Origin of the sequence: Ostreibacterium oceani, assembly GCF_009362845.1 — a bacterium.
GTDB classification, from domain to species: Bacteria; Pseudomonadota; Gammaproteobacteria; order Cardiobacteriales; family Ostreibacteriaceae; genus Ostreibacterium; species Ostreibacterium oceani.
The window spans coordinates 1-57671 of record NZ_WHNW01000011.1; the positions used below are offsets into that span (position 1 = coordinate 1).

Sequence of the window (57671 nt, forward strand, 5' to 3'; positions counted from 1 at the left end):
CTATCACCCACCGCTAATTCAGGCCCAGTGACAAAGGCATCGTATTCCCCACTACCTACCAACAAATCTGGCGGAACAATCAAAGAATCCCATCCCGCAGGACGACTAGTCTCGGATAGATTATCGTAAAGCGTTTCATCGCGTTATTTGTCGTTCTGTGATAGGATGATCTTTATTTACAGAATGCCTTTATGGTCTTTATGGAGATTGATTTGTGTTACGCGCCTTATTTTTGCTGATAGTTTGTACATTTTTGTCGGGTTGCTTCACTGCTTTGATGTGGTCACATTCATCGGTTGACGAATATACCTATCGAAATGTTGAAATTGACGGTTTTTTTGTCAATGACGTGCGCTCAAAATTGATTGTAACCAGCTACGATAATGCTTATTCATTTTCGATTTCAGAAAGTTTTGCTGATACCTTGATGCTCTCAAGAGAAATACAATTCACTCCGGAATTTGCCAATTTTATCATCAACGAGGAAAATGAAATCAAGGGTTCAATCACATTAACCTATAAGTTTGCGCATAACGATGATCGTAGCCCAGAGCAGACAAAAGCGCTTAGGGCGCAACTTGCTTCCCTTGGATTCAAGGCTTCAAGAGATAAAATGACTTATACCAGAGATACGAGCCTTCATGGTCGCAAGCATTTGTTACCAGAAGGAATTCAATTACAACGATTAGACAAGAAACTGACAATTAGAGTTCGACAGCCAGCCAGTATACCCATGGAAGTTATTGGGGATGTTACTGAAAAAGTATTATTAACACCTGTGACATTACTAATAGATAGTATAGTAACGCCGGTTTTATTTATGCAAGATTTGACCAGACATTAAAACCCTCGTCATGATTATACGCCAATTCATAGGTGATGGGCGTCTGAGGATAGTCTGTTTGTAGTTGCTTTTGATACGCGCTCTGAACCACTCGTTGGCTAAGCTTCGCATCTTTTTCCGTATTCCATACGCCATTGACAAAAAATAGGCTTATGGGGGTTCCACAGGATTGGACGCTATCCTTTTCACTGGCAAGGCTGAGCGATGATGTGGAAAAAATTGTTCCTAGCAAGCAGTACATAGAAATGCGTGTGCATTTTTGTAGGTAATGAGCAGTCATTCGTTTCATTTAATTTTCCTCCATAAACTCGATATACAGGCAAGGTTGAGCAACGTCCTTGAAAGAAAGGACTTGCCCACTGCGATACATATTAAAATGGCTATAGACCTCAGCACGCTCAGGCGTGTTAATGAGTAAGGCCTGACTCCAAGCGCCAAGATGGTGCGGCATAATGTCTTCATCTAACCAGCCGTTTGCAACGGCTTCATCTACTCGATCAAACAAACATTGTATTGCCGCATCCATTAGACCTTCAGTCGCGTCTAGGCGTGTGGTATCATTGCTATGCCTTGCCATAATGGTTTCTTGCAGCATAGCGGCATCTTGGTACATGGCATAGCGCAGATTTCGCAGTTTGTCACCGGGGAGTCGCTCATAAATCGCCAACTCCAAATCATCACGGATACCATCGCCATCGCTATCAATCCCCTCTAGGGTTAGTTTCCCCGCCTCGCCTGGGTGGGCAGGGATGGTGGCATCGGGATCTACGGAAAAACCTGGATGCGGGAAAGGGTCAGCGTCTGGCGTTGTCAGATTGGGAGATTGGTTAGCGGATTGTTTGGTGGATTGTTTGGTGGATTGTTTGGTGGATTGTTTGGTGGATTGGTTGGCGGGATCGTTTAGCGGTTTAGTTGCATCTGCCCATGCTGTGTTTCCCAGTAGCACTAGCGCTACGAAGATTGCCTTTATTGGGAAGATTGCCTTTATTGGGAAGGCACTTATTGATTTTTCCATTGTTTTTTTTGCCATTAATTTTGCCCTGCTGGTCTGTTGAGTTTTTGCTATACCATAACACAAAACAACGATGAATCATTTCTGATGCGGTAATTTATGATACACTGTGATACGTGTTATTTTATGGGCTGATAGATGCAGTAGTCTAGCAAGATGCAGCAGTCTAGCAGCAGTCTAGGCGTGATAATCACCACGCCCGGCCATCATAACTCGCAACGATAAACCATAACAAACAACGATACGCTATTGCGATGGATAAAACGACCCAACTGCTATTACGTGCGCTAGAAAACACCGTCTACGGACAGTGCGAAGTCATTTTGGATACGGGACAATCGTATGCGTTTGCGGGGAAATACCCAGGGCCTGCCGCCAGTATTCGCATTCACCATCCACAGATGCTCCGCCAAGTGGCGATTGGCGGTGATATTGCCTTTGCCGATGCTTATCGCTTGGGGCATTGGGATAGCGAAGATATTGCTGGGTTGGTTGAGTTTGTGCTTTGTAATGAACACGCATTGCAGCCGTTTATTTTTGGTCAGCGTTTGCGCCAATGGCTATCACAATTGCTGTATGTGTTTCGCCGTAATACCCGCGCGGGCAGCCGCAAAAACATCCATGCGCATTATGACTTGGGTAATGATTTTTATGCGTTGTGGCTAGATGCGACGATGTCTTATTCGTCAGCTTGGTATCGCCACGGCAATGAGGATTTATTTACCGCACAACAGCATAAATATGACCGTATTTTGGCGCAATTTGATACCCAACCACAGCAACTATTGGAAATTGGCTGTGGCTGGGGTGGGTTTGCTGAACGCTGTTTAACCCAGACCAATCACCATGTCAAAGGCATTACCATTTCAACCCAACAACACGATTATGCCGTCCAGCGACTACAGCCGTTTGGCGATGCAGCAACGGTTGTTTTAGAGGATTATCGAGACCAGCGCGGCAAATACGATGGATTGGTGTCGATTGAAATGTTTGAAGCCGTTGGTGAGCGCTATTGGAAAACCTACTTTGCTCAAGTCAACGCGCTGCTACAAAAAAAAGGCACGGCAGTCATTCAAACCATCACCATCGATGACGACCATTTTGCAAATTACCGTAAAAGTGGCGATGCGATTCGTAGCTTTATTTTCCCTGGCGGGATGTTGCCAAGCCCTAGTCGATTGAAACAACTGGCGCAGGCGGCTAATCTGCAAATTACGGATACCTTTTACTTTGGGCAGGATTATGCCAAAACCTTGTTGGATTGGTTAGCGCGGTTTGACCGCCAAGTCGATTTAATTGCGAGCCAACACTTAGACCCTGGGTTTGCCCGATTATGGCGCTTTTATTTGGCGTATTGTGCAGGTGCGTTTAACGCAGGGCGGACCAATGTGGTGCAACTGACACTACGCCATGCGTAACTAGCGAATAAAGTGGTAACAAACGTGGTGCCTCGTGACACGTAAAGCCCCTACGGGTTTGCCCGATACGCCTGTGTCGGATGTGCCTGTGTCGGATGTGCCTGTGGGGCATCGGCGTCGTCATTTGCTGCAATATAGCTTGCTGGCGTTGCCGTTGGCGTTTGCTGGATTGCCGATTTATCTGCATGTCCCCGAATTCTATGCCACGCAGTTTGCGTTATCACTGCCAGAGATTGGTTTGTTATTGCTGTTACTCCGTGCTTTTGACGCAGTGCAAGACCCATTGATTGGCTATTTCAGCGATCGTTTTTTTCGCTTTCGACGATTGATTATCAACGTAGGGGCGGGGCTGCTATTGGTGGGTTTTTGGGTGTTGTTTCACCCTGACTGGTTCTCCCCCAAAGCTGCCTTGATTATCGGTATGCTATTGTGTAATTTAGGGTTTAGCGTGGTGAGTATTAATTATTATACCCTAGGTGGTTTGTGGGTGTCGCGTGAATCAGAGCGCGCGCGGATTACCACGTGGCGCGAAGGATTTGGGTTAATCGGGTTATTGCTCGCAGCCGTCGCGCCAATGATGCTGGGGAGCCGAGATGATGCGCCAACTGCCTTTCATTGGTTATCAGTCATTTATGTTCCGATGTTATTATTGGGGCTGTGGGTGTTTTTCCGTTGGTTTGAACGCAGCGTACTCAGCGGTACGTTCAGCGGAACATCCAGTAGCACGTGCAGCGGCACATTTAGCAGGGCACCCAGCCTGCCCACCCGTTCACCAACCTATGGATTGGGTGGCGTGTTTTATCCTTGGGGGCGACAGTTTTACGTAATCTATGCGTTTAATTTATTGGCGAGCGCAATCCCTGCGGTGTTGTTTTTATTCTTTGTTAATGACCGTATACTAGCGCCAGATTGGAGTGGCTTGTTTTTATTGATCTATTTTCTCGGTGGTGCATGCGCCATGCCACTTTGGCAGTGGCTTGCGAAAAAAATAGGCAAACGACAGGCTTGGTTAGTCAGCATGGCGCTTGCGACAATGACCTTTGTTTGGGTATTTGGTCTCGCGGCGGGGGATCTGGTGGCGTATGGTTTTGTCTGTTTGTTATCGGGCTTGGCGTTGGGCGCTGATTTGGCGTTGCCACCTGCGATAGTCGCTGATCATTTGGCATCTACAGGCAATTATCGCCGTGCATCGCGACATTTTTCGATGATGACTTTTTTATCCAAGTCGGCATTGGCATTGGCAACTGGGGTGACATTGCCCATGCTTGGTTGGCTGGGCTATCAACCGGGGCAGGTGAGTGATTATGCGGTAACTAATTATTTGAGTTATACTTATGCTTTGTTGCCATGTATGATAAAGTTGTTTGTGATGGGGTTGTTGTGGCGTTTTATCCGTTGTCATACCAATGGTACGAATGGTACGGATGGTACGAATGGTGCGAATGGTGCGAATGGTGCGAATGAGACGACTATAAACAATCCGACAACAGAGCGTAGTTAACCATGAAAATAAAGGTATTACTGATGAGTATCACGGCATTGATTAGCGCTTGTTTTGGCGATATAAAAGGGGAACAGTACGATACGGAACAGCCTAAGCTGGAATTATCGGCTTATTTTGATGGGCCGATTAAAGCGTGGGGCATCATCCAAGACCGCAGTGGCAATATCACCACACGGTTTGACGTAGAGATTATCGGGCAGTGGCAGGGCGACCAAGGCATACTGGATGAAACGTTTCGGTTTTATGACGGTAAAGTGCAAACGCGGCGCTGGGAAATTACTAAAATTGATGGACTTAATTATGTTGGTACAGCAGGTGATATTATCGGTGAAGCCAAGGGCAAAGCGCACGGCAACGCCGTGTATTGGACCTACACCATGGATGTGCCAGTCGATGACACGCACTATCGTCTGAAATTTGACGACTGGATGTGGCTGATGAATGACGATGTGCTAATCAACCGTTCGTATATGAAAAAATTTGGTATTACGGTGGCTGAGCTGACGATATTTATGCAAAAACAATCCAATGAACCCAGTAACCCCAGTAACCCATAGTATTATTATATAGCATGCCAAATCAACCAGCATATACTTGGATTATCGGGGCCAGCGCAGGCATTGGTAAAGCCCTAGCCCAATACTACGCCCAACATGATGCTGAGCAGGGGGATTGTTTGGTGTTGTCAGCACGAAATGAAGCGGCGCTCATTGATTTACAACAGTCATTGGCTGGCGGGCCACACCACGTGGTGGCGTTTGATGTGAGCTGCTATGACAGCGTATTGCAGGCAAAAAACACGATATTAAGCCGTCAATTAGATATTCATCGGGTAATTTTTATGGCAGGGGTTTACCAACCGATGCGCTTAGGCGAGTTGCAACACGCACAAGTAGCGCAGATTATTTCGGTGAATTTGTTGGGGGCTTTTTATGTGACAGAAATTGTCCTGCCAATACTGCTTGCGCAAACGGACAACCGCGACAACCGCGACAGCAATCGTAGTCGACCGCAATTGGCATTGTGTGCCAGCGTTGCTGGCTATCGTGGTCTGCCCAATAGCCAGCCTTATGGCGCGACCAAGGCAGGCGTGATTAATCTTGCCGAATCGCTACGCACAGAATACGGCAAACAACTGGATATTCGCTTGATTAACCCTGGGTTTGTGGCAACCCAATTGACGGCAAAAAATGATTTTCATATGCCAGCACAGCTAACCCCTGAGCAAGCCGCTACTGCAATTGCCAAGGGGCTTGCGGGTCGGCGGTTTGAAATACATTTCCCCAAACGCTTTACCTACGTGGTAAAACTCATTAGTCGCCTGCCGTATTGGCTGTACTTTGCGCTATTTACGCGTTAGTCGGGCGTTAGTCGGGCGTTAGTCGGGCGTTAGTTAGGCTTGGCTTATTCAAAAACCCCTATTCAAAAAAACCTATTCAAAAAAACCTATTCAAAAAAACCTATTCAAAAAACGAACGACAATTTAGCAGATGAGCCGATGAATGACCACCGTTATCTGATTACTTTGTCATCGAAATATCCTCGCGACGCGATACATCCTAATGGCGCCAAATATCCTAATGACGGGTTATCACGGCAGGGTTTCACAGGGCTACATAGCCCGCTATAGTCGCCCTATAGTTTTTTCTTATAAAATCTATTTGTAGAACCCATCGAATCATGTTATGCTTAAAACGCTTTTAAGTGTCATATTTTGTTATTTTTAAGCATAATGTTTATTGGGGCAGGTGCTGCTGTATGCAATAAAGCCGAACCTGGTTTAGACTGACCTAATTGCCATAATAATTAAATAGTTAAGCAGTAATATATCCATCAACAACCTGATAAAAGAGGAAAGTAACATGAGTGTAAAAAACGTATTAAAAAATATCAAAACGACCGCGTTAGCTAGCGCAATTGCCTTGACTGGGGTTGCCATGATGTCAACGGCAGGGGCTGATGAACTAGACAAAATTAAAGAAAAAGGCGTGTTACGCATTGCCATGAGTGGCGCGTACCCACCGTTTAATTTTGTCAATGATCAAAATGAAGTGGTGGGGTTTGACCCCGCTATTGGTAGCGAAATTGCAAAACGCATGGGGCTAGAAGTTGAAATTATCACCACAGCATGGGATGGAATTATTGCAGGGTTATTGGCCAATAAATACGATGCCGTCGTTGGTTCAATGTCAATCACGGAAGAGCGTCAAAAAGTAATAGATTTTGTTGGCCCTTATTATACAACGCGCCGCGCCATGTTTACCAAACCCGACAGTGGTATTGATTCGTTAGAAAAGGCAGCTGATAAGCGCATGGGTGTGACTTTGGGGGAAACGCACGAAGACTGGGCGCGAGCTAAAGACTATAGCATTCGTACCTACAAAGGTCTGCCAGAGTTGCTGTTAGAGCTAAAAAATGGCCGTGTGGATGTCATTGTTAATGATGGCATTGCCGCAATTTTGGCTATCAAGGAAAATGGTTATGACTTTGTTCAAGTGACGCTGCCAGAAGCAGAAAGCCAGCCGATTTCGGCAGGTATTGCTATTCGTAAAGGTAACCCAGAGTTAGCCGCCGCAATGCAGGCCGCACTCGATGCGCTAATGGAGGATGGTACGTACCTGAAAATCGCCGAAGAATGGATTGGTGCTGACATCCGTTAGGCGCTGACATCCGTTAGGCGCTGATGTCCGTTAAACGATTGAAACGGTTTTATACCTAATTGATCTAATTGAAATCGCCAGCAACAGAGTGCTTGATTGTATTGTGTTGTTGGTGATTCAAACAATGAGCAATCAATGAACAATCAATGAACAATCAATGAACAATCAATGAATAAACGCCAGATAATTGCAAGTCAAGTCACAAGTCAAGTAACAAGGTGAAAGCAATGCCGAAGTCAATTAACACAAATTATGGGAAATTAACGTGGGAACAAGTGCGGGATGCTGACAAAGACCGAGTGGTTATTTTAAATGTATCGGCAACCGAAGACCACGGCCCACATATGCCATTGGATACAGATACGGTGCTGGGTATGGCGGTTGCCAATGGTGTGGCAGCAGCGATTCCTGATGAAGTGCTTGTCATGCCACCCATTGCTTATGGGTTCAACGAGCATCATAAGGATTTCCCTGGGGTCATTTGGATCCAACCTGAGACGCTAATTGCATTTATCACTGATGTGACGAAATCATTGGCACACCATGGTTTTCGGCGTATTTTGTTATTGAATTCTCATGGTTCTAACCACCCTGTGCTGGATTTGGCAGCACGCAAAACCGTGATAGAAACAGAGATTATTTGTGTCTCTGCTTCTTATTGGAATCTGTGTTCAGAGCGAATTAACGCGATACGACAATCAGATATCGGCGGCATTGCACATGCTTGTGAATTTGAGGCAGCAATGTATGCGCATCTGGAGCCAGAGCATGTTGATTTAAGCAAAGCGGCAACACAAAATCTGCATGATGACAAAAGCCAATTTTTTAACCTTGATTTAACCACAGGCGGTGGCAAAGCCATGCTAATGCGCTGGTGGTCAGCGGTATCCCCTGATGGCACGATGGGCGATCCTGTGGTCGCAAACCCAGAGACGGGGCGCGAATTTTTAGCCGCTGCAATCGAAGAAACGACAGCGCTTGTTCGTGAAATACGCGCGCTGCCAATACTGTCTCGTATAGACCATCACTGAGGAGAATACGATGGATTTTGAACTCATTTTAAAAGTCTATCCGTTTTTTATTAAGGCGGCAGGCATTACGATTTTACTATCAATACTCACTGCTTTGCTGGGAATTTTTTGTGCGGTGTTGGGTGTTTATGCACGGCTTTCGCGGTTTGTTTGGTTACGATTTATTGGTGCGGCGTACGTCAGTGTGTTTCGTGGGACGCCTGCACTGATTCAATTGTTTATTCTGTATTTTGGTGGCCCCCAAATTGGGATTCAATTAACCGCATTTGAAGCAGGTGTGATTGGACTGGGGCTAAATATCGGCGCATACATGACCGAGACGATTCGGGGTGCGATTGTCTCGGTTAATAAGGGACAAAGTGAGGCTGGGCGTACCTTGGGGTTGAGCCGCTGGCTGACCATGCGCTATGTGATTTTACCACAAGCCTTTCGTTTGATGATTCGCCCCTTAGGGGTCAATATTAATGCCCTGATTAAAGGAACATCGCTAGTGGCGGCGATTTCGGTGGTCGAGCTGACTTACACAGCACAACGCTATATCGGTTCGACCTATAAACCGTTTGAGATGTTTTTACTGGCTGGGGTTTTCTATATGGTCATTGTCTATGTCGTTGCACGTGGCATTACTTGGCTGGATAACAAAGCGAAAATCGCTTGATTAAGATGACTTAAGGGGTACACATTATGGGATTAGATTTTACCGTCATTAATGGTTATTGGGGCGTTATTTTTATCGGGTTGTTATGGACGATAGGGATTACGCTTGCTGCCGCGTTGGTGAGCTTTTTTGGTGGCATTATTTTTGCGGTTATTGCGCTGTACACGCCTAACTGGATTCGGCTACCGTTTCGCGCCTTTGAATGGACGTTTATGGGGACGCCTCTGCTGTTGCAGTTGTTTTTGATTTACTTTGGGTTAGTGCAAATTGGCATTGATTTACCCGCTTTTGTGGCTGGGGTGATTGGGTTGGGTTTACACTTTGCTGTGTATAATTCAGAGCTTATTCAAAGTAGTATTCTCGCCGTTGATAAAGGACAAATGGAAGCTGCGCGGACATTAGGGCTAAGCCGTGGACAAGCGCTACGTAAAATCGTCATTCCGCAAGCCGTACGCGACGTTATCCCACCAATTGGCAATAATATGATTGCGTTACTGAAAGACTCAGCATTGGTTTCTATCATTGGGGTGTCAGAGCTTACCCTGTCTGCCCAACGCGGTATTGGTAGCACGTACCGCCCATTTGAATTCTATGTGCTCGTAGCGGCTTGCTACTACGTCATTAATTTGGCAATGGAATGGGGGCTTCGCCATATCGAACGTCGTATCCAAACGGCACGATGAGGCAGGCTACAAACAGACTGCAAACAGACTGCAAACAGACTGCAAACAGACTGCAAACAGACTGCAAACAGACTGCAAACAGACTGCAATCAAACCGATAACAACGAATAGTTAATATGACCGACTGATTAGGATAAAAGAAATGACAAAACAAAAACCATTTATTGATATTCGCCATGCGAAAAAAAGTTTTGGGCCGCTAGAGGTACTCAAAGACATTAGCCTACAAGTTGAGCGGGGTCAAATTGTCGCCATTATTGGTCCATCAGGATCGGGGAAAAGCACCTTGCTACGCGCGATTAACGAATTAGACCCGTTAACAGGTGGTGAAATCTGGCTAGAAGGCACCCAGATTAATAAAGATTTACCGCATCGGCAATACGAAAAACACCTCAATCAAGTTCGCCAAGATATCGGGATGGTGTTTCAGCATTTTAACTTGTTTCCGCATTTGCGAGTCCGTGAAAATATCACGCTGGCGCCCAAACTGCTAAAAAAAATATCGGACGAAGCGGCCAATGCCTTGGCTGAAGAACAGTTAAAAAAAGTTGGAATGTTAGAGCGTATTGATTTTTTCCCCTCGCAGTTGTCAGGCGGGCAAAAACAGCGTGTCGCCATCGCGCGTGCATTGGCGATGCAGCCCAAAGTCATGTTGTTTGATGAAGCGACCTCAGCACTAGACCCTGAGTTGGTCGAAGAGGTGAACCAAGTCATGAAAAACCTTGCCAAGGAAGACATGACCATGATTATTGTCACCCACGAAATGGATTTTGCCGAGAGCGTCTGCGATCGGGTGTTATTTATGGATCAAGGCGTAGTCGTTGAAGAAGGGCCGCCTAGCGTGATTTTTCACAATCCAACGCATGAGCGCACCCAAAACTTTTTGCGTAAACATTTGGCGAATAATCGCGCGTAATTGGTCGGTTTTGAGTTTAAGACTAATATGTAAAACTAACTCATTTAAGGCGAATTAATGTAAAGCCGCTTGCTTTTCAGTACGAATCAAGCGGTTTCTCTATTGGCACTATTCCTAGTAAGACTATTTCTAGTGACGCTATTCCTGCCAGCCGCCACCCATTGCTTTAAATAATGCAACGCTAGCCGCTAGCCGAGCCAGTGATGCGCGTTCAAGGGTATCGCTGGCTGTGAGCCACGCTTGCTGACTTGTCAGTACGGTTTGTAGGTCAGCGACACCCAAATCGTGTTGTTTTTTGGCGATTTGATACGTTTGGTAGGCATTGTCTGACGCTTGTTGTAATTGCGTTTGGCGTGTGGTGGTTTTTTGTGCAGTGGTTAGCGCGTTTTCGGCTTCTTTAAAGGCAATAAGCACCGTTTGGCGATAATTAGCGACCAGCTCCTTTTGCTTGGCGGTGACGCGGTTGAGGTTGGCTTGTAAACGACCGCCTTGAAAAATCGGCGCAAATAGCGAGCCTGCAATAGGAAGCGCCGTTGCTGATGGATTGATTGCTAACAAAAGGTTAGCCCCAATGTTAAGCGACGGATAAAACGCCGCCCGCGCGGCCCCAATATCTGCATTGGCGGCTTGTAAACGGGCCTCTATTGATTTAATGTCTGGCCTGCGCTCGAGTAATTCAGCCGGTTGTAGTGCGGCGATTTTGGGGACATTCAGTTCGCTGAAATCTTGAGCTTGTAGGCGAAAAGTCTGCGCTGGCTCGCCGACTAAAACAGCCAATGCGTTTTGTGTTGTCTCTAGTGCTTGTTCTAGTGCGGTGACGGTTGCATTGGATTCGGCGACGTTTTGTTCTTGCTGTGATATGTCGAGTTGGGTGCGCGAGCCTGTTTGGAATCGTGCTTGTATGACTTGTAGTAATTGGGTTGCGATTTGCTGTTTTTGTTTTGCGATACGGAGTTGGGATTGTCGGTTAAGCACCTCAAAGTAGGTATTGGCGACATCACTCATCACAATCAATGCCAAAGCATCATGGGCATACTGTGATCCGAGTAATGCGCTACTCGCGGATTCGGTATTGGCGCGATTACGCCCAAATAAATCAACTTCGTAGGCAATGCCTGCATCGACGGTGAAATCAGGAATACCATTTTTGCGCTGATCAGTAATGTTGGTGGCTTGTGTGGTGCCTGTGCGCAAACCAGTGCCAATCCCTGCCGTGGGTAGGCGTGACGCGTTAACAATTGTGCGTGTTTCTCTGGCTTGCTCAATGCGGTGTAAAGCGGCCTGTAAGTCTTGGTTGTTTGCCAAGGCGCGTTTGATTAATTGATTGAGTTCATCGCTACCAAAATCCGTCCACCATTCAGGGCGAATATCGTTTGCAATACCATTTTCAGTATTATCTAGCGCAGCATTATCTAGCGCACGACCTTCAGTCTGTGGTAGCGCGCGCCAAGGCGGTGTTTCGATTGTAGGGGCTTGGTAATCAGGCGTGAGCGAGCAAGCCGGCAATAGCAATGCCATTATGGCTGCCATTATAGCCAAAAATAACGGGTTTTTTTCGGGGGGCGTGATGTGTTTAATCGTCAATGCGAGTAAGTTTTTCATGATGTTTGTTCCTCACTGATTGGGAGTTTATAACGCCACTGCAAGTAAATCGCATAAATGGCCGGGATAAACAATAAAGTCAAAATAAGTGTCGATGCCATGCCGCCAAGCATGGGTAGCGCAATACGACGCATGACATCAGAGCCAGGCCCTTCGGTTAAGAAAATAGGAATCAATCCGAGCAGAATAGTCCCTACCGTCATGAGTTTGGGGCGCAAGCGCTGTATTGAACCAAGGCGGATATTGTGTAATAAATCGATTAAGGTTTTGGGTGGGTTTTTTTGGATTTGTAAATCAATATAAAGCAGCATGATAATCGCGGTTTCAACGGCAATCCCCGCGAGGGCAATGAATCCAACGGCAACGGCAACCGATAAGTTATAATCTGCCAACCATACCATCCACAGGCCACCGATAAGACCAAATGGAATCGAGAGCATAATCAAGACGGTTTTATCCCACCGACCGAAGTGCAAGTACAATAAACTAATAATGATTAACAAGGTAGCGGGTATCGCAACGCTCAGGCGTTCGTTCGCTTTTTGAATTTCTTCAAACTGCCCTGAGATAGTTACCGAATAGTTAGGTGGCAAGGTCAGGGTTTGTAAGGCTTCTTGTAATTCGTCGATATAAGACCCTAAATCTTGCCCTTCGATATCGACAAAGACAAAGCCATTAAGGCGTGCGTTCTCTGACTTAATCATGGCAGGGCCGTTGTTTACGCGAATATCGGCAAGTGTTGACAGTGGAATATGACCACCATCAGCGCTAGGGATTAGAATATTATCTAAATCGCTGATATGCTCTCTGAACGGCCTGTCGTAGCGTAAAATGATGGGGTAGCGTGCCCTACCATTGACCGTTTCATCAAGTATCATGCCACCTAGTGCGGTTTGAATAATGCCCTGTACTGTGTCAAGCGCAATGCCATAGCGGGCAATTTCACGGCGGTTGGGGATGATTTCAAGGTACTTTGCGCCTTGAACTCTGTCTGCGATGGCACTCCGTGTGCCAGGCAATTCACGGGCGAATTGCTCGACTTCACGGGCAATTTTATCGATTTCTGTTAAGTCTGGTCCTGATATTTTAATCCCAACAGGCGTACGAATACCAGTACTTAACATATCAATTCGAATTTTAATAGGATAGCCCCAGCTGTTCATCATCCCTGGGAGGCGGACTTGCTGGTTCATTTCGGCGATTAATGCTTCTGGCGTGAGGTTTGGACGCCACTGGTCGCGCGGTTTGAGTGACACCCACGTTTCGATCATGGGTAATGGGGCGGGGTCGGTTGCTGAGTCAGAACGTCCCGCTTTGCCGTAAACCAGATCGACCTCTGGAATGGTCATCAGTTGACGATTAGTGACTTGTAGAATTTCGCGCATTTTCATGGGCGAAACGCCAGGGAGCGTCATTGGCATATACAAAATACCGCCTTCATATAGCGGTGGCATAAATTCGGAGCCAATTTTGGTCGCAGGCACCAGTGTACTCATTAAGGCAATCAGCCCCAAAAACACGGTGGTTTTCCTGAATCGTAAGGCGCCATTTAATAACGGACGGTACAAGAAAATAAAAAAGCGGTTAACTGGATTCTGGGTCTCTGTGCGAATTTTGCCGCGGATTAGGTATAACATTAACACGGGAACCACGGTAATCGATAAAATACTCGCTGCTGCCATGGCATAGGTTTTGGTAAACGCGAGCGGCGTAAATAGGCGTTCTGATTGCCCTGTAAGCGCAAAAATAGGCAAAAACGAGACAGTAATAATCAGCAATGAAAAGAATAGCCCAGGGCCGACTTGTTTGGCACTTTCGAGGAGGACTGATTGTTTTTCAGCTGTTGTTGCGTCGGCATCCAGCATAGAGAGCTTTCTATGCGCATTTTCAATCATGACAATGGAAGCATCTACCATCGAGCCGATGGCAATGGCAATCCCGCCTAAGGACATGATATTGGCGGTAATGCCCTGCATATTCATTAAAATAAACGCAGAAAGGATACCAAGGGGCAAGGTAATGACCGCGACAAATGCACTACGCGCATGGAGCAGAAAGACAAACACGACCAAGATAACCATGAGACTTTCTTCTATCAATTTGTCTTTTAAGTAATCTACAGCGCCTTCAATCAACTCGCTGCGGTCATAGACAATGGTTAATTCCACGCCTTCAGGCAAGCCTTGCTTAATTGAGGCAAGCTTTGCTTTGATATCGTTGATCACAGTGAGCGCATTGGCGCCTGGCCGCATCACGACAATGCCGCCTACGGCTTCGCCTTGTCCATTTAACTCAGTGACGCCACGGCGTATCGCAGGGCCTTCGATTACTCTGGCGACATCGCCAATCGTAATGGGTTGACCATCGATGGTTTTTAGCACAGATTGCGCTAAATCATCGGGTTTTTCGACATAACCAAACGAACGGATTAAATACTCCGCTTCTGCCATTTCTAAGGTGCGTCCGCCAGTTTCTTTGTTACTAGTGCGAACGGCGTTGATGACAGTCGGCAGCGCAATATCGTAAGCGCGTAGCTTGTTGGGGTCAACGAGGACTTGATATTCTTTGACAAAACCACCAACACTGGCGACCTCTGCTACCCCATCGACACTGGCCAGTTCAAAACGAACAAACCAGTCTTGCAAACTACGCAGCGATTGTAAGTCATGCTGTTCGCTTTTATCATAAAGGGCATACTGAAAAACCCATCCAACCCCTGTGGCATCAGGGCCTAGCTGTGGCTTTGCATTGCTTGGGAGTTGTGGCGCGATTTGTGATAGAGACTCTAGTACGCGGCTACGCGCCCAATAAATATCGACGTCGTCTTCGAAAATGACATAAACAAACGACGTGCCGAATAGCGAAAATCCACGAACATCTTTGGTTTTGGGTAGCCCTAGCATTTGACTGGATAATGGAAAAGTCACTTGGTCTTCAATAACTTGTGGCGCTTGACCTGCCCATTCGGTACGTATAATGACTTGCGTATCTGAAAGGTCTGGGATGGCATCTAACGGTATTTTTTTGATAGCAAGGCTACCCGCAAATAGGAGTGCAAGGGCGCCAAGTAAGACAAAAACCCGATTGTGTACTGACCATTCGATAATGCGCGTAGTCAAACCCGTGGTTGGATCGGCGTCTGGGATACGATTACTCATGACGATGTTCCTCGTCTTTTGCAGCGCGGGTTTCTGTTGGGTTGGCTTTATCCATGCCTGAGCCCATGTTTGAGTCCATGCTTGAGTCCATGTTTGAGTCCATGTTTGAGTCCATGCTTGAGTCCATGTTTGAGTCCATGCTTGAGTCCATGCTTGAGTCCATACTTGAGTCCATACTTGAGTCCATGCTTGAATCCATGCTTGAATCCATGCTTGAATCCATGCTTGAATCCATGCTTGAATCCATGCTTGAATCCATGCTTGAATCCATGCTTGAATCCATGCTTGAATCCATGCTTGAATCCATGCTTGAATTCATGTCCATGTCGCGTTGCATGTCGCGCTCGTTTGGTGCACGCATTTGACTCGTGCCGCCACGAAGCGATGCCTCTGCATCAATCAAAAATTGGCCAGAAGTCACGATAGTCGCCCCACTGTCTAATCCAGATAGAATCTCTGTTTGTCCTTGTGCCGTAATGCCCGTTTTGATATCCACAGGCCGAAAGTAGCCATCGCCAAGGCTCTCGATGACTTTGGGGCCTAAGGCATCGTAGATAACGGCTTCGCTAGGTACGGCTAATGATTCTCTTGTGTCGGAATTAAATTGGACATCAACGTAGCTGGCGATTTTGAGCTGTTGATCAGGGTTCGGTAAAACCAAACGGACAGTGCCTGTGCGCTTTTGCGCATCAGCCGTTTCATAAATAAAGTCGATGGTCGCGTCAAAATTTTGCCCTGTTTCGGTTGACTGAACGACTGCGCTTTGCCCAACGGCGAGAAAGGGCAAGTCGCTGAGTGGCACATCGGCTTTGACCCATACCTCGCTATAATCTTGTACGATAAGTGCAGTATTTCCTGCGTTGATAAAAGCCCCTTCGCTAATATTGAGTTGTTCTATCGTGCCTGATTTTGCTGAGTAGAATGGGGTTTCATCGAGTAAACGGCCTTTTTTTCTGAGTAGGGCAATGGCGCTGTCATCCATGCCAAAAAGGCGTAGGCGATTTTTGGCTTGTTTTGATTGATTGCCAATTAGATAATCGGATTGGGCGTTCATTAAATCGGGGCTGTAATAGGTGAATAATAAATCACCTTTTTTGATGGGGTCGCCTGCTGCTTTGGCGGTTAAGTCGACTACCCAGCCTGCCGTTCGCATATCCATGCGATATTCGCTGCGTTCATTAGGCATGATTTGGGCAAAGCTGCGGATATTTTTGCCAATTTGCTGGCGTGTCACAGTGGTGGTTTTGACGCCTAGTGCTTGTTGAAAAGTTGCACTGACTTTGATAGCACCGTCAGGCATGTCGGATTCACTTTCTTCATAAACTGGGACGAGGTCCATGTCCATAAACGGGGATGGGCCGGGTTTGTCAAACTGGGTACCAGGGACCATCGGATCGTGCCAATAGAGTATTTTCCTCTCATCAATGGTGACATCGTTGTTCGTTTCATTTGATGCATCGGTGAAACAAATAGGATCTGGCACAAGCTGCATCCCACAGATAGGACAAGTGTCGCCTTCATCACCGCGAATATGTGGGTGCATGGCGGAAACATATTTGCCTTCTTGGCAAACGCTGGGTAGTTCTGGGTTAGACGATTCTGCAATGGCTGGCTTAGCAAAACCAATACTGGCGATTAGTATCGCGAATAAAATACGCACGGGGTGTTCTCCTTTATTTGAATAGACGAAAAAGCAATCAAAAAAAGAAGCGAACTAGATTCTTAGGCGTTGTGTGGTGAGGTATGGGGCAGGGGTGGCGGGGTAAAGCGAAGGTTCGCTAGCTAAGTAGTGCTTAGCCGAAACATCAAAAGACATCGCGGCGTACGGTGAGTCATCGTCAAAATGTTGCCACGAAAAATCGAATGGTAAATAATCAGCGGCCTGAGGTTTTTCCTGTGCTGGATGAATCGGCGCGTTGATTACATCGATTTGGGCGCTTGTGCAGGTTGCATCAGCGGTAGTGTTTGCCTCGATAAAACAATCGGATGAGTGGCTTGCATGGTGCTTGCCATCGTGATTGACGGTGGTGAGGTCTTTAACTGCGGCGGGTTGAATTCCAGCCATCTGGCAATGCGGTGCAAACGCGACCAAACAAGACGCTATATTTAGCGTTGGCAGCGACATCATCAGTAGCATTAGCAGGAAGTTTCTCATCACAACAGTCTATGCCAAATGTAAACGCGGTGCAAGTAAAATATCAATAGCTGAAATATCAGTAGGGTAGCTCAATACCATAACTCAATACCATAACTCAATACCATAACTCAATACCATAACTCAATACCATAACTCAATACCATAACTCAATAACCACTATGGTCGTTGGTGTGTTTATGTGTTGTTTTGGTGAGTGTTGGTGCGCGAAGAATATTGGTTTTTCATTTTTGTTAGTAAATAAATAGCCAATTTATCCAAGCCAATACCAGTTCGAAACTCAAATGCTTCGTATTTGAAATGTGATGGTCTTAGTCCATATCGGCGCAAACCTGTTTGTAATGCCTCACGCAAAGTTTTTGGCCCGCAAAATGCGACTCGAACAGATTGCATGTTCTCACCAGTTAAGGTGGCAATTTTTTCTGCCGTTAATCGCTGTCCTTCGTCAGAGGCGATTATATGCAGCTTTAGTGTTGGTTTATCACGTGACAGCTGTTCTATTTCGCTCAGGTGAGGTGCTTGTGCACGTGATTTGACGCAGTAAAATAATGTGACGGTATCAGCGTTTTCAGTCAACGTGTGCGCGATGGGGAGGAAAGGCGTAATGCCAATACCACCTGCAATCCATATATTTTCTCTAACTTTGGGCTGACAAAAACGACCAAATGGACCTTGAACACTGACATCTTGTCCTATCGCGATAATGTTGGGTAATCGGGTTGTATAATCTCCTAATGATTTGACGGTTAATCGTAATTCACCATGTGCCCCAATTTTGGAAAAACTAAATGGATGTGCTTCTTGATTGCCCGCCCCGACAAATCGAAAGATACCAAACTGCCCAGCGTTGGCTTTTATCTGGCGAGATTTTGGACGTAATGTAATAGCTATTGCATCTCCAGTTGGTGTTATCTCTGTAATAACATACGAATGCGAGGGGCGTAAGTGTTCAGGCAATAGGTTCCATAAATAGGCAAGCGCGCCGACAAGGCAAAATACAAAAGTGTAAAAACCTGCAGCGTCAGTCATGCTAAAGGGTTTCAGTATAAAAATAAAATGGATAGCACCCAGAATAAACATAGCACCCATGAATTTATGTGTCCACTTCCACAGGTGGTATGGGATAAAAGTCGCAATAGAAATGACACAAAGCACTAAAATGCCATATAAACTCAACTCACCCATTGTCTCGGCGATGTCACTCAACCATGTCTCTTGTCCGAAACCTTCCATGTCTGCATCGATGGTGTCGTGCAATAAAATAGCAATTAAGGCAATAATACCAGTCCATTTATGTAGAATATATACATAATCTAAGCTGCCGAATAGGGTTTCGATGAGACGAAACTTGGTGGCCATAATCTGTGCCCAAGCCATTAGTATCAATGCGGCTAACCCCAAATATTGAGAAAATAAGGCAAGTGAATCTGAAATATTGGGTAGGATTGCTAGTTGGTAGGCAGGAAATAATGTGGTGCTGACAATCAAAATAATACCGAATAAACGCATAGTAAACCTCAAGTTGAATATCAGCACGGTTGGTACTAATGACAGGCGAAATTAATGACGGTAGTATACTGAAAGTCCCCGATAAAACAACTAAGTCATATCGCAACTTAATTGTTTTGTCGGTTTTTCCGCTTAATTTGTGTGTTGATATAGTGTATCCAATTCGAGGAGGCTGCTTAATTCGCTTAGGGCGTTTTGGCTTTCGTTGTATAGCGCGATATCGGCGAGTGCATCCGTTGAAAGTGTGTCGCGATAGTGCGCGTTTACCCAGTCCACTAATTGGTTGTAGAGACGTTCGGTTAGGATGACGTTACCGCTCAGGTGTGCGAGCTCGGCATCGGTTAAGACCACCCGCAGTCGTAAGCAGGCAGGTCCGCCACCATTGGCCATGCTTTGCTTTAAATCAAAATATTTGACGTCCGTAATAGGGTTATGGGCGATAACAAGGTGTTTTAAATAGGTGTTGACGGCAAAGTTGTCTTGGCATTGGCTGGGGGCGATAAGCGTCATGCCATTTTCGGTTGAAATGAGCTGTGAATTAAATAAATAACTACTCACGGCATCTTTGACCGAGACCATCGCATCAGGGACTTCGACGATTTCAAAAGACGTGCCGCATTTTTCTTGTAGTGATTGATAAACGCGATTTTGCTCTAAAAAGGCCTTTTCGTGGGTGAATAAAACGTGTTGATTACCCACCGAGATGACATCATTGTGGAATACGCCTTGGTCAATGACGTCAGGGTGTTGTTGCGCAAAGACGCAATTCTCTGGTGCGATACCGTGGCGGCGCATAATGGCTTCAAAGCTCTCTTTGGTTTGTCTGGCGGGGTATTTCTGTGGTTTTTCGCCGCCCTCGAATTCACTATATCCATAAACAAATAAATGCACACCAGTGTCGCCGTATGTTTGGCAAAAACGCGTATGATTGGCTGCGCCTTCATCGCGTAATAAATAAGTCGGCAGTGGTTCGTGGTGGGCAAAATAATCAGGGTGATTAAAAATGCATCGCAGTGCATGGGCGGTTTGTGGTGCTTCGACAGCGCGATGCAGCATGGTGGCTAAATTGGCTGGCGTAAAATGCACTCGGCCATCGGCGCTGTCAGCCGAGGGTGTTACCGTGGCCGCATTGGCAACCCACATGTTAGAGGCCGAGCAAAGGGCGTTCAAATACGTTGGGGCTTGTGATAATTGGGCTAAAATTTGTGCATCACTGCCTAAAAATCCAATGCGTTTTGCATAGGATAAGTACGGGCGACAGTGCGGTGGGAGTATGCCTTGTTTAAGGCCCATGTCAGCTAGCGCTTTCATTTTTGCAAGCCCTTGTAATGCGGCTGTTTTCGGTGAAGAGACTTGTCCTTTGTTAGTGGCGGATGCTACGTTGCCGTAGGATAGTCCAGCATAGTTGTGTGTATTCCCAACGAGCCCATCAAAATTGACTTCGTAGGCTTGATTTGCGGTGCGATTGGTTTTCATGTTAGGCTCCTTGTTGCCAGTTATTGCTGCCCATTATTGCTGCCAGCCTGGTGCCAGGGTGTCAGGTAGGGTTAGGTTGTTGGCCATCATGCTAGCAACAGGATAGGCGCAATAATCTGCGGCATAGTATGCCCCAGGGTTGTGATTGCCCGACAGTCCTGTGCCACCAAACGGCATGGCACCACTCGCGCCTGTGAGTGGTTTGTTGCGATTAATGATGCCTGCATGGGACAACGCATAAAACTGTTGCCATTCGTCTTCGCAGTCGGTAAAAATACCTGCCGATAGGCCATAAGCGGTCGCGTTTGCAAGCTCGATGGCGTGCGTTAAGTTATCTGCGTGGTGAATTTTTAACAAAGGACCAAAGTACTCTTCGTCAGGGATTAATGCGACATCAACCGCTTTCATGTCAATAATGCCAGGGCTTAAATAGGGTTTGTCTGCAATAACAGACTGCATCGGTAGTAAGGGTATGCCACCTAAGCTGGTGAGGCGTTTTTCTGCTGCCAGCAGGCCATCGGCGGCACGTTGGTTAATCAACGTTGAGTAAAATGGCTGCGGTGTCGCATCAGGCGCATCGATGTGAAGCTGTTGGGCAGCGTTGCATAAGGCATCAATAAAGGCTTGTTTTTTGGGGCTGTCAACGATAATTAGTCGTCTGGCGCAAGTACAGCGTTGTCCTGCGGTGATAAAGGCAGACTGTATCGTGTGATAGACGGCAGCCTCAATATCAACGTTAGGGGTGATGATTAGTGGGTTGTTGCCACCCATTTCTAGGGCAATGATTTTATCAGGCTGGCCTGCAAATTGGCGGTGAATTTGAATGCCAACCGCAGAGCTGCCTGTAAAGAAAAACCCCCGTAATAGCGGGTGGGCGGTGATGGCTTTTGCGGTTTGTAGCTCACCGGGGACAAAATTAATCACGCCGTCGGGAAAGCCCGCCGCCTGCATCAAGCGAATCAAACGTTCGCCAACTCGTGGGGTCTGTTCGCTAGGCTTAAATACGATGGTATTGCCTGCAATCAACGCGGGGATAATATGGCCATTGGGTAAATGCCCCGGGAAGTTATACGGACCAAAAACCGCACAGACACCATGGGGGCGGTGGCGCAGCTGGGTTTGTTGCTGCCCTTGTTGTTGCCCTTGATCGTTATGCATCATGCCAGTTCTTTCGTGGTAGGCGTTGATTGATACCGCGATTTTAGCAATCATGGTATTGACTTCGCTGAGACTTTCCCATTGCGGCTTGCCTGTTTCTTGCATAATATCGTCTGCGAGCAGGGTCTTGTTGTCCTCTAATAGCGTTTTGTACTGATGAATTAACGCAAGACGCGCATCGAGTGGCGTCTGCGCCCATGACTGAAAGGCAGCTTGTGCCGCGTGAAAGGCTATGTCGATACTCTTTTCATCAGCGCATTGCCCTTGCCAAACGACACTGCCTGTTGCTGGGTTGTTTGAAATCAGCATGTCACCCGTGGCGCTAACCCACTGGCCATTGATGAAACAGCATTGGGATAACGTGTTGATATGGTCATTTATAGCGTTATTTATAGGGTCGTGTGTGGTCATATTATTTTTCCTCCATCGCAATCAGGCTGACTGAGTCGCCAGCGGTAACGCCTAAAACGGCAGCGCATTCTGCGGTTATTTCTAGGGTGTTGTCTAACACATTAGCAGGCGCAATGGTGATGCGGTAATGGGCAATATTACGATTACTTATCATATAGCGTTGGTTGGGGTCGTGTAGTTCGGTTTTGGCGCTTGTGGCGGTTAGGATACTGACCGTTTTAACCGTGGTCTCACGGACCGAGCGAATCAAGCTTTTGCGGCAGTGCACGGTAGGGCCGCCATCAAATAAATCGACATAGCCATCGTAGTAAAATCCTTCTTTTTCGAGCATATGGATTGCTTTTGCAGAAATATCGTGTGGTTTACCGATGCAGGCTTGTGCTTCTTCGGGGAGCAAATCAACATAGACGGGGTATTTGGGCATTAACTCTTGGATAAATTGAGTGCCCTTGGTAGCAGAGATATAGTCTGCATTTTCAAACGGTAAATCAAAGAATTTTTTCCCCAGTGCTTGCCAAAATGGTGAGTGGCCTTCAGCATTTTGCCAACCACGTAGCTCTGCCATGACGGATTCGTCAAACTGATCGGGAAAATCCGCGAGCATTAAATAGCGAGACCGTGACATAAATTGACCATAGCCACTATGGCGATAAGGTTTTCTCAAAAATAACGAGCCCAGTTCGGCGGCGCGGGTAAAGTCATTTACTAGGTGCAACACACGATTTTCAATGGTCTTTTTGAGTACGTCTGAGTACTGTACAATCAAAGTTGATTTATAAGAATAAAACGGTGTCCGTGTGCCAATGCCAACGTAAATGGCGGTGGTGCCGACGACGGTTTGTGTGTCGCTGTCTTCGGCAACTAAAAAATAAACGCCTTCGGATTTGTTAGCGTCAATCAAGCCTGCAAACGTGTCTTTGGAATTGGTGACGCGACTCAGCCATGTGCCTTCGTCATTCGGCATTGATGTCATGCCAGATCCGACTTCGATAGACATTTCGAGTAAGGCGTCTAAATCTTCTAATTCAACAGGTCTTAAAAATAGCATGGAATTTCTCGGGGTTATCAATATTTATCAGTATGGTTAAGCTAAAAAATGGTTAGATTAACGGGGTTAAGGGTGCTTAGGATGCTTAGGGCTTTGATGTTAATGGGTTTAGGAAGAGTCTAAATTAAACCATTGATTGGCATAGCCTAACAACAACAACGTTGAGATTTTGCTGCGCTCACTTAAGCTGTCTAGTAACACATACTCGCTATCGGAATGGATATTGCCACCTCGTACGCCGAGCGTGTCGATATTTGCAAGCCCTAGTGCTTTTAAATTATTGCCGTCACAACAGCCGCCCGTTGCAATAACTTGGGTGCTAAGCCCTAGGTGTTCATTGACTTGTTGTAGTGCGGTGAATAAGGACTGTTGCTTGCTATCCATGGGCTTGGCTGGGCGCGTCATTTTACCATGGCGTTCGATTTGATAATCGCTATCGCTGTGGCGCTGGATTAAGGCATCGACTTGTTGCAGAACTTGCGTTGCCGCGGTATCGCTTTCTACGCGAATATTAAATCGTGCAATCGCCAAATCTGGTACGACATTCAGTGCTTGCCCGCCTTGTATTGTGCCGATATTGAGCGTGGTGGTTTGGTTTGGGTCGTTTAGTTGGTGTAGGTCATGGACTAGGCTGGCGAGTTTAGCAATCGCGTTGCGTCCGTCATAAAACGCGCGACCCGCATGTGCGGCTTTGCCTTTGACGACGATCGTAAAATTGCCCGAGCCTTTGCGTTGCCCGACAAATTCGCCACCAGGTAGGCTGGGTTCATAAATTAAGCCAAACGCGTGCCCACTAAACTGCGGGAAAACGCTAGCGGAAGATTGCGAACCAATCTCTTCGTCAGGCGATAAATACACATCCCAACCGATATTTTTGGCGCTTAAGTGCTGTTCAAATGCTTGCAAGGCGGTCAGCATCACCAAAATACCACCTTTCATATCCGCAACCCCAGGCCCGTTTAGGGTGTTGTTGTCGATAAACTGGCATGTCTGGAAGGGGTGGTTTTCGGGGTATACCGTGTCCAAATGCCCGCACAGCAGCACGCGATTGGTTAATTCTGGGCGTTTGCGTATCAGTAATCCGTCAGTGATGGGGGTTTGAATACATTCGCCGTGATCGTTAATTTGCGCCAGTGGCGGTAGCGCTACTGTTGCTGAATAATCACTAGGGGTTAGCAGTGGGGCAAAGGCATGAGCTAGCTTATCTCGATAACGATCGATGCCTGCAATGTGGGTGCTACCCGAATTGATATTAGCCCAGTCAACCAACGTATCGACTAATGATTTTTGCTGGCGATCAATCCAAGCCAGTAAATCGTTGGTCTCCTGTGGTAGGGTTAGCTTTTTCATTGCGTATTATCCGTTATCAATTAATCTGTCATCAACTAATTTGTCATCAACTAATTTGTCATCAACTGGGTTGGTAGGTTTGTGCGACTTGGTCTAGTGCATTAATCAGCTGATCGATTTCGGCTTTGCTCACAATTAACGGCGGCAATAGGCGTAGCGAATTACCGCCAGCCTTGACTACCAGTATGTGGTGTTCGTTGCGTAGCATTGTTAACAGTTCGGTGTTGGGTGGGGTCACTTTGAGCCCAACCATTAAGCCTAAACCAGTGACTTGTCCGTAGACGTGCGGGTACTTGTTGGCGAGTTGAGTGAGCGCTGCTCGTAAATACTCGCCGTTGTCACGGACTTGTGTTAAAAACGCGGGGTCGCTGATGATGTCTAATACGGCATTGCTAACAGCGGTAGCAAGTGGGTTGCCACCAAAAGTCGAGCCATGCGTGCCAACGACCATATGTTGACCAACGGCATTGGTTGCCATGCAAACGCCAACAGGAAAGCCGCCACCAATGCCTTTGGCGCTGGTTAATACATCGGGTGTGACACCGAGGGCTTCGTAGGCGTATAGGTAACCCGTGCGGCCTGCGCCGCACTGTACTTCATCAAACATCAACAAGATACCCTCGGCATCGCACAAATCGCGTACGGCCTGTAGGTAGGCTTTGTCGGCGACATTGATACCGCCTTCGCCTTGGATAGGTTCTAGAATAATCCCTGCGGTTTCGTCTGTGATGGTGGCTTTGAGTGCATCAATATCGCCAAATTCGACTTGGTCAAAGCCATAGTCGTTAGGAATAAAACCCGCCATGTAGCTTTTATTGCCTGAAGCACAAACCGTGGCAATCGTGCGACCGTGAAAGGAATGCGTCATGCCGATGATTCGGGTGCGTTGTTTGTCGCCTTTGTCATAATGGTAACGCCGCATGGCTTTGAGACCACATTCATTAGCCTCTGCCCCAGAGTTGGCAAAAAACATCACGTCAGCAAACGTCAATGCCGCTAAACGGCTAGCCAGTGTTTCGGCGGATTCAATACGAAACATATTAGACAAATGCCATAGTTTGTCCGATTGGTCCTTGAGTGCCTTGACAATATGCGGATGGCTGTGCCCCAAGCAATTGACGGCAATGCCTGTCGTAAAGTCTAAGTATTTGTCATTGGTGTCGGTGAATAGATAGCACCCCTCACCCCGAGTAAATAAGATATCAGGCGGGGCATAAACTGGCATGAAAGCGTCGCGTGTTGTAGGGTTCATGGTGGTCTCCATCGTTAATGATATTGGCTTTATCATAGCACTTGAAGGTAAAGGTGCAAGCGATATATTGTTAGTGTATAATAACTTTTAATTATCAAAAAAAGCAAGATTAAGGAGTTTTTCTTATGCAACCGAGCACCACGGCGCTGCGTTATTTTGTGACGGCAGCAGAATACCTTAATTTTACCGTTGCTTCGCAGCACTTGCACGTGACGCAAGCTGCAATCAGTAAACAAATCAAATTATTAGAAATTTATCTCGGGGTGGAGTTGTTTGTTCGTGAGCGCCAGCGTATTCGCTTAACTGCTGCTGGCGAGATTTACTTTAAAAATGCGAAACGCATTTTAAAAGAAATCGACAAGCTGACGCTAACCGTGCGCAATTTTGAATCGACGTTTGATGAAATTCATATCGGGGTATTACCGACTTTTTCGGCGCGGTTTTTGGTGCCATTAATGCCAGATTTGTATCAGCGTCACCCTGAAATACGCCTAAAATTGACGACTGAGCTGGGTAAAATAGATTTTACTCAGATGCCGTATGATATTGTCATTAGTTTTAATGAAGTCGCGCAGGATGAGGTCATGTGTTACAACATTATGGACGAGCATTTAATCGCGGTGGCTTCGCCGCAGTTGGTTGAGGAGGAAAAACTCACGCTCAACCAAATTGAAAAAGCCCCGCTACTGACGTTTCTAATTCGTCCTAATTTGTGGCATGATTGGTTTGCCAGTGTAAATCGCTCAGCGCCACCGCCACAATCTGGGTTGGTGTTTGAGAATTTTCAAATTCTCATTCATGCAGCGATTGCAGGGCTTGGGATTGCGTTGATTCCTGAATTTTTGATTCGTGAGGAACTCAAACGCGGTCAATTAAAACAAATCCATAGCCGACCACTACATTCAAAGCCGTACTATTTTATGGCGATTCCACAAGAGAAAATGCAAGATGAAAAAATTATCAAATTTAAAGAATGGCTGTTAAGCCAAGCGGCCAATTAGTTCGTCAATTAGTTCGTTTCGGTGCTATCGTTGTCACGTGCGATCAGTGAGTCGTGTCAGCGGATAGTTGTCAGTTCTGAGGGCTGTGATACAATGCGATAGTTTTCTTAAATTTTAGCGTTAATCTTGCTTTAAAGGATAATGTGGGTCATAAATAGGTTGGGCCAGTAAGGTTAGTGGGTAACCGTTTTAAGAATGGTTTTGTGAGAAATAAGCTGATGAAAAATATAAATAATGTAGTGGTGCGGTGGGTGATTGGGGCGTTTTTTATGCTATCTGCGATGCAGGGCTATGCGCAGGTTAATATTTTGGTCGCAACGACAATGGAGTCACGTAATGACGGCATTCTTGCAACCAATAATTTGTATGCAGAGTTTAGCAGTGATGCCAGTTGGACGGTAACGGATGCACGAAACACCTTAGGCGCCTTAGCTACGGTGCCAACACCTGATTTTTCAGGCTATGATGTGGTCGTCATTGGTGCAACGTATTATGGGTTGGCGCCAGATGAAATGGCCACGTTACAGGCGGCGATCGATAGCCAAGCGTCTACCTCGTTTGTGCTGTTTTTCGATGGCTGTTGCGGCAATGGTGGTGTTTCCACGGAAAATATCAACAATCTGGTCAGCGTAGTAAATAACACCTTCGATCCCTCGGTAATCGGTGGAACAGGGGCATTCGTTAATAATGGAATAGAAAATTTTGTGTTGACAGCATCGCCTTTGGCGGCCAGTTTCCCAGGTGTTATACGAGGGGGCGCTTATTCACCATTTACTGGAGTGCCAGATGGCAATGTAATTTATCGCAGTGGCGATGGTAATGACGTGGGATTTATTATTCCTATAACGGAGAGCGTGGGTGCGTGTGTATTTAGTATGGCAGATGTTTCGCCATTTAATGCGATGGCTTATCCATCAAATCAGGGCAATATAGGTGCTGCTTTTGTCGATGCGGCAACCAATCCACAAGGGTCTTGTTTTTTGCGTAGTACGCCGCTACCCCGCAGTGTTACTGCGCTGAACTGGTGGTCGCTGCTAGTGAGTATGATGCTTGTGTTTGCAGGGGTGCATCGCTACTATCGTAATCGCAGCTGCAACGCTAATTCGTAACGCTAATCTGTAACGGCATTTTGGGCTTTATTTTATTATGCTGATTCAGTATCAATAGACGGTAAAGTCATGCCTGTCAACAGGTTGTCTTACCTTTGTATCTTGCCTTGGTATCTTACCTTGCTATGCTGTTACCTTCGGTGCCATAACACACCTTACAATTTACCGCGTAAACAGGTGGCGAATTGGGCAAATTTGCGCTGGACATAGCCATGGTCGGCGTAAGTCGCTAAAAAATCGGTAGCGGTTGTGTCTGATCTGCCCACAAAAAACGGAGTATTTTTCAAGTAGCTTTTGTATCGGATTGTCGCCCAGAAATCAAGCCGTAAGCCAAGATAAACTGAGATAATTTAAGATAATTTGGCAGTAGACAGAAATTTTGCCATAATGACAATCATAGTAAATGATAAATGATTTGCGATAAATGATTTGCGATAAATGATTTGTGGTGACTGATTTAAGAGAGGTGAATCGATGCGATTGAAACAGGCGAAAACCCCGCGGTACTCAAAAGCGTTTGGGGGTTTGTTTGGCGTAGTGTGGTTGTTGTTTCTCTCGCTGAGTGCGTCAAAGGCAGACGACGTTTTTCAGACAAAAGCGTATTCGCTGAAATTGGTAACAGTGGCAACAGGTTTGGCTAATCCTTGGTCGATTGCTTTTTTACCCAATGGTGATGCGTTAGTGACTGAGCGCGCTGGGCGGTTACGATTGATTGAAAAAACAGAAAACCCAGAAAATCCCTATCAGCTAACATCTGATGCAATTGCTGGATTGCCAGCGGTAGCCGCGCATGGGCAAGGTGGGTTATTAGATATTGCGTTGCACCCCAATTTTGCAGAAAATCGGTGGCTGTATTTGTCTTTTGTGGATGAAACGGATGCTGGATTTACCACGCGATTGATGCGTGCGAAATACCAAGATAACGCGCTGCAGAACGTGGAAATGCTGTTTGAGGCACTGCCTCGCTCGCGGGCAGGTCAGCACTTTGGCGGGCGGCTGCACTTCGACAAACAGGGCGACTTGTATCTGAGTATTGGTGATCGAGGCGAGCGGAATCGCGCGCAAGATGGACTGGATCACGCAGGCAGCATCATTAGACTGCACGACGATGGACAAATTCCTACAGATAATCCGTTTGTGGGTGACAGCCGTGTTTTAGATGCAATCTACAGTACAGGGCATCGCAATCCGCAAGGAATGGCGATACATCCTGATACGGGCGAAATCTGGATTAATGAACATGGTCCACGCGGTGGTGATGAAATTAACCGTATCGAAGCAGGCGCAAACTATGGCTGGCCATTAGCGACCTTTGGTGTTAATTATATTGGCACGAAAATCACCGATAACCCCGAGTTGCCAGGCATGGTGTCACCGCTACTTCAATGGACGCCATCGATTGCCCCTAGTGGCATGATTTTTTATACTGGTGATGCGTTTCCTGAGTGGCAGGGACAGTTGTTGAATGGGGCATTGGCGCATCGACTGATTTCACGTGTTGCTGTGGTTGAAGCCGATGACGGATATGAATTAACCGAAATAGAGCGGCTCCTCTCCGAATTTAATCAGCGCATTAGGGATATTCGGCAATCACCTGATGGGGCGCTGTGGTTATTGACGGACGAACGCCGCGGTGGTGTGTACCAAATTCAGCGTGTCGATTAACCTACGTGGTGGATTGTGTAAAGAAGCACAAATCAGCGCCCTGTAAAAAGCCCTGTAAAAAAGATATCATTGGCAATGGATTCATGGGTAGATTTATGGATGCTTTCAATGGGTTTTGCAAATAGTCTAAGTAAATGAATGGTTCATTAATATGGGTAAATAAAAGGTTAACTCATTGAATAAAAGCAAAAATAGCGAAAAAATAAAAAACGCAAAAGAGACGAAGGCGGCGAAAGTTAAATTCCCCCCGCCACTGATTTATCTGGCGGTGATTTTATTCGGTGTGGCGCTGCAAAAATGGGTGGGCGAATGGCCATTTGAATGGTTGTTTGCATTATCTTTGGGGCAGGCTTTGTCTATCGATGCGCTTTATTCAGTACGAGGCTGGATGCTGGTGTTTTTCGGGGCAGCGGCGGCGGGATTGATTGGTGATAGTTTGGTGCGTTTTATTCAGACAAGGCAGAACCCAGAGCCTTGGACGCCATCACCGCAGTTGATTACCACTGGTGTTTATCGTTTTACTCGTAACCCTATGTATTTAGGTATGGCGCTATTGCAAGGGTTTTATGGCCTTTATGCCTTAAATGGTTGGGTTATTCTGTTGCTGCCGTTATCGATGTTAGGTGTTTACTTTATCGCGATTCGTCCTGAAGAGACCTATTTAGCTGGTGTGTTTGAAAAAGACTACCACCGCTACAAACAATCCGTTCGGCGGTGGTTATAATGCACAGTGGTTATAATGCGGTGATGAGTCTTAATCATCGATTGAAAGTTAGATAAAAAGTTAGATAAATTTAGCGCGTACAAATGGCTGATTGGCAATTGCTAACGCCTCAGGCAAGGTAAAGACGTGGTTAAATAATGCCCAGCCAACGACCGCGCCGTAAATTTTAGGTAATTGACGCAAGTACGCAATATCATCAAGACTCAGTGCGACACCGCTGGCAATGACGGGGCAACTCACCTGGCTGGCTAGTTCGGTGACGTTGGCGAGGCTAAGCTCTGTCCCTGCATGATAGTGATCAATGTCGGTATAAATAATGGCTGCAACGCCTAAATTTTCGTAATATTTGGCTAATTCGCTGGCAGTAAATTGGGAGGTTCGTTCCCAGCCGTTGGTCACGACGTGGCCTGCTTTGACATCAAGGCTAACGACAATTTTTTCTGGGTATTTAACGATTAGTTGTTCAACAACATGTCGATTTAAAACCGCCGCTGAGCCAATAATAAGGCGATCAGCGCCCGCATTAATCCACTGGTCAGCAATGCTCATTGAGTGGATGCCGCCAGCGACTTGTACGGGGATGTCAACGGTGGCGATTAGGCGCTCAATGACGGCTGTGTTATCACTGCCGTGTCCAAAGGCGGCGTCTAAATCGGTGACTTGTAGATAAGTGGCCCCTTCGTCCTGAAATTGCTTTGCCGCATCAATTGGCGATAAGTCAAAAATTTCTGGGGTTGCTTTGGGTGTATGTCTTAGGTTGACACATTGACCGCCGATAATTTCGATAGTGGGGTATAGTTGCATAGCCTCCTCGTGCGTTAGTGCGTTAAATGTCGTGCGTTAAATGTATAGATTTGTATAGATTCGTCGTGTCGTTTTGTCGTTATTTGATTGCTTATCAATAAATACTAATTGTAGTATAACATAAAGCGATGATATTTGCAGAAGATGATATTTGCAGACGCTAAGTTTTGCTGAGCCGGTCTATTTGAATACCCAAAAATAATAAATAAGGTAATTGATAAAGGTAATGCAACCTGTGGTGAGTATCTGGGAAACCCAAATTAAATCAGTCCAACTAATGAGTAGCTTGAGTAAAAAATAGTTCAAAGTTGCCTGGATGGCGATTGCCAAACAATATCTAGGGGCAACGACTCGAAACGCGGCGTTAGAATGAAAAACTTTTCGTTGTGATAAAATAAATTTGGTAACCGCGCCGCCGATAAAGCCAATGCCACTCGCAGTGAGTGGCGTCACGGATGCAGTCGCGAGGAGAATAAACATAATAGCGTAGTGCACAATAGTCGCTAATGCACCCGTTAGGGTATGTAAGAAAAATCGGACGGTATGCGATTTTAGTATCTGCCTTAGCACGATTTATTTTTTAAGGAATGAAAAAATAGGATGGTACCAAAGTTTGCAGCGCGCCAATAAACCTACAATAGATACGCCGACAACGCCAATACCATACTGAACCGAGCGTTTGAAATTAATTGAGCTTGCTGCTTCAAAATACTTGGTAGGGACAGAAATCTCGCCCAAAGCATAGTCGGCTAAAATAACTTGGGCGAGCATTTGATTGTCAAAGACAAAATCTTCGGAATTGTCATCAAAAGGGATGTTTTCAAGCAATTCACGTGAAAATGCGCGATATCCTGTGTGATATTCAGACAGTTTTGCGCCGAGTAATAAATTCTCAAATGCGGTAAGGAATCGATTGGCAATGTATTTCCAGTACGGCATACCGCCTTTGAGCGCACCGCCGCCTAAAATCCTTGAGCCCAATGCCGCATCATAAATGCCCGATGCAATCATGCTAATCATTGCGCCTGCTAATTTGGGGTCGTATTGATAGTCTGGATGCACCATAACAACAATATCAGCGCCATGCGCCAAAGCAGTCTGATAGCAAGTTTTTTGGTTGCCACCATAGCCACGATTTTCATTGTGTTTAATGACGGTGATACCTAGCGATTCAGCAACCGTCACCGTATTATCGTGGCTATTGTCATCGACTAGGATGACTTCATCGATAATGTCGTGCGGGAGTTCACGATAGGTTTGTTCCAAGGTCAGTCCTGCGTGATACGCGGGCATTACAACAATAATTTTTTGTCCGTTAAGCATGATAATGTCAGTTTATTAGTTCACCAGAGAATGCCTTGACGTGTCTAGTGTGTATGCCTGCCTAGTATACTAGTATCCCTAGCGTACTTTGCTAGCCGTAATCATTTGATTGACCAGCTCAGGCTGATTGACGATGTCGAAAATTTTAACATATTTATCCTCATAAAGCGCTGGAAATTTGTCAAACAGCGCATCACAGGCGTCAAAGCTGACAGGGTGCGAGCGCGTTGGGCGCATGGCGGGTTTTTGCCAGATGAAGAGGCGGATGTCTTTGTTTATCCAATCATTCTCTTGAGAGAGTTGTACGAAATTGTCAAAATGTAAGTTACGTTTGGGGTGGGCAGATAATTCGCCAATAACGGTGTCTGGATTGCACAATCCGTTGGTAAAGCCAGGGAGTACGGGCTGTGAAAGTGCCGCTTCATAGCGGGGGCCTGCCCAGTAATCGCTTCTAAAATAAAACGGCGCTAGGACAAGGTTGCCGTTATATTTAGGATTGTTTTTGATTGCTTGCGGGAGCGTGAGCGTTGGTAAGGCTTGAATTGTCTGTTGGACTAAATTTCGTTCAGGATTCGGCGAAAAGTAATAATAAGCGCTGGCCGTGTTGCTGTTATTTGGCTGTTTGAAGGCTGGCAGTATGCTGTGTTGATAAATCTGTCCATTTAATAAGCCAACGCTGATAATGGCGATTAAAGGCAGTGTAATTCCTTGGGTTAAGATATTTTTTTTCTTGGCTCTCTGTTTTTCGTGTGTGTTTGGTGGCGTTTTTTTGTTTAATTTTTTTAATTTGTTTAATGCCGAGTGGCGTAACCTAGCGAGAAAATTAATCGTGCGATAAGCGCCGACACTGGCACATAAAAAGAGTAATGGCAAAATAGCCATTAAATAACGCCCAAACGTGAGTTCATTAAATACCCAAGCGGGTTTGGATAGATAGATGCTCAGTAAAATAAGCAAAGCGCCAAGCAGCGCTGACCTCACGATAGGGAATTGAGTTAAGGTCGCAGGCAGTCCAATCAATGCAAGTAGCAGGGTCCCTGTTGTAACAAGGGTATGCGAGTTGCCTAACCAAACATAAACGACCTGTTGGTAAGTTTCGAGCGTGGGTAAGTCTCTGCCGCCTTTGGCGCTAAGTAAGTCAAACGAACCAATCAGCGGCGGTAGAATCAATACGAGTGTCAGTAGGCTAAACGGGATGCCAATGTTACATAGACGCCAGCAATGCGTGAGTAGCTGTGACTTATCCCGACAAAGGTTGGCCGTTGCATAGTAGATAAACGGGGCGATAACAAATGGTCCGATAACAGGGAGCGCCCAAATCGCCGTGGCTGCAAATAGGCTATAGCAACAGATACTCATGACAATCTGCCGCTGGCTTTTGGCTTGCTCCCAATAATAAGTAAATGCCGCGAGTGCAACCCATGCAAACGGGATAACAAAGGCGTAAGGACGAGCGATACGGCTGTAAGTGATGAGTAGCGGTGAGCAAGCGATAAATAAGGCGGTCAGTAAGGCAATCACTGGGCTTTTGGTTTTTAGGTAGATAAATGCAGCGCCAATAAAGGCAATGGAGATAATCATCCCTGGTAACCGCATCAGTGTTTCGTTTACCGTGGTCAGTTTGGCGAGTAACGCATAATAAATGGTCATTGGGATGCTGTGGTCGGCGTAACCAAAATTTCGATAAAGCTGGCGGATAGAGAGTTCTTCTATACGGAAAATGGCATGCCACTCATCATCAATAAGAATTTGTTGTGTGAATTGGTCCAGTCTCAGCCAGCAGCCCAGCATAAAAATCAGCATAAAAATAGCCCATACTGCCCAAGGTTGAACAGCCGTTTGGGTGAGCGCTTGAGTGATAGTCTGGGTGGTGGTCTGAGTATTAGTCTGAGCAGTGTGGGTGTTTTTAGGCATTGTTGTTAATGGCTTTTGTTGCAAGAAGGAAGGCAAGAAGGGAAGCAAGGGGAGAGGTTTTTCAAAAGACAAATGATAAACAAAGCGCTAGATAACAATGTGTCAAAACGGTGAAGGTTTTTTAGCGATTATCAAGGTGTTTAACACATTGCATCTAACTATTTTTGCAGTAAGTGTTTGGGTGGCCGCTGTCAGTTGTCACGTGGTTTTAGCCTGTTTGGTTGTGAGGTTAGTGCTGTCAGTGCATGAAATGATTAAAAAATAGCAACAAAACAGCGAAAAACAGCAGGTAAGCGAATGGCGATAAGCGCGCCAAACGCTGCTGCTTGATGCTGCTTGAATTTTATTGTAATGATGGTGCTGTTTTGTTGCTATTTTTTGGTGCTTGTTTAGTCTTTTAAGACAAACGTTATGCACAGATTGACGCGATATTCGTCAATTTTGCCGTCTTTGATGGTGACGCTTTGGTCTTTGACCCAAGCAGACGTCATGCCATCGATGGTTTTGTTGGCGCGCTCAACCGCGTTTTCGATCGCGTGTTCGAAGCTGGTTTCAGACGAGGCAATAATTTCGGTGACTTTGGCGATAGACATGTGTTGATACTCCTAATTGATTTGATTGGTTGCTTAAATTGGGCGCTTAAATTTTGGCGTTCGTTGAATTAGACACTTGTCAGCATCTTGTCAGTTGCTTGCTCCTCATGGCGTAAATGAACTTGAACAAACTTGAACAAATAAAAACCCGATCTTCAGTTGCCAGTGTAGTGTATTTTTCCGAGTGGAGCAACGAGAACATTATTTTAACGAAATAGTGTTACAGAGGGCGGTGACTTTTATGTTATGATAATCCGCTTTGTTTTTAGTGGCATTTTAGATGTGTCAGCTGTATGTTTCGCTATGCTTCGCTGTGCATGTTTGCCATTAGATAATGTAATTAGTCAGTAGAATAGAATATAATGAGAGGTAACGGTGATTAAAATCACGCTTCCCGACGGTAGTGTGCGGGAGATGTCAGTCGGTACAACGTTGGCAGATGTCGCGCAGTCAATTGGTCCAGGGCTTTATAAGGCGGCAGTTGCAGGCACTGTTAATGGCGTTGAGCGGGACTTGTGCGACCCGATTACAGCCGATGCAGCGGTCACCTTGTTAACGACAAAGGATGCGGCTGGTGTTGATGTGATGCGCCATAGTTGTGCACATTTGTTTGGTCACGCGGTTAAGCAATTGTTCCCAGAGACGCAGATGGTGATTGGCCCAGTGATTGAGAATGGGTTTTACTATGATGTACATAGCGCGCACCGCTTTACGCCAGAGGATATGGAGAAAATTGAAGCGCAGATGGAGTCACTGGCTGCAACGGGTTATGACGTGCTGAAGCGTGTGACGCCGATAGCCGAGGCACGTGAGATTTTTGTCGCGCGGGGCGAAGATTACAAGGTGCGATTAATCGATGAAATGGACGCATCGGTAACTGCGGTCGGGCTGTATTATCACCAAGAATATGTCGATATGTGCCGTGGGCCACATGTGCCTAATATGGGGCATTGCAAGGCGTTTAAGCTGACCAAGCTGGCAGGTGCGTATTGGCGTGGTGATGCAAGCAATGAACAGCTACAGCGCATTTATGGAGTCGCATTTGCGGATAAAAAAGCGCTAAAAAATCATTTGGAGCTCCAAGCAGAGGCCGAGCGTCGTGACCACCGTAGGCTAGGTAAGGCGCTGGATTTGTTTCATATGCAGGACGAAGCACCAGGCATGGTGTTCTGGCATCCAAATGGCTGGATGGTTTATCAAAAGTTAGAGCGTTACATGCGCCAACAGCAACAGCTAAGTGGTTATCAAGAGATTAAAACCCCACAAATTTTAGATCGGTCATTGTGGGAACGTTCTGGGCATTGGGATAAGTATAGCGATGCCATGTTTACGACACAAAGTGAATCGCGTGACTTTGCGGTCAAACCGATGAATTGCCCTTGTCACGTGCAGGTGTTTAACCAAGGCTTAAAAAGCTACCGTGAATTACCATTGCGATTGGCTGAGTTTGGTTCTTGTCATCGCAACGAGTTGTCGGGCGCATTGCACGGGCTGATGCGAGTGCGAGGCTTTGTGCAAGACGATGGTCATATTTTCTGTACCCCTGCGCAAATTCAATCAGAGAGTATTGCCTTTATTAACTTTTTGCATCAGGTTTACGAGGATTTAGGGTTTACTGAGATTCTCTATCGATTGTCAACGCGACCCGAAAAGCGCGTTGGATCTGATGCCGTTTGGGATAAGTCTGAGCAAGCGTTAGCCGATGCGCTCAATAGCCAAGGCGTAGACTGGGAGACGTTGCCAGGGGAGGGGGCATTTTATGGGCCTAAGATTGAGTTTTCACTAAAAGATGCCATTGGTCGCGTTTGGCAATGCGGCACACTACAGGTCGACTTTAATATGCCTGAGCGATTAGGTGCGTCTTATATCAACGAAGCGGGTAACCGCGAAACGCCGGTTATGCTGCATCGAGCAACGCTGGGGTCGTTTGAGCGCTTTATTGGTATTTTGACTGAACATTACGCAGGCGACTTCCCATTTTGGCTGGCGCCAGTGCAAGCGACGGTGCTTAATATTTCAGAAAAACAGAACGATTATGTCCTAGCGGTGACCGAAAAAATGCAAAAAGCAGGATTTATTGTGAATAATGACTTGAGAAATGAGAAGATTGGGTATAAAATTCGCGAGCATGTTGCAAAACGAACGCCTTATTTGTTAGTGGTCGGCGGTGAAGAAATGCAGCAAGGTACCGCAAATCTTAGAAAGCGCGGACAAAAAGAGCCAGTTGGAACAATGACAATCGACGAAATCATTGAGTTGTTCCGAACGCAAGATAAGTAAAATTAACGTAACGTATTGAATAAAATATTTTTTCGATACTGGAGAATGAGTCATAGCTAAAGAGCAAGAAACACGAATTAACGAAGCCATCAAAGATGCTTCTGTCAGGTTAATCGATGAGAATGGCGAGCAGCTGGGGGTGGTGCCGATAGCGGATGCCCTGAGCCGTGCTGAAAGTGTTGAGTTGGACTTGGTGGAAATTGCTGCCAATAAGGACGGTGTCATTTGCAAAATCATGGATTACGGTAAGTACCGTTATGAGTTGCAAAAGAAAAAAGCCGAAGCCAAGAAAAAACAAAAACAAATTCAGGTCAAAGAGGTTAAGTTCCGACCAGGAACTGACGTGGGGGATTATCAGGTAAAACTACGCAACCTGATACGTTTCCTAGAAGACGGTGATAAAGTCAAAATAACGATTCGCTTTCGCGGTCGTGAAATGGCTCACCAAGAGTTAGGTGCAGAATTGCTGAAACGTTTGGAGTCTGATTTGGCCGAATATGGCGCAACAGAACAAAAAGCGGATATGCAAGGTCGGCAAATGACCATGGTCATGGCGCCGACAAAAAAGAAATAGCACTGAGTAATATAAACGAACGACTAGGTAAAGTCGTCAATGCGGAGTTGTTAACATTATGTCAAAACTAAAAACACACAAAGGCGCCGCCAAGCGCTTTAAAAAGACCGCGAGTGGTTTCAAACGAAATCAATCGCATCGCCGTCATATTCTGACTAAAAAGTCGACGAAGCGTAAGCGTCAATTGCGCATGGGAATGATGGTCTGTCAACGTGATGTGGCAGCTGTCAAACAAATGTTACCCAACGTTTAACTTGTTAGGAGAATAGACAATGGCAAGAGTAAAAAGAGGTGTGACTGCGAGAGCGCGCCACAAGAAAGTATTAGATAAAGCAAAAGGTTACTACGGTGCTCGTAGAAAGACTTATAGAAGCGCCAAACAAGCAGTAATCAAAGCAGGGCAGTATGCCTACCGTGATAGAAAGCAAAGAAAACGTCAGTTTCGCCAGCTATGGATTGCGCGTATTAATGCAGCGGCGCGACAGTGCGATTTATCTTATAGCCGATTTATCGATGGATTAAAGAAGTCTAATATAGAAATTGACCGCAAAGTATTGGCTGATATTGCCGTGTATGACGCGGTTGCATTTGCTAAATTGGCAGAAAAAGCCAAGGCTGCAATCAGCTGATTTTATTGGCTGATTTGGATATGCTTCGGCCTCAAGGAACAAAAGCACACTGCTTAATGTGGTGTGCTTTTGGTTGTTTTGGGGGCGGCAGTCACGCATCATTTGCGTCGGGTTGGACTGGGATTGGACTGCGGTACTGGTCTACAAGCTATTGCACTACAAGGTGCACTGTAGCCCGATTGCAGCATTCGATTGCGATGTTCGCATGAATAAGTCAATTTGCAAGGTAAGTCAATGGATAAAGAATTAGAATTACTACTAACGCAGGCGCTTACGCTGATTGCACAGGAAAAGCGACTGGATAACCTAGATAAAATCCGTGTTGAATGGCTAGGGAAGAAAGGATTTTTTGCACAAAAAATGACAGATTTGTCTGCCTTGTCGGCTGAGGAAAAGCCAAAATTCGGACAACTAATCAATCAAATGAAAACCCAAGTTCAACAGGCATTGATTGATAAAAAAGCAGCACTTGAAGCAGACCAGTTGGCCTATCAACTGCGCCGAGAGCGCTTAGACATAACAATGCCAGGTCGTTATCGAGAGATCGGTAGCCGGCATCCTATTTCCTTGGCGCGCGAAAAAATCGAGCGTTTTTTCACGCGTCATGGCTTTGTTATTGAGACAGGGCCTGAAATCGAAGACGATTTTCATAATTTTGAAGCACTAAACATCAGCAAAGATCATCCTGCCCGCGATATGGCTGATACGTTTTATGTTGATGACGAAATGGTATTGAGAACGCACACGTCTAATGTGCAAATACGCACGATGAAAACACAGCAGCCGCCGCTAAGAATGATTGCACCAGGTCGTGTTTACCGTAGTGATTCCGACATGACGCACACACCGATGTTCCATCAAATCGAAGGCATGTGGATTGATGAGGCGGTGAGTTTTGCGGATTTAAAAGGAGTGCTGATTGCATTTCTTCGTGATTTTTTTGATACACCTGATTTGCGCGTGCGATTTCGCCCCTCGTATTTTCCGTTTACTGAGCCTTCGGCTGAGGTCGATGTGGCCTACGGGGATTCAGGATGGCTTGAGGTGTTGGGCTCTGGCATGATGCATCCAAAAGTACTAGAAGCGGGTGGTATTGATTCGAGCAAATACTGTGGCTATGCTTTTGGTATGGGGATTGAACGGTTGGCTATGCTACGTTATCAGGTTAAAGATTTGCGCCTGTTTTTTGAAAACGATGTGCGTTTTTTGCATCAATTTAAATAGGCAGGTTGATTGTTATGTTGATAAGTAAACAGTGGTTGAATTCATTTGTACAGACAGATTTGTCGACCCAAAAAATTGCTGAGAAATTGACCGCACTGGGTTTGGAGGTTGAATCGATTCAATCTGCCGCGCCTGCGTTGGATAAAATCGTAGTGGGCAGCGTTGTTGCACTGGAGCCGCACCCTGATGCGGATAAGCTTCGCGTGGCCTCTGTTGATGTGGGTGAAAAAACGCCTTTGCAGATTGTCTGTGGCGCCCCCAATGTTGCTGTTGGCGGGGTTTATCCTGTGGCGGTCGTTGGCGCAGTGATGCCACAGGGTCTAAAGATTAAAAAAACAAAGCTCCGTGGCGTTGAATCTAGTGGCATGTTATGCTCGGCCAGCGAGTTGGGGCTAGCTGAAAAAAGCACGGGATTAATGGCGCTGCCTACTGAATTGACCGTAGGTGAGCCCGTTGAAAAAGCCCTTGATTTAGTCGATGAAATCATCGAAATTGGTTTGACCCCAAACCGTGGGGACTGTTTTTCGATGTTGGGTGTTGCACGAGATTTGGCTGCCAGCTTAAATGTGAATGTCGATTTAGCCAATGCGATGGCGATAACGTCAGAAAACGCAGCGACTATTGCCTCAGGTTCAGACTCGGGCTCAGGCTCAGAATCAGAGTCAGAGTCAGAGTCAGAGTCAGAGTCAGAGTCAGATAAGCATTCACCCCAAGTCAAGCTCGAGGCAATCGATGCTTGTCCACAGTATATTGCACAAACCATTAGCGGTATCAATAATCGCGCCAGTTGTCCCATGTGGCTTTTAGAGCGATTGCGGCGTGCTGGGGTGCGCTCAGTGTCACCAGTCGTTGATGTGGTCAACTACGTGATGTTGGAGTTAGGGGCGCCAATGCATGCTTTCGATGCGCAAAAAATAGATGGCGATATTGTGGTCCGTTGGGCAAAACCTGCCGAGTCATTGGCGTTATTAGATGGTAAAACCATTGATTTGGCAAAAGACATGTTGGTTATCGCGGATAGCCAGCAGCCCATTGCTTTGGCAGGTATTATGGGCGGCGCGAATAGCGAAGTGTCAGCAGATACCACGACAATCGTGCTCGAATCGGCATGGTTTGCGCCGAGCGCTATTGCGGGGCGGGCACGGCGCCTTGGTTTGCATACCGATGCTTCCAAACGCTTTGAACGCGGGGTCGATTATTCGATGCAGGCGCAAGCAATCGCGCGTGCTGGACAGCTCATTGTGCAAATTTGTGGCGGACAGTTACACCAACAGACCATCGCTTTAGATAAGGCCAATTTACCCTCAAGGCCAACAATTACACTCAGACAAAAGCAAGTCGATCAGTTATTAGGGACAAAGTTTCCAAAGCGCCTCATTGTTGAAATATTGCGTGCGTTAGGGATGACGGTATCAGAAACGGATAAAGGCTGTTATGAAGTCGTGCCACCCAGTTATCGCTTTGATTTGTCAATAACACCTGACTTGATTGAAGAGCTTGCTCGCGTTTGGGGTTATGATAATATTCCTGTTGCCCCCATTCATTTTACTGAGTCTGGCGAAGCATCTAAGCCTCAGTCGTTATCGATGTCACGCGGTGATATCCATAGCACGTTAGTTAATTTAGGCTATAGCGAAGCGATTAGTTATAGTTTTGTTGATAGTGCGCTGGCTGATTTATTATCCGATACAAACGGCAGTATGGCGCTGAGAAACCCAATCTCTCAAGAGATGGGGGTGATGCGCACCAGTTTATTACCCAGCCTAGTGAAGTTGGTGGCCTATAATAAAAATCGACAACAAAATGAGTTGCGGCTGTATGAATTTGGGAGTGGGTATTGCCGCAATGATGATGGCACAATTACTCAAACCAGAAAGTTAGCAGGTGTTGCGACAGGGTTAATGCACCCGATGCAGTGGGGCTACCAACAGCGTACGGTTGATTTTTTTGATTGCAAAGGCGATATCGAGACGATATTAATGCAGTGTGGTGTACCGCTTGACGCACTAACCTTTGCGCCCGCTACGCAAAGTTGGTTGCATCCAGGGCAATCAGCGCATATAATCTATCGTGATGAGGTGATAGGATTTATTGGCGCTCTGCACCCTAGTGTGCAGAAAAAACTCGAAATCAGTGCACGGGTTTTTGCGTTTGAAATAGACGTCGATGCGATTACAGATAAGCCCGTTCCTGTTGCGAAGCCTTTGTCTAAGTATCCTGAAATTCGTCGCGATATTTCTGTATTAGTTGCACAACGTTGTGCAACAGCACATTTGTTGGCGGCGATTAAATCAGTGTCTCAAGACTTGGTGACAAATGTCTGTTTATTTGACGTTTATATTGGCAGGAATATTCCTAAAAACACGAAGAGTATGGCCATTGCTATTTATTTACAAGACCAAAAGCAAACCCTAACGGATTCGCAAGCCGATGCGATTATCCAAGAAGTAACTAACAAATTATCTACTGAATTTAACGCAACATTGAGAGGTTGATTATGACAATGACACTAACAAAAGCTGATATCGTTGAAGCAATTGCAAAAAAAATCGATATCGAAAGAACTGAAATCAAAGTTTTGGTTGATGAGATTTTTGAAGAAATTAGAAAATCGTTAGAGAGTGGCGAGAACGTTCGCATTTCTGGCTTTGGTAATTTCTTGTTACGTGACAAGCCAGTACGCCCAGGGCGTAACCCGAAAACAGGTAAAGAAGTTGACATTTCAGCACGCCGCGTGGTGACCTTTAAATCGGGTCAAAAATTACGGGCGCGAGTTGAGTCGGTCAAACCCTAGTCCATCGCAACATCAAGCCATATCACTGGCGCTCGATTGTCGAGGAGTCAGTGATGTGGCTTTTTTTCTAGCGTGCCTGTCAGCGTGCCTGCCGCCTAGTTTATCTCGGGGTAATGGTTTGAAGGTGGCGGTAACGGGTTTGAGTTGGTTAACGGTTTGAGGCGAGATTTTTAGCCCTCAGCGATGCCCTATGGCTATTTGGCGATTAACCTGGACAACCGTGATCTAGACAATCAGTTGATGATAAAATAACAAAAGAGGGTGTTATGCGTTATACAGTAAAACTAAAAAACGATAATACAGTATTCGAGGTCGATGAAAATGAGACCATTTTAGATGCCGCCCTGTCTCAGGGTGTTCGTTTGCCGTATGGCTGTAAAAATGCACAATGTTTTGGTTGCTTGCAAGAAATTGAGCATGGTGAGGTTGAATATCGCCGTGAAATCAAAGATGTTGGCGACTTGCTCAAATACCAAACGATGCTCTGTCAAGCCTATGCCAAATCAGATGTCGTGCTGTCTGGCCAGCAATTACCTGATTTAACAGTTGATACAGTAGCTACCGATGCACAGTCTGCCGATATGCAATCAACTAGCACCCACACGCAAGCGAAAGAACCATCGTTGTCAGCAGACCAGCAGGAAGGCACAGATAAGCCCGCAAGACCGCCGATTACGGTGAGTACGTTTCCCGTTAAGGTGGTCAAAAATAACAAATTAGACGACGAGGTTCACCAAGTTGAACTGGCCTTGCCTGAGCGCATTACGTTTGCCTTTATACCTGGTCAATATCTTGATGTATTGCTAGAAAACGGGGAACGCAGAAGTTTCTCTATCGCGCATTATGACGAAGAGAAAAAAGTCATTACGATTTATATTAAATATATAACGGGTGGTTTTTTTTCCGATTATGTTTTTTCGCACTTAACACTAGGCACGATTTGGACAATTGAGGCACCATTAGGCCCCTTTATTTTGCAAGACAGCGAACGCCCCGTGCTAATGATTGCGACTTCTACTGGTATTTCTCCGCTATTTGCTATGCTGGATACACAGGCACAGCAACACGAATCACGGCAATTTTTGTTGTATTGGGGCGTACGTTATCCTAGTTATTTATTTCTTGACGCCGCATTGGATGAGTTGGCCACTAAGCTGCCCAATTTACAGTATACGCCTGTGGTTTCTCGTCCAACCGATGAATGGGCGGGTCGTGCGGGCTACCCGCAACACGCGGCTATCGAAGACATCAAAGACTTATCGGCGTTTGATATTTATATTAGTGGTGGACAGGCGCTGATTGATGATGCGGTAGCCAGTTGCCTCGCTGCAGGTGCCGTGAGAACACAAATTTATTTGGATGTGTTTAGTTTTCAATCGCAGAACAGATGACAGCAAATGCATTGACCTATGCGCGCTTTTTTTTGGCTGCTTGTCGAAGAGAGGTATGCAACCGCTACATGAATAGCACCTTTGGTGTGTTGTGGCTGTTTTTAAATCCTGTTTTGCAGCTAGCGATTTATTATTTTGTTTTCGAGATTATTTTTCAAATCAAATTTAATACGGCGGCTGGTCAAAACTTTATTACTTTTTTAGCGGTGGGGCTTTGGCCTTGGGTCGCCTTTAGCGAGGCGCTAGTGTCTGGTACTAATGCAATTGATAAGCATAAGGATTTGCTAAAAAAAATCTATATTCCGAGTAGTATTTTTGTTGCCGTCGAGGTCATAGTGCCATTCGCCATCCATTTTATTGGGCTGATATTTGCGCTGCTAGTGATTCGTTTGTTTTTGGGGCAGTCGATTGAATTTGTATGGTTGCCTATTGTTTTGTTGGTTTATGTGATTCAGTGTGGGTTTTGTCTTGGACTTAGTTTGTTATTGGCAGGTTTGCAGGTCTTTTTAAAAGATGTCGCACAAATACTCACCCCGATAGTGATGGTTTGGTTTTACCTGACCCCAGTAATCTACCCACCGCACCTAGTGCCTGAGGGCCTACAAGTTATCTTGCAATACAACCCGTTGTCACATTTTGTATTTGCCTACCGCGAGTTATTGCTTGCGGGTAATCTGCCGAGTGTTGGCGTTTGGGGTTGGTTATTTTGTTTTGCTGTGGTGTCGGTATTTCTTGGTTTTGCGGTATTTAAACGGCTATCGACAAGATTTGAGGATATGTTTTAGTGAAAAGCGAAACGTTAATCGAATTAGTCTCGGTATCCAAGTCGTACCCCAAGCTCAACACCACGGGGCTAAGGCTTTCGGCATTGAAATCTGCCTTATTTAATCGCCCTTATCCGCACGACCACTCAATTATTGAATCGGTGTCTTTACGCGTCGCGCGTGGTGAGTCATTGGGTATTATTGGTGAAAATGGCGCGGGCAAATCAACGTTATTAAAGCTTATTTCTGGCGTATTGCATCCGACGCATGGCACGGTGACTTGCCACGGTCGTATTTCGGCATTATTAGAGCTGGGTGCAGGTTTTCACCCAGAATATAGCGGTCTAGAAAATATTAAAATGAACGCCGTTTTGTCTGGATTGTCTGGGCCAGCGTTAGCAGAAAAACTCACCGCAATTATCGACTTTGCCGATATCGGTGAATATATCCACGAGCCGATTAAGCACTATTCATCGGGCATGGTGGTTCGTTTGGGGTTTGCGATGATGACGGCGCTATCGCCTGATCTGTTGATTACCGATGAAGTGCTTGCGGTAGGCGATGAATCCTTTCAAAAAAAATGTATCGCTTGGATGCAAAGTTATCTGGCCAGTGGCGGCACATTACTGCTGTGTTCTCATGGCATGTATCATATTCAAAAATTATGCACACATGCACTGTGGATGGAAAATGGTCGTATTCGTCAGTATGGCAGTGCACTTGATGTCACCCAAGCCTATTTGAGCTACCACGAGAAAAAAAGCAAAAAAGCGCAATCAGAATTAGCAACGACAGCAATCAGTGAAGGTCAATACAGCATTCAATCCGCGACGTTATGCGATGCCGATGGACAGGCCTTAGAAAAAATCAAACACCAATCTGACTTATACCTTAAAGGCGTGGTCTATTCGCCTGATGGGCGCTCGCCAGTGGTGGCCGTTGGGATTAATCGATCTGATGGCAGTGCCATTTATGGCATGACAAGTGCGATGGATGATGTGACATTGACACCAATTGATGAAAAGCATTTTGCATTTACTGTCTGTTATCCTACGATTGCGTTATTGCCAGGGCAGTTTATCGTGAACTTACATGCAATGGATCCAGAAGCCATTCGTCTTTTTGATACCTATGAATTGCCGCTAACCGTTCAAGGTGACCTTATCGCCTTAGGCAGTGTTTATCTGAATCATCATTGGATTAAATAAACCATGTCAGTTATGCCCGTTATGCCAGTTATGCCAGTTATGCCAGTTTCTGTGGTCATGGTGTCTTATTATACGGGGCAAGTGTTGCAAGACAGTGTTGCGGCGTTACTGGCAGGCCGTCAGCAATTATTGCAAAACGCGGCGGGCGCAGCACTGCAGCTTATCATTGTCGATAATGGCAATGATGAAAAAACGCGTGCTTATTTGCACCAATTAGCCGCTGATAAACAGATTGACCTTCTCTCAGGGCAGGGCAATATTGGATTCGCAGCAGGCAGTAATTTAGGCGTATCACGCGCAAAACATGCGTGCTTATTATTAATTAATCCTGACTGTATCTTGCCGCCAGACGCATTGCTTAGCTTGTTGGCTAGACAGGCAGCGATGGACGCAACAACACTACTATCGCCTTGGATTGTTAATCGAAATGGCAGTGAGCAACGCGGTTTAAGGCGTAATGTGTTGACGCCGATGGCGCTCGCCATCGAAATGCTAAAGCTCGATAAGCTATTGCCCAGCTTGCGGCATAAACGGTTTAATTTGGTGGGTCAGCCTGTGTCAGCGGAATTGCTGAGTATCCCTGTCTGTAGCGGCGCTTGTATGCTGATGCCGACGGCACTGTTTCATCGGTTAGGTGGATTTGATGAACGGTATTTTTTGCATGTTGAAGATATTGACTTTTGCCGACGGCTTGTGGAAAATGGCGGACGGATTTTATTAGATACGCGGGTTTCTATCACGCACGTCAAAGGAACAAGTAATGCAAGCAAGCGGCAAGTAGAGCGCCATAAACGGGATGGTTTTCGGTACTATTTCTCGCGCTATCATCCGTTGTTTTGGGTGAGTCCTTTGGGTTGGGGGCTACAACTCATGATAGAATTAAAGTATCGTCTTACACCGTCGGATTAAATCGTTGGGTTGATTACGCTGGGTGCTCAATTTAAAGGCAGTGCAAATGGGCGCAGTCAAATGGATAAATAGCTAGAAAAAAGATAGGCAAAGGTAAGTGAACGCAAATTAACGCAAACTAACGTAAATGGATAAAGCGGTGTGCAAAATATGGTGTACAAAATATGGTGTGCAATGACCTCAGACGAAAAATGGATAAGAACATGTGGTGCTTCTTTGTCAGGTTGAATGATTTTTATGCAATCAATAAAGACTAAATCTTTTGCGCTATTTGTCTTTGCAGGCATGATTGCTTGTCTGTTGCTTTGGGCGTTGCTTGCGGTTTTTTTTACGCCGTCTTATTTGGCGACGCAATTGAAATTCACCGATTCTGGATTGGATTTTCAGTCGTTATCTCAACCGCTATCTCAGTCGCTATCTCAGCCGCTAAATGATAACAATATTCAGAAAGCCAACCCCTTAGCGTCCCAGCCAATACTGGATGCCAAGTCCCAAGCCGCGATTCATTTGCCGTTTGACAAAGCGAGACAGGCGTTTTTTTATGAGACGTTGGTGCTGCGATTTGCCAAAAAACACCCCTTGCAAACGTTTACGTTGTCTCTTTGGGGAAACGAAGCACATTCGCCTTATTCATCCAAAACGTTAACTAAGGCAAAAAACCTATCACCCGTTGAGATCCCGATTTTATACACGGATGGTTTGACTGCTCGTGTGCACCTAGAAAATTACGCCGAACAGTTAGCGCAGTTAGACCAGTTGGGCGGGATTCGTGCAATGACATTGGCCGCTGATGGCATCATTGCGCCTTATGAGTTGGCGGAAGTTATTTGGCAGCCCCGTGAGATACGCTGGTTTGATTTGCCTGCTTTATTGGTCAGTAAACATAGCCCGTTAAAGCCGCACCAGTTCATGATTAGCTACGCAGGTTTGCTGGGGTTGGTTTTTTTATTGATATTAGTGGCGGCAAAACAGCTAAGCGCCAAAGCGTGGTGGGCTGTATTGGCGCTTTGTTGGGTGCTTTGGGATAATTGGCGCTGGATCACGTTACGTGACAGTATGCTGCCAGCGACGACGTGGCCAGTAGTGTTTGAGGCAACCTCTGAGCATCACGGGGTAGCAAGCGAGAAAAACGGATTGCAAACGATTGAGCCTGCGGTCGAGCCGCGTGGCGTCAGTGCCAATCCACAGGGGAGTATACCGCTACAGCAAGGTTCACAGCTACAGCCAAGGTTGCAGGAGGCGCCTGATGATTGAGTTAATGGTTTTTTTAGCGGCGCAGACCCTCTTGGGCAGCGCTTTGGTTTTAGCTTGCCTCAAACGGCGTTATGGCTACGTATTTTTTGCGTTAGGATTGGGTGTGCTGCTGGGCATAGTTGCCAACCTGGGCTTGATTAGTTTTTACCAAACCATCCGCAGTGATTGGCAATGGGCAGAGATTGCTGGCTTGAATGTATTATTGGCGCTGCCAATTCTGTGGTTTTTTCGCGCCAAAAATTGCACGCTAGAGGAATTACGCTTAGAAAAAGCACCGAGTAACCTGTCGCGATTTATATTTACGCTATTGCTGGGCTATTTGTTAATTCGTCTTGGGCTGTCTGTCTTTGATTATGGTCGTGAGATAACGGCGCTGACGGATTTGTCCCCGCATTTGTCCCCGCATTTGGGCAGTATTCGTCTTTTTGACCATCCAAGTAACGTTAAGGGTGACGCGCCTTTTTACGTAACGGAGATGGGAAAAATGTTCTTGGATTTATATACGCAATCTATTCAACGCGCAGGAATGGCGCCGCTACAAACCAGTGTTAATAGCCTGTTACTGTATTGGTTTATGATGATGGTTGGTATGGGGCTGATGGTTTATGGTGGCTTGCGATATTTGGGTGCGCCACCGTTACTTGCGCTAACCGCGATCTATTTGTTGGTATCTTTGCCCGTGTTAACACCGATGCTGATGACGATATCGCCCTCAATATCACTTTCATCAGAGAAAATACACGCTCAAATAGGTGGTTATGGGGCAATCGCAATGATGGTGCAAGTCGCTTTGACAATCGGGGTTGCGATTTTTTTGACCTATCGCGAGCGACGGTTTATGATGCTCGTGGTGGTTTTGCTACTGTTGGGCTTGGCTTATTTGCATGCTACGCTGTTTTGGGTGCCTGTTATTGCGATGATTTTTTTTGCTTTATTGGGTAATTTAGGCGGTAGTGTGGCAACAACGGTATTGCTTATTTTACTGTATGCGTTAGGTATTGTCACTCAGACAACTGGTGCGATGATAGGGGATTTTATGGCGCTTGATACAGGCTGGAACTCGGGCTGGAATCCATCGAGTCTATCGCATGACCTACGTGCCCTCGCGAATGTGTTATGGCATAGTCAATGGGGCTGGTTATTGCTTGCAGTGGGTGTTACGTTGTTATTTTTGCCGCGTGCAAAAAACCAACTTGCTTACCAGGGGCTATGGTTATTAAGTGTCGCTGGGGCGGTGGCTTGGATTGTCATTGTCGTGATGGCCTCATTAACGACCCCGTCACTGTTGTCTCAGTCGTCGGCTTTGTCTGTTTGGTCGATTATCCAGTTGCCAGCGCAGTTTGCCGTGTTGTTGGGACTGCTGCCAGTCTGTTTGTATCTTATTTTAGATCGCGATCCCCATTCGTTAGCGTAATGTCATGCGATTGTCCGCAAAACTTAGGCACGGCGATTAGGCGCGAGAATTACATGACAGTTAACTAGAAAAACGTGTTAGATTCGTTCATTTGGCGCGGTGTGTTGATACAAACAGGTCAGTAATGCGCTAAGGGTTGGTGTGATTTGTTTGTTCTTATGAATCATGACGCCAAGCGAGCGGGTGGGTGGGTGCGCTGATGATTGCGCTAATGATTGCGTTGATAGTTGTGAAGCCAAGCCAGACGCTAGCGGATGGGCAATGAGTTTATGACTTTTCATAATGGCAGGCAATACAGACCAACCCAAGCCCGCCTCGACCATCACTTTGATGGTCTCTAAATAATTGGTCGTAAAGGCAATTCGGCATTGTAGTTCATTGGATTTTAAAACATCATCGATAATTCGGCGGGTGAACGTCCCTTCGTCAGGTAAAATAGCAGGGTATTGGCATAGCGTGGCTAAATCAAGGTGCTTTTGTGTCGCCAACGGGTGAGATTTCCCTAGCATCATCATCAGCGTATCAGACCATAGTGGTGTGATGTCGAGCTGGTTGTCAGCGGTTGTGGGCAAGGTGGCTATGGCAATATCTGCGCTACCGTGGATAACGGCTTGATGGGCAACTTCTGAATCAGTAAAATGCATGTCGAGCTGCGCATCAGGGTAAGTCGTGACAAACTGTTGTAGCATATTAGGCAAGCGGTACAAGCCGATATGGTGACTGGTGGCAATGCGAAGTTTACCACGAATGGGGTTGTCAGACTCCCCCGTTAAATCGCGTAAATGCTCCATCTTGTCTAAGATAAGCTGCGCCTCGGGGAGTAATTTTTGCCCTGTTTCGCTGAGCATAATTCGTTGTCCAAGGCGTTCAAATAATACTGTATCTAACGTCGATTCTAAGGTTGAAATGCGTTTGCTAATGGCGGGCTGTGTGATATGTAGCGCCTGGGCAGCTTTGGAGAAAGAGCGGTATTCTGCGACCTTAACAAAGGCTTGTAGTTGAGCGAAATCCATGATGATAATTTAGCAAATAACCAAAAGGAATGCAATGAATAAAAATTATGAATTTGAGTTATTTTTAGGTTTTGCTACACTGGTAGGTAATTCAGCAGATTAGCGCGCTCAGCGGATGGGTATTTGGGTGGCGCGTTTGCAAAAAATCTGCGAACAAATCTGCAAAAAATCTGCAAAAAATCTGCATAACAGGCCAGTATACTGGGCCGACATAATACGTAAAAGAGGTGATGAAATGGGGCAAACATTATACGACAAAATTTGGCAGCGCCATGCGGTTAGGACAGAAAATGATGGCACGGTGTTGCTGTATGTTGACCGACATTTGGTGCACGAGGTCACCTCTCCGCAAGCATTTGAAGGCCTCAAGTTGACCAAACGCCAGCTGTGGCGAACCGAAGCGATATTAGCGGTGCCTGATCACAATGTGCCGACAGATAATCGCAGTGCAGGGGTTGCAGGTATCGCAGACCCAATATCCAAGTTACAAGTCACCACGCTAGATAAAAACTGCCAAGACTTCAAGGTAAACGCCTTTTCAATGACCGATACCCGCCAAGGTATTGTGCATGTCGTTGGGCCCGAGCAGGGGGCGACCTTGCCAGGAATGACGGTGGTCTGTGGTGATTCGCATACCGCGACGCATGGGGCATTTGGCGCATTGGCGTTTGGTATCGGTACCTCCGAAGTCGAACACGTCATGGCAACCCAAACCCTAACACAGAAAAAAACGAAAACGTTTCGCATTAATGTCGAAGGACAATTGCAGCCAGGTGTCTATGCCAAAGATATTGTGCTGGCGATTATCCGCCATATTGGGACGGCAGGTGGAACAGGCTATACGCTGGAATTTGCGGGTTCTGCGATTCGCAATTTGTCGATGGAAGGTCGCATGACGGTTTGCAATATGGCGATTGAGGCGGGTGCGCGTGCGGGATTAATTGGCGTTGATGAGAAAACCATCGCGTATGTCAAAGGCCGTCCATTCGCACCCAGTGGTGAATTATGGGACAAAGCGGTTGGTTATTGGCAAACGCTACACAGTGATGACGATGCGGCTTTCGATAAAGAAGTAACGCTACAGGCGGCCGATATCGCGCCGCAAGTTTCTTGGGGGACATCGCCCGAAATGGTGGTGGATGTGACGCAACAAGTGCCTAAGCCAAGTGATTTTGCGGATAAAGTCAAAGTACAGGCCGCCGAGAACGCGCTGAAATATATGGGGCTCACAGGTGGTGAACCGATAACGAGTATTGCGTTGGATCGCGTGTTTATTGGATCGTGTACGAATTCTCGAATTGAAGATTTACGCGAGGCTGCCAAAGTCGCCAAAGGCAAAAAAGTTGCCAGCACTATCAAACAGGCGATGGTTGTGCCTGGTTCTGGCTTGGTCAAGCAACAAGCCGAAATCGAAGGCCTAGACAAAATTTTTATCGACGCGGGGTTTGAGTGGCGTGACCCTGGGTGTTCAATGTGTTTGGCGATGAATGCAGATAAATTGCTACCAGGTGAGCATTGTGCATCCACGTCTAATCGAAATTTTGAAGGTCGCCAAGGTAACGGCGGGCGTACGCATTTGGTCTCACCCGCGATGGCGGCGGCAGCGGCGATTGCGGGACATTTTGTTGACATTAGAGAATGGCTTTAGGGCGGAGTTAATATGAAAGCATTTACAATAGAAACGGGGTTGATTGCCCCGCTTAACCGTTCGAACGTCGATACGGATGCAATTATCCCCAAACAATTTTTAAAATCCATCAAGCGCAGTGGGTTTGGTGTCAATTTATTTGACGAATGGCGTTATTTGGACGAAGGACAGCCGCATGCAGACAATAGCCAGCGTCCGAAAAATCCTGATTTTGTGTTAAATAATCCATTGTATCAAGCGGCGACGATTTTATTGGCGCGTGAAAATTTTGGCTGCGGTTCGTCACGCGAACACGCCGTATGGGCGCTAGAAGACTATGGTTTTCGCGCTGTTATTGCCCCGAGTTTTGCGGATATTTTTTATAATAATTGTTTTAAAAACGGCGTGTTGCCGATTGTGTTGCCGTTTGATGTGGTGGAGTCGCTGTTTGCTTTGTCTGATGGCACCGCAGTAAAAGCAACCATTGATTTGGCCAAACAAACCGTCTGTGTTGAGAATGAAGTTTATCCTTTTGATATTGATAGTTTTCGCAAAGATTGCTTGCTCAAAGGGTTGGATGCTATTGGGCTAACGCTACAATATGCTGACGAAATCAAAGCATTTGAAGCAGATTATCGCAAAGCTTGCCCGTGGATTTTTGCATCAAACCCACAGAACTAACTCGTCTTAATAATAGAACAGAGGATTTTAATGAAATTAATTATCGGCAACAAAAATTACTCCTCGTGGTCATTGCGTCCGTGGTTACTGATGGCATATCATGGGCTGGATTTTGAAACGGTATTGATCCCCCTTTACTCAGCCGAGATGCCAGCGTTGATGGCAAAATACTGTCCGTCAAAAAAAGTACCCACACTACACGATGGCGCGTTAATTGTGAGCGATTCGCTAGCGATATGCGAATATATTTCAGAGAAATATTTATCGAATAACGGTTGGCCAAGCGATATTGAAACCAGAGCAAAAGCTCGTGCGTTAGCCGCTGAAATGCACTCAGGCTTTTTTCAGATTCGCACTCAGATGCCAATGGACATTCGCGAAAAGCATAAAACCTACGATGCCAGTGATAACGCGTTGTTTGCTGAAATCGCACGCATAGATGCCATTTGGTCACAAGCGGTCGACGATGAATTTTTATGCGGGTCATTTGGCATTGCCGATTGTATGTTTGCCCCTGTTGCCTTTCGTTTTCAAACGTATGATGTGGCATTGTCAGCGCCCGCTAAACGTTATCAGAAAGCCTTGCTCGCACTGCCTGCCATGCAGGCATGGCAAGACGCAGCACTTTTGGAAACCATGATAATAAAAAATTTAAATATTTGATAAAATTATGAAAATATTATCTATTAACTCGGTTAAAAAAGAATTATTGGAGATAAAAGAGACGTTTCTTTTCTTTTGTATCCCTATCATGGGAACAAGTATTATGCTGTATTTAACGAATGAGTTTAATTTTGAAAAGGTAATATGGTTTTTAAATAATTTTTCAATGTCTATTATATCCTTATTGTTATTGTCCATAATATTTTTTGTATCCTTTCTGGTGTTTCTTTTTTATTATGATTTGTTTAACAGAGTAAGAACTAGGTTCGTTAGATGGGTTGCTATTGCTAAAGAAATTAGCCTAATAGCATGCTTTATCTATATCGTTTTTTTTGCGGCTGCATTGTTTTTTAAGTCTGATGAGATTAGCGGGATATTAAAATTATTGTCAGCTACTGTTTTTGTTTGGTTTATTGCCATTTTGCTTCAATCTTTAATGGGATGTTTGAAAGAAAAGGATAGGTGTTTGGCATTTTCATCGCTAGTTATTGTGTTTTTAGCATCCTTTCTTCATTATGTGTTAACGTAGCAGAATTAATTGAATTTTTGTAATAAAATTGTAGGAATTAAACCATGACAAAAAAAATATTATTATTGCCAGGTGATGGCGTTGGACCTGAGATTGTTAAGCAAGCGGAAAACGTGTTACGCTATTTGATTGATAGTGGGCAGCTTGATGCGACGTTAGAGACGGCATTAATCGGTGGCGCGGGTTATGATGCCGCTGGCGTCCCGTTACCTGAGGAAACCATAACCCAAGCACAACGTGCCGATGCGATTTTATTGGGCGCGATTGGCGGACCAAAATACGATACACTGGCGCGTGATTTGCGGCCAGAGCGTGGTTTGCTGGGTATCCGTAATGCGTTAGGACTATTTGCGAATTTGCGGCCTGCAATCTTGTTTCCGCAATTGGCGGCCGCATCGAGCTTAAAGCCTGAATTAGTCGCAGGGCTTGATTTAATGATTGTGCGTGAATTAACAGGCGGTATTTATTTTGGCCAGCCACGCGGTATTGAAACGCGCGAGGTAAGTGGCAGTAATGAAAAAGTCGGCTATAACACCATGGTGTATAGCGAATCAGAAATTGCGCGTATTATGAAGGTCGCCTTTGATATTGCCGAAAAACGAGACGGACGCTTGTGTTCGGTTGACAAAGCTAATGTGTTAGAGGTCTCTGAATTATGGCGCGAAGGGGCTGAGGCCGTTGGTCAGTCTTACCCTAATGTGGCGCTATCGCACCTCTATGTGGACAATGCCGCGATGCAATTGGTGCGCGCGCCTAAGCAGTTTGATGTGATGGTGACCAGTAATTTATTTGGGGATATTTTGTCAGATTGTGCCGCGATGCTGACAGGCTCGATTGGTATGTTGCCATCGGCGTCGTTTGATGAACAAGGCAAAGGGCTTTATGAGCCAGTGCATGGCTCCGCCCCCGATATTGCCGGCCAAGACAAGGCCAATCCGTTGGCCACTATTTTGTCGGTAGAGATGTTATTGCGTTATACGCTGAATGAGGCAACACTCGCTGATCAAATCAACCAAGCGGTTAATCAAGTACTCGACCAAGGCTATCGAACGGCTGATATTATGAGTGACGGGATGACGTTGGTGGGCTGTGAGGCAATGGGCGAGCAAGTGTTAGCCGCGTTACGTCGTTAACCATTACGGCGTTAACCTAGCACGCTTTTAGCGAACTTTAATATAATTAATCAATAAGTTATTACAAGAATAAGCGAGTGAAATAGATGAGTAAAATAAAACGAGTAGGGTTAGTGGGTTGGCGTGGCATGGTGGGTTCTGTGCTGCTGGATAGAATGTGCGCAGAAAATGATTTTGCACAAATTGATGAGCCTGTATTTTTTACGACGTCTCAAGCGGGCCAAGCAGCCCCTGATGTGGGTAAACCCGTGCCAGTGTTACAAGATGCGAATGATATCGCAACACTAAAAACCATGGATGTCATTATTACCTGTCAAGGCGGTGATTATACCCAAGCCATTTATCCGCAATTACGCCAAGCAGGTTGGCAAGGGTATTGGATCGATGCGGCCTCTAGCTTGCGCATGGATGATGAGGCGGTTATTATTTTAGACCCTGTGAATCATTCCGTGATTGACACGGCGATGGCAGACGGTAAAACAACGTTTGTTGGTGGTAATTGCACGGTTTCATTAATGTTAATGGCGTTGGGCGGGTTATTCAAAGCCGATGCGATTGAGTGGATGACATCAATGACGTATCAAGCGGCATCGGGCGGTGGTGCGCGCCATATGCGCGAATTAATTACGCAAATGGGACTGATTCGTGATGAAGTCGCCAACGAGCTTGCCGACCCTGCCAGTGCGATTTTAGATATTGACAGAAAAGTCGCCGATATTATTGCTTCAGGCAAATTGCCCGTGGATAATTTTGGCGTGCCATTAGCAGGTTCGTTGATTCCGTGGATTGATACGGCGCTGGATAACGGGCAAAGCCGTGAAGAGTGGAAAGCCATGGCCGAGACGAATAAAATTTTAGGGCGCATGGCTAACCCGATTGCAATCGATGGTACTTGTGTACGGATTGGCGCGATGCGTTGCCATAGTCAGGCCTTTACGATTAAGCTAAAACAAGCCATACCATTAGACGAAATTGAGCAAATGCTCGCGGCTGCCAACGATTGGGTGCGTGTCATTCCGAACGAACGCGACATCACTGCGCGCGAGTTATCACCCGTTAAAGTCACAGGCAATTTGCATGTGCCCGTGGGGCGGTTGCGCAAAATGAATTTGGGTGATACGTATTTAAACGCCTTTAGTGTGGGTGATCAGTTGTTATGGGGTGCGGCAGAGCCGTTACGTCGTATGTTGCGGATTATCTTAGAGAGTCGCTGATTGAACACCACTGATTGAACACCGCTGATTGAACACCACTGATTGAACACCACTGATTGAACACCACTGATTGAACACCACTATTGAACAAAAGCCACTGATCGAATACGTGGCTTTTGGGGTTGTGCTTTTTGTGCTGCAGCGGGCTGTCAGTGGGTTGGCAGAATTTGCGGGCGAGTTAAGTGGATAAACTTACGTGCTTCTAGCGTTGCGGTAATGGTTAAACCAATGGCGAGTCCCAGCCATAATCCGTAGGCACCTTTGTCCAAGGTAAAAGCGAGCAGTAACGCTACCGGCATACCAATAAGCCAATAACCAATAATAGCGTAGTGCATGGGGGCTTTGGTCTGTTCTAAGCCACGCAGCGCCCCCGCGCCACAGACTTGGATGGCGTCTGGGATTTGAAAAATAGCGGCGATAGTGAGCAGCCCCACCGCGAGGGTCAATACGGCGGTATCATGGCTATAAAGTCTGGCAATATTTTCGCCAAATAAGACAATATTTAGAATAGAAAAGACCATAAACAACGCACCAAGCCCCATGCCTGATAACCCAATGACTCTCGCCTTGGCTAAGTCATTGTGGGCCATGGCTCGCCCAATCCTTGCGGTTAGTGCCATGCTAATCCCCAGCGGTATCATAAATACAAGTGACGCATAGTTAAAGGCGATTTGGTTGGCTGCTGCTGTTGTGACCCCCATTCGTCCTGATAGCATGACCACAAACGCAAACATACCGACTTCAAGCAATAACGCAACAGCATTGGGCAATCCCAGCGAAAAAAAACGCTGAATGGTCAGCAAAGCGGGGCGAGAGAATGCTTGCATTAGCCGATAGTGTCGTGTCTTTTGACTAGATAACAAATAGCCCCAAGAGACAAAAAACACAATGACAATGCTAATCACACTAGACAGCGCAATGCCTGCGGCCCCCATTTTGGGGAAACCAAATAATCCGTGGATAAAAATATAATTACCAATAATGTTAATAGGGATAGACAAGGCGGTAATTAGCATAACGATTTTTGCGTTTTCTATTCCTTCGTTAAAAAAACGTGTCGGCAACATCAACGCCAAAAAAGGAATGCCAATTGCCATTACGCGTAAATAGTCGGTGGCAGGCGCGATAATGATGGATTGGACGCCCACCCAGACCATTAGCCACGGCATATACCAAATCAAAATCATCCCGACAATGCCCACAATAAGCGCTGTCCAAACATTTTGCTGAAAAAGGTGGCGTAGTTGTTCAGTGTTGCCTTTGGCGTGGGTTTTGGCAATCATGGGGGTGAGTGTCATACAAATGCCAATGATAATGAGCGCAACCACATCCCAGAGGATAATGCCTTGCGCCACTGCAGCCAGTGTTAGTTTGCCATCGCTACTGGCCATA

51 protein-coding genes (1 of these 51 running past the window's edge) are annotated in these 57671 nt (G+C 46.0%); 32 read left to right on the forward strand and 19 right to left on the reverse strand.

The genetic code is table 11. The features are described 5' to 3' along the window. Nucleotides 1-214 precede the first annotated feature (214 nt). Nucleotides 215-844 (forward strand): hypothetical protein, encoded by a 630-nt coding sequence (locus tag GCU85_RS08445; RefSeq protein ID WP_152810747.1) that lies wholly within the window; start codon nt 215-217, stop codon nt 842-844. Here GCU85_RS08445 and GCU85_RS08450 read toward each other — a convergent pair. Then, nucleotides 819-1133 carry a hypothetical protein gene (locus GCU85_RS08450; protein ID WP_152810748.1) on the reverse strand — a complete coding sequence of 105 codons (315 nt, stop codon included), beginning with the start codon at nt 1131-1133 and terminating at the stop codon, nt 819-821. The two genes, GCU85_RS08445 and GCU85_RS08450, sit on opposite strands and share 26 nt — an antisense overlap. Beyond that, entirely contained in the window at nt 1134-1874 is a 741-nt protein-coding gene (locus GCU85_RS08455) for a superantigen-like protein SSL4 (protein WP_152810749.1), read from the reverse strand. Between the two features lie 236 nt (nt 1875-2110). On the opposite strand from GCU85_RS08455, the gene GCU85_RS08460 reads away from it, so the two are divergent. From GCU85_RS08460 to GCU85_RS08500, 9 genes are all read left to right on the forward strand, one after another. Then, on the forward strand, nt 2111-3274 hold the full coding sequence (locus tag GCU85_RS08460; protein WP_152810750.1) for an SAM-dependent methyltransferase: 1164 nt from the start codon (nt 2111-2113) through the stop codon (nt 3272-3274). A 34-nt stretch (nt 3275-3308) separates the two neighbouring features. Then, nucleotides 3309-4775, forward strand: coding sequence for an MFS transporter (locus tag GCU85_RS08465; RefSeq protein WP_218110629.1), 1467 nt, complete (start codon nt 3309-3311; stop codon nt 4773-4775). A gap of 2 nt (nt 4776-4777) precedes the next feature. Further along, nucleotides 4778-5335 (forward strand): DUF3833 domain-containing protein, encoded by a 558-nt coding sequence (locus GCU85_RS08470; protein ID WP_218110630.1) that lies wholly within the window; start codon nt 4778-4780, stop codon nt 5333-5335. A gap of 14 nt (nt 5336-5349) precedes the next feature. After that, entirely contained in the window at nt 5350-6138 is a 789-nt protein-coding gene (locus tag GCU85_RS08475; protein WP_152810751.1) for an SDR family NAD(P)-dependent oxidoreductase, read from the forward strand. 502 nt (nt 6139-6640) lie between these two features. Continuing rightward, nucleotides 6641-7438: a transporter substrate-binding domain-containing protein gene (locus GCU85_RS08480; RefSeq protein WP_152810752.1), complete on the forward strand. Its 798-nt coding sequence runs from the start codon at nt 6641-6643 to the stop codon at nt 7436-7438. A 227-nt stretch (nt 7439-7665) separates the two neighbouring features. Next, complete coding sequence (locus tag GCU85_RS08485; protein ID WP_152810753.1) at nt 7666-8469, forward strand: creatininase family protein; 804 nt, start codon at nt 7666-7668, stop codon at nt 8467-8469. Nucleotides 8470-8479: 10 nt separating this feature from the next. Further along, on the forward strand, nt 8480-9127 hold the full coding sequence (locus GCU85_RS08490; RefSeq protein ID WP_152810754.1) for an amino acid ABC transporter permease: 648 nt from the start codon (nt 8480-8482) through the stop codon (nt 9125-9127). A gap of 26 nt (nt 9128-9153) precedes the next feature. After that, complete coding sequence (locus GCU85_RS08495) at nt 9154-9810, forward strand: amino acid ABC transporter permease (RefSeq protein WP_152810755.1); 657 nt, start codon at nt 9154-9156, stop codon at nt 9808-9810. Nucleotides 9811-9952: 142 nt separating this feature from the next. Then, nucleotides 9953-10726, forward strand: a complete 774-nt coding sequence (locus GCU85_RS08500; RefSeq protein WP_152810756.1) for an amino acid ABC transporter ATP-binding protein — start codon at nt 9953-9955, stop codon at nt 10724-10726. A 138-nt stretch (nt 10727-10864) separates the two neighbouring features. Here the strand turns inward: GCU85_RS08500 and GCU85_RS08505 are convergent, their stop codons facing one another. The 10 genes from GCU85_RS08505 to GCU85_RS08550 all read right to left on the reverse strand — a co-directional run bounded on the left by GCU85_RS08505 (nt 10865) and on the right by GCU85_RS08550 (nt 25845). Further along, nucleotides 10865-12328, reverse strand: coding sequence for an efflux transporter outer membrane subunit (locus GCU85_RS08505; RefSeq protein WP_152810757.1), 1464 nt, complete (start codon nt 12326-12328; stop codon nt 10865-10867). After that, nucleotides 12325-15486, reverse strand: a complete 3162-nt coding sequence (locus GCU85_RS08510) for an efflux RND transporter permease subunit (protein WP_152810758.1) — start codon at nt 15484-15486, stop codon at nt 12325-12327. Before GCU85_RS08510 ends, GCU85_RS08505 begins: the two co-directional genes overlap by 4 nt. Then, nucleotides 15479-17146, reverse strand: a complete 1668-nt coding sequence (locus GCU85_RS08515) for an efflux RND transporter periplasmic adaptor subunit (protein WP_152810759.1) — start codon at nt 17144-17146, stop codon at nt 15479-15481. Before GCU85_RS08515 ends, GCU85_RS08510 begins: the two co-directional genes overlap by 8 nt. A gap of 54 nt (nt 17147-17200) precedes the next feature. Beyond that, nucleotides 17201-17641 (reverse strand): hypothetical protein, encoded by a 441-nt coding sequence (locus tag GCU85_RS08520; RefSeq protein WP_152810760.1) that lies wholly within the window; start codon nt 17639-17641, stop codon nt 17201-17203. Nucleotides 17642-17818: 177 nt separating this feature from the next. After that, a complete protein-coding gene (locus tag GCU85_RS08525; protein WP_152810761.1) occupies nt 17819-19150 on the reverse strand; it encodes a ferredoxin reductase family protein in 1332 nt (443 codons plus the stop codon). A gap of 132 nt (nt 19151-19282) precedes the next feature. Further along, nucleotides 19283-20626 (reverse strand): N-succinylarginine dihydrolase, encoded by a 1344-nt coding sequence (gene astB, locus GCU85_RS08530; RefSeq protein WP_152810762.1) that lies wholly within the window; start codon nt 20624-20626, stop codon nt 19283-19285. 33 nt (nt 20627-20659) lie between these two features. Continuing rightward, a complete protein-coding gene (astD, locus tag GCU85_RS08535) occupies nt 20660-22195 on the reverse strand; it encodes a succinylglutamate-semialdehyde dehydrogenase (protein ID WP_152810763.1) in 1536 nt (511 codons plus the stop codon). 1 nt (nt 22196) lies between these two features. Continuing rightward, the gene (locus tag GCU85_RS08540) at nt 22197-23243 is read right to left on the reverse strand and encodes an arginine N-succinyltransferase (RefSeq protein ID WP_152810764.1); all 1047 of its coding nucleotides are present in this window, start codon (nt 23241-23243) and stop codon (nt 22197-22199) included. A 108-nt stretch (nt 23244-23351) separates the two neighbouring features. Further along, nucleotides 23352-24593 (reverse strand): hydrolase, encoded by a 1242-nt coding sequence (locus tag GCU85_RS08545; RefSeq protein WP_152810765.1) that lies wholly within the window; start codon nt 24591-24593, stop codon nt 23352-23354. A gap of 61 nt (nt 24594-24654) precedes the next feature. After that, nucleotides 24655-25845, reverse strand: a complete 1191-nt coding sequence (locus tag GCU85_RS08550) for an aspartate aminotransferase family protein (protein ID WP_152810766.1) — start codon at nt 25843-25845, stop codon at nt 24655-24657. 125 nt (nt 25846-25970) lie between these two features. Here GCU85_RS08550 and GCU85_RS08555 point away from each other — a divergent pair, with 125 nt between their 5' ends. From GCU85_RS08555 to GCU85_RS08570, 4 genes are all read left to right on the forward strand, one after another. Beyond that, on the forward strand, nt 25971-26846 hold the full coding sequence (locus GCU85_RS08555; protein ID WP_152810767.1) for a LysR family transcriptional regulator: 876 nt from the start codon (nt 25971-25973) through the stop codon (nt 26844-26846). A 218-nt stretch (nt 26847-27064) separates the two neighbouring features. Then, nucleotides 27065-27955: a hypothetical protein gene (locus tag GCU85_RS08560; protein ID WP_152810768.1), complete on the forward strand. Its 891-nt coding sequence runs from the start codon at nt 27065-27067 to the stop codon at nt 27953-27955. Between the two features lie 474 nt (nt 27956-28429). Continuing rightward, nucleotides 28430-29620 (forward strand): PQQ-dependent sugar dehydrogenase, encoded by a 1191-nt coding sequence (locus GCU85_RS08565; protein ID WP_152810769.1) that lies wholly within the window; start codon nt 28430-28432, stop codon nt 29618-29620. 175 nt (nt 29621-29795) lie between these two features. Continuing rightward, nucleotides 29796-30344, forward strand: a complete 549-nt coding sequence (locus tag GCU85_RS08570; protein ID WP_152810770.1) for a methyltransferase family protein — start codon at nt 29796-29798, stop codon at nt 30342-30344. A gap of 60 nt (nt 30345-30404) precedes the next feature. Here the strand turns inward: GCU85_RS08570 and GCU85_RS08575 are convergent, their stop codons facing one another. The 5 genes from GCU85_RS08575 to GCU85_RS08595 form a co-directional block, all read right to left on the reverse strand. Beyond that, complete coding sequence (locus GCU85_RS08575; RefSeq protein ID WP_152810771.1) at nt 30405-31148, reverse strand: 1-(5-phosphoribosyl)-5-[(5-phosphoribosylamino)methylideneamino]imidazole-4-carboxamide isomerase; 744 nt, start codon at nt 31146-31148, stop codon at nt 30405-30407. A 180-nt stretch (nt 31149-31328) separates the two neighbouring features. Then, nucleotides 31329-31718 carry a GtrA family protein gene (locus GCU85_RS08580; RefSeq protein ID WP_152810772.1) on the reverse strand — a complete coding sequence of 130 codons (390 nt, stop codon included), beginning with the start codon at nt 31716-31718 and terminating at the stop codon, nt 31329-31331. 3 nt (nt 31719-31721) lie between these two features. Next, the gene (locus tag GCU85_RS08585) at nt 31722-32471 is read right to left on the reverse strand and encodes a glycosyltransferase family 2 protein (RefSeq protein WP_152810773.1); all 750 of its coding nucleotides are present in this window, start codon (nt 32469-32471) and stop codon (nt 31722-31724) included. Nucleotides 32472-32549: 78 nt separating this feature from the next. Next, complete coding sequence (locus GCU85_RS08590) at nt 32550-34385, reverse strand: glycosyltransferase family protein (RefSeq protein WP_152810774.1); 1836 nt, start codon at nt 34383-34385, stop codon at nt 32550-32552. Between the two features lie 389 nt (nt 34386-34774). Beyond that, nucleotides 34775-34978, reverse strand: a complete 204-nt coding sequence (locus GCU85_RS08595) for a dodecin family protein (protein WP_152810775.1) — start codon at nt 34976-34978, stop codon at nt 34775-34777. A 375-nt stretch (nt 34979-35353) separates the two neighbouring features. Between GCU85_RS08595 and thrS the strand changes: the two genes are divergently transcribed. From thrS to GCU85_RS08660, 13 genes are all read left to right on the forward strand, one after another. Next, nucleotides 35354-37258 carry a threonine--tRNA ligase gene (thrS, locus tag GCU85_RS08600; protein WP_328592819.1) on the forward strand — a complete coding sequence of 635 codons (1905 nt, stop codon included), beginning with the start codon at nt 35354-35356 and terminating at the stop codon, nt 37256-37258. 52 nt (nt 37259-37310) lie between these two features. Further along, nucleotides 37311-37832 carry a translation initiation factor IF-3 gene (gene infC / locus GCU85_RS08605; RefSeq protein ID WP_328592822.1) on the forward strand — a complete coding sequence of 174 codons (522 nt, stop codon included), beginning with the start codon at nt 37311-37313 and terminating at the stop codon, nt 37830-37832. 58 nt (nt 37833-37890) lie between these two features. Next, a complete protein-coding gene (gene rpmI, locus GCU85_RS08610; protein WP_152810776.1) occupies nt 37891-38085 on the forward strand; it encodes a 50S ribosomal protein L35 in 195 nt (64 codons plus the stop codon). Between the two features lie 19 nt (nt 38086-38104). Then, nucleotides 38105-38461: a 50S ribosomal protein L20 gene (gene rplT, locus GCU85_RS08615; RefSeq protein ID WP_152810777.1), complete on the forward strand. Its 357-nt coding sequence runs from the start codon at nt 38105-38107 to the stop codon at nt 38459-38461. 234 nt (nt 38462-38695) lie between these two features. Beyond that, nucleotides 38696-39685, forward strand: a complete 990-nt coding sequence (gene pheS / locus GCU85_RS08620; protein ID WP_152810778.1) for a phenylalanine--tRNA ligase subunit alpha — start codon at nt 38696-38698, stop codon at nt 39683-39685. A gap of 14 nt (nt 39686-39699) precedes the next feature. Next, complete coding sequence (gene pheT / locus GCU85_RS08625) at nt 39700-42180, forward strand: phenylalanine--tRNA ligase subunit beta (RefSeq protein WP_152810779.1); 2481 nt, start codon at nt 39700-39702, stop codon at nt 42178-42180. A gap of 8 nt (nt 42181-42188) precedes the next feature. Then, entirely contained in the window at nt 42189-42479 is a 291-nt protein-coding gene (locus GCU85_RS08630; RefSeq protein WP_152810780.1) for an integration host factor subunit alpha, read from the forward strand. Nucleotides 42480-42745: 266 nt separating this feature from the next. Beyond that, nucleotides 42746-43870 (forward strand): 2Fe-2S iron-sulfur cluster-binding protein, encoded by a 1125-nt coding sequence (locus tag GCU85_RS08635; RefSeq protein ID WP_152810781.1) that lies wholly within the window; start codon nt 42746-42748, stop codon nt 43868-43870. After that, nucleotides 43867-44655: an ABC transporter permease gene (locus GCU85_RS08640; RefSeq protein WP_152810782.1), complete on the forward strand. Its 789-nt coding sequence runs from the start codon at nt 43867-43869 to the stop codon at nt 44653-44655. The genes GCU85_RS08635 and GCU85_RS08640 overlap by 4 nt, the downstream gene beginning before the upstream one ends. Nucleotides 44656-44738: 83 nt before the next feature. Continuing rightward, nucleotides 44739-45842, forward strand: a complete 1104-nt coding sequence (locus GCU85_RS08645; protein WP_268965713.1) for an ABC transporter ATP-binding protein — start codon at nt 44739-44741, stop codon at nt 45840-45842. Nucleotides 45843-45845: 3 nt separating this feature from the next. Then, nucleotides 45846-46751, forward strand: a complete 906-nt coding sequence (locus GCU85_RS08650; protein ID WP_152810784.1) for a glycosyltransferase family 2 protein — start codon at nt 45846-45848, stop codon at nt 46749-46751. 237 nt (nt 46752-46988) lie between these two features. Continuing rightward, a complete protein-coding gene (locus GCU85_RS08655) occupies nt 46989-48005 on the forward strand; it encodes a hypothetical protein (RefSeq protein WP_152810785.1) in 1017 nt (338 codons plus the stop codon). Then, on the forward strand, nt 47998-49419 hold the full coding sequence (locus tag GCU85_RS08660) for a hypothetical protein (RefSeq protein WP_152810786.1): 1422 nt from the start codon (nt 47998-48000) through the stop codon (nt 49417-49419). Before GCU85_RS08655 ends, GCU85_RS08660 begins: the two co-directional genes overlap by 8 nt. A 77-nt stretch (nt 49420-49496) precedes the next feature. On the opposite strand, the gene GCU85_RS08665 is transcribed toward GCU85_RS08660, so the two are convergent. Further along, complete coding sequence (locus tag GCU85_RS08665) at nt 49497-50432, reverse strand: LysR family transcriptional regulator (RefSeq protein WP_152810787.1); 936 nt, start codon at nt 50430-50432, stop codon at nt 49497-49499. Nucleotides 50433-50667: 235 nt separating this feature from the next. On the opposite strand from GCU85_RS08665, the gene leuC reads away from it, so the two are divergent. The 5 genes from leuC to asd all read left to right on the forward strand — a co-directional run bounded on the left by leuC (nt 50668) and on the right by asd (nt 56279). Next, nucleotides 50668-52080 carry a 3-isopropylmalate dehydratase large subunit gene (gene leuC, locus GCU85_RS08670; RefSeq protein WP_152810788.1) on the forward strand — a complete coding sequence of 471 codons (1413 nt, stop codon included), beginning with the start codon at nt 50668-50670 and terminating at the stop codon, nt 52078-52080. A gap of 12 nt (nt 52081-52092) precedes the next feature. Beyond that, the gene (leuD, locus tag GCU85_RS08675) at nt 52093-52740 is read left to right on the forward strand and encodes a 3-isopropylmalate dehydratase small subunit (protein WP_152810789.1); all 648 of its coding nucleotides are present in this window, start codon (nt 52093-52095) and stop codon (nt 52738-52740) included. Nucleotides 52741-52770: 30 nt separating this feature from the next. After that, nucleotides 52771-53403, forward strand: a complete 633-nt coding sequence (locus GCU85_RS08680; RefSeq protein ID WP_152810790.1) for a glutathione S-transferase family protein — start codon at nt 52771-52773, stop codon at nt 53401-53403. A 573-nt stretch (nt 53404-53976) separates the two neighbouring features. Beyond that, nucleotides 53977-55065, forward strand: a complete 1089-nt coding sequence (gene leuB, locus GCU85_RS08685) for a 3-isopropylmalate dehydrogenase (protein WP_152810791.1) — start codon at nt 53977-53979, stop codon at nt 55063-55065. 95 nt (nt 55066-55160) lie between these two features. Continuing rightward, nucleotides 55161-56279, forward strand: a complete 1119-nt coding sequence (gene asd, locus GCU85_RS08690) for an aspartate-semialdehyde dehydrogenase (RefSeq protein ID WP_328592823.1) — start codon at nt 55161-55163, stop codon at nt 56277-56279. A gap of 149 nt (nt 56280-56428) precedes the next feature. Here asd and GCU85_RS08695 read toward each other — a convergent pair whose 3' ends face one another. Further along, nucleotides 56429-57671, reverse strand: partial view of an MATE family efflux transporter gene (locus GCU85_RS08695; protein WP_152810793.1) — the 3' portion only. 119 nt of this gene lie beyond the right edge of the window; 1243 of the gene's 1362 nt are visible here — the last part of the coding sequence; the start codon falls outside the window, past its right edge; it ends in the stop codon at nt 56429-56431.

Coding starts and splice junctions, on each gene's coding strand:
- GCU85_RS08550 (WP_152810766.1), bottom strand. CDS start 25,845: ATGAACCCTACAACACGCGACGCTTTCATGCCAGTTTATGCCCCGCCT.
- GCU85_RS08470 (WP_218110630.1), top strand. CDS start 4,778: ATGAAAATAAAGGTATTACTGATGAGTATCACGGCATTGATTAGCGCT.
- GCU85_RS08520 (WP_152810760.1), bottom strand. CDS start 17,641: ATGAGAAACTTCCTGCTAATGCTACTGATGATGTCGCTGCCAACGCTA.
- GCU85_RS08480 (WP_152810752.1), top strand. CDS start 6,641: ATGAGTGTAAAAAACGTATTAAAAAATATCAAAACGACCGCGTTAGCT.
- GCU85_RS08630 (WP_152810780.1), top strand. CDS start 42,189: ATGACACTAACAAAAGCTGATATCGTTGAAGCAATTGCAAAAAAAATC.
- GCU85_RS08575 (WP_152810771.1), bottom strand. CDS start 31,148: ATGCAACTATACCCCACTATCGAAATTATCGGCGGTCAATGTGTCAAC.
- GCU85_RS08565 (WP_152810769.1), top strand. CDS start 28,430: ATGCGATTGAAACAGGCGAAAACCCCGCGGTACTCAAAAGCGTTTGGG.
- GCU85_RS08635 (WP_152810781.1), top strand. CDS start 42,746: ATGCGTTATACAGTAAAACTAAAAAACGATAATACAGTATTCGAGGTC.
- pheT (WP_152810779.1), top strand. CDS start 39,700: ATGTTGATAAGTAAACAGTGGTTGAATTCATTTGTACAGACAGATTTG.
- GCU85_RS08560 (WP_152810768.1), top strand. CDS start 27,065: ATGAAAAATATAAATAATGTAGTGGTGCGGTGGGTGATTGGGGCGTTT.
- GCU85_RS08475 (WP_152810751.1), top strand. CDS start 5,350: ATGCCAAATCAACCAGCATATACTTGGATTATCGGGGCCAGCGCAGGC.
- leuD (WP_152810789.1), top strand. CDS start 52,093: ATGAAAGCATTTACAATAGAAACGGGGTTGATTGCCCCGCTTAACCGT.
- rpmI (WP_152810776.1), top strand. CDS start 37,891: ATGTCAAAACTAAAAACACACAAAGGCGCCGCCAAGCGCTTTAAAAAG.
- GCU85_RS08660 (WP_152810786.1), top strand. CDS start 47,998: ATGATTGAGTTAATGGTTTTTTTAGCGGCGCAGACCCTCTTGGGCAGC.
- GCU85_RS08665 (WP_152810787.1), bottom strand. CDS start 50,432: ATGGATTTCGCTCAACTACAAGCCTTTGTTAAGGTCGCAGAATACCGC.
- GCU85_RS08680 (WP_152810790.1), top strand. CDS start 52,771: ATGAAATTAATTATCGGCAACAAAAATTACTCCTCGTGGTCATTGCGT.
- astD (WP_152810763.1), bottom strand. CDS start 22,195: ATGACCACACACGACCCTATAAATAACGCTATAAATGACCATATCAAC.
- GCU85_RS08585 (WP_152810773.1), bottom strand. CDS start 32,471: ATGCTTAACGGACAAAAAATTATTGTTGTAATGCCCGCGTATCACGCA.
- leuB (WP_152810791.1), top strand. CDS start 53,977: ATGACAAAAAAAATATTATTATTGCCAGGTGATGGCGTTGGACCTGAG.
- GCU85_RS08500 (WP_152810756.1), top strand. CDS start 9,953: ATGACAAAACAAAAACCATTTATTGATATTCGCCATGCGAAAAAAAGT.
- GCU85_RS08540 (WP_152810764.1), bottom strand. CDS start 23,243: ATGCTATTTTTAAGACCTGTTGAATTAGAAGATTTAGACGCCTTACTC.
- GCU85_RS08485 (WP_152810753.1), top strand. CDS start 7,666: ATGCCGAAGTCAATTAACACAAATTATGGGAAATTAACGTGGGAACAA.
- GCU85_RS08640 (WP_152810782.1), top strand. CDS start 43,867: ATGACAGCAAATGCATTGACCTATGCGCGCTTTTTTTTGGCTGCTTGT.
- leuC (WP_152810788.1), top strand. CDS start 50,668: ATGGGGCAAACATTATACGACAAAATTTGGCAGCGCCATGCGGTTAGG.
- GCU85_RS08495 (WP_152810755.1), top strand. CDS start 9,154: ATGGGATTAGATTTTACCGTCATTAATGGTTATTGGGGCGTTATTTTT.
- GCU85_RS08590 (WP_152810774.1), bottom strand. CDS start 34,385: ATGCCTAAAAACACCCACACTGCTCAGACTAATACTCAGACCACCACC.
- pheS (WP_152810778.1), top strand. CDS start 38,696: ATGGATAAAGAATTAGAATTACTACTAACGCAGGCGCTTACGCTGATT.
- rplT (WP_152810777.1), top strand. CDS start 38,105: ATGGCAAGAGTAAAAAGAGGTGTGACTGCGAGAGCGCGCCACAAGAAA.
- GCU85_RS08650 (WP_152810784.1), top strand. CDS start 45,846: ATGTCAGTTATGCCCGTTATGCCAGTTATGCCAGTTATGCCAGTTTCT.
- GCU85_RS08490 (WP_152810754.1), top strand. CDS start 8,480: ATGGATTTTGAACTCATTTTAAAAGTCTATCCGTTTTTTATTAAGGCG.
- GCU85_RS08450 (WP_152810748.1), bottom strand. CDS start 1,133: ATGAAACGAATGACTGCTCATTACCTACAAAAATGCACACGCATTTCT.
- GCU85_RS08595 (WP_152810775.1), bottom strand. CDS start 34,978: ATGTCTATCGCCAAAGTCACCGAAATTATTGCCTCGTCTGAAACCAGC.
- GCU85_RS08505 (WP_152810757.1), bottom strand. CDS start 12,328: ATGAAAAACTTACTCGCATTGACGATTAAACACATCACGCCCCCCGAA.
- GCU85_RS08545 (WP_152810765.1), bottom strand. CDS start 24,593: ATGAAAAAGCTAACCCTACCACAGGAGACCAACGATTTACTGGCTTGG.
- GCU85_RS08525 (WP_152810761.1), bottom strand. CDS start 19,150: ATGCGTTTATTCGGTATTATTTTGATTGTCAGCACCACATTATTTCCT.
- GCU85_RS08455 (WP_152810749.1), bottom strand. CDS start 1,874: ATGGCAAAAAAAACAATGGAAAAATCAATAAGTGCCTTCCCAATAAAG.
- GCU85_RS08460 (WP_152810750.1), top strand. CDS start 2,111: ATGGATAAAACGACCCAACTGCTATTACGTGCGCTAGAAAACACCGTC.
- GCU85_RS08555 (WP_152810767.1), top strand. CDS start 25,971: ATGCAACCGAGCACCACGGCGCTGCGTTATTTTGTGACGGCAGCAGAA.
- GCU85_RS08510 (WP_152810758.1), bottom strand. CDS start 15,486: ATGAGTAATCGTATCCCAGACGCCGATCCAACCACGGGTTTGACTACG.
- GCU85_RS08655 (WP_152810785.1), top strand. CDS start 46,989: ATGCAATCAATAAAGACTAAATCTTTTGCGCTATTTGTCTTTGCAGGC.
- astB (WP_152810762.1), bottom strand. CDS start 20,626: ATGAAAACCAATCGCACCGCAAATCAAGCCTACGAAGTCAATTTTGAT.